Genomic DNA, 54,418 nt, shown 5'->3' on the forward strand with positions numbered 1-54,418 from the left:
GGTGCGTCCCACCGGACGGCGGGCACCGGGGGAGGGCCGGGAGGGCCGGGCCGGCTGCGCCTGGGGGATCGTCGGCTGCGGCTGGGTGGCCCGGGACCACTTCCTGCCCGGACTGCTCCAGGCCGCCCGCGGACATCCGGACGCGCCCCCGCGGCTGGTCGCGGCGGCCGACCCGGACCCGGCCGCCGCCGCCCGGCTGGCGCGGCGGGCGCCCGGCGCGAGCACCGCCGCGGACACCGGGGAACTGCTGGCCCGGCACCGGCCGGACGCGGTGTACGTCGCCGTGCCCAACCACGCGCACCGCCGGGTCGTCGAGGAGGTCGCCGCTGCCGGGACACCGGTGCTGTGCGAGAAGCCGCTGGCGGCGGGCCTCGCCGACGCCGAGGCGCTGGTCGCGGCCTGCCGCCGGGCGGGAGTGCTCGCGGGCACCGCCTACGACCAGCGCTTCCATCCGGCCCACCGGGTCATGGCGGACCTGGTGGCCGCCGGGGAGCTGGGCACGGTCACCGCGCTGCGGGTCGTCTACTGCTGCTGGCTGCCGCCTGCCTGGTCGCCGGACGGCCGCCGGTACGACAACTGGCGCACGGACCCGGCGCGCGCCGGCGGCGGCGCGCTGCTCGATCTCGCCCCGCACGGGCTGGACCTGGCGGGAATGCTGCTCGGCGGGGACGATGTGGAGCACCTGGCGGCCGTGGCGCAGCACCGGGTGCATCCCTACCCGGTCGACGACGGGGCCGTGCTGGCCGGCCGCACCCGAGGCGGGGTCCTCTTCGGCGCGCACGTCGCCTACAACGTCCCCGAGACCCCCGGAACCCCCGAGACCCCCGGGACCCCCGGGACCCCCGGGACCCCCGGGACGCCCGGGGCGCCGCCGCGCCGCAGACTGGAGATCACCGGCACCCGCGGGACACTGACCGCGCTCGACACCCTCGGGCAGGACCCCGGCGGAACGGTGGAGCTGGCCGACGCCCGCGGCGGCCCGCCGACACCGGTCCGCTTCGACACCTCGCTGTCGCCCTTCACCCGCCAGACCGAGGAGTTCTCGGCGGCCGTGGCGGCCGTGGCGGCGGGCGTCCCGCCGGGGTCCGCCTGGCCGTGGCCGCTGGAGCGGGACCTGGCCCTGCACCGCCTGCTGCTCACGGCGACGGACCGGGCGGGCACCGCGCCCCCGCCGGTGCCCGCGGGACCGGAACCGCCGCACGCCGCCCCGGAGGGTGTCCGATGACCCTGCGCCCGTACGCCTGCGCCGGCTGCGGCCACTGGCAGCGGTGGTTCGCCCCGCCGCCCGACTGCCCCGTCTGCCGCGACGTGCGCAACGCCCTGCCCGAGGACGGCTGGGAGCTGCTGACGGAGAAGACGGTGGCCGGCCGGCTCACCGCCCGCCGGCACCGGCCGGCGGAGGGGGTCACCGGGTTCACCACCGACCCGCCCTTCGGCCTGGGGTCCACCGGCTGGCTGATCGGGACGCCGGAGGGCAACGTCGCCTGGGAGGCCGCGCCGTACTACCCGCCCGAGGCGCTGGCCGAGATCGGCGCGCTGGGCGGCATCGCCCGGCTGGGCGCCAGCCATGTGCACGGCTACGGGGCCCTGTGGCAGCTCCAGGAGCGGTTCGAGCCGCCCGTCGTCGCCGTCGGGGTGGCGGACCTGGAGTGGACGAAGGCCTTCCGGGTGACCTGGCCCGTGGACGAGGAGCTGGAGCTGGCCCGGGGCCTGACGGTGTACCGCACCGGCGGGCACTTCCCCGGCCACTGCGTGCTCCACGACGCGGAGCGGGGGATCCTGTTCTGCGGGGACGCGCTCAAGGCCGACCTGGACGACGGCGGCGCCCCGCGCGCCCTGTCCTGCCACAAGGCCTACCACGCCCGGATCCCGCTCTCCCACGCCGAACTGCGCGTCTACCGGGAGGTGATCGGGCGGCTGGACTTCCACGCGGTGGCCACTCCCTTCGAGTTCGCCGCCCCGGTGACCACCGGGGACGTGCTGCGCCTGTTCGACCGGCAGCTGTCCGGACGGCCCGGCACGGCGCCCGTACCGCTGGAGGACCTGCGGTGAGCACCGACGCGAACACCCACGCGAGCACCGGCACGAGCACCGGGGAAAGCACCGAGAGGAACGCCGCGGTCCGCGCCTACCGCCGGGCCCTGGGCCCCGGCCGCTGCGGCGACTTCGACATCGGCGCCCTGGACCGCACCGGCGTCCCCGTCGTCTCGGCCGACCACACCGACCCGGCGGGGAGACGCCACGCGGCCTGCGGCTACGGCGCCGCCCCGGAACAGGCCCGTACCGGCGCCTACGGCGAACTCGCCGAGGAGGTGCTGCCCGCCCGCAGGCTGGCCGTCCTGCCGCGCCGCCGGGCCTCCTACGCGGAACTGGTGCGCGAACGCGGCCGCGACCGGGTCGCCGACCCCGTCTCCCTGATCCTGCCCGCCGGCGCCGACTACACCGACGACCGCCCCCTGGAGTGGGTCCCCGCCCGGCGGCTGCGCACCGGCGAGGAGGTGCTGGTACCCGCCGAGTTCGCCGCCTGCGACCCCGGCGACCTGCCCGGCGGCCCCCCGCCGGGCGGCTGGCTGACCACCCCGGTCACCAACGGGCTGGGCGCCGGCGACACGCGCGAGCGCGCCCTGTCCCACGCCCTGCTGGAGATCCTCCAGCGCGACGGGAACGCCACCGCCCACCGGGCGATGGACCGGGGCGTGGTGATCGAACCGGACGAGGTGGCCGACCCCGTCACCCGGCGGGTGCTCGACCGGCTGTGGTCGGCGGGCGTGTCGGTCCTGCCCAAGCTGGCCTCCACCGCCTTCGGCATGGCCGACGTCCATGTGGTCGGCACCGACGCCGACCCCGCGGCGCCGCCGCTGGCGCTCACCGCCTGCGGTGAGGCCGCCCACCCGGACCGGGAGACGGCGCTGCGCAAGGCGGTGCTGGAGTACGCCTCCTCCCGGGTCCGCAAGATCTTCTTCCACGGTCCGCTGGAGACGGCCGCCCGGGTCGCCCCGCCCGGCTACCTGGAGCGCGAGCTGTCCGCGCCCGTCCCCGCCCAGGAACCGCGGGCCCTGGCGGCGATGGCCGCCTGGGCGGCTCTGGACGCCCCGCGGCTGCGGGCCCTGCTGGAGCCGGTCGTGCTGGCACGGCGCTCCACCGTGCCCTTCTCCGCGCTGCCCACCGTGGCGGCGGGCGCCCTGGCGGACCCCGCCGCGCTCCTGGCGGACCTGCTGGAGCGGCTCGCGGACTTCGACGTGCTGGTGTTCGAGGCGGGTGGGCCGGCGGCGTGGGCGGTCAAGGTCCTGGTGCCCGGTACGGAGGTGGAGACCATGTCGTACGGACGTGTCGGCGAACGCGGTGTGCGGCGGCTGCTGGAGCGCGGGTCGGACCTGGCCGGGGTGGGCCCGCCGCCCGGTCCCGGGGCGCGGCCGGTGCACCTGCGGCCGGAGGCGCGCGAGCGGCTGGGCGGGCCTGCCTGGTTCGACGCGGCGGCCGCACGGCGGGTGGTGGGGCCGCTGTACCCGCTCTACCGCGAGCCCGCCCGGCACGCGGTGGCCCGGCTGGCGGCCGGAGGCGCGCGATGAGCGCGGCGGGCGGCCTGCGCTACGCCTACAACACCAACGGGATGACCTCCCACCGGCTGACGGACGCCCTGGCGCTGCTGGCGGACAGCGGCTACGACGGGGTCGCGCTCACCGTGGACGTGGCACACCACGATCCCTTCGCCCCCGGCCTGGCCGCCCGTACCGCCGCACTGGCCCGCCGTCTGGACCGGCTGGGCCTGGCCGTCACCGTGGAGACCGGCGCCCGCTTCCTGCTCGATCCCCGGCGCAAGCACGAGCCGACTCTGGTCACCGCCGACCCCGCGGGCCGGGCCCGCCGGCTGGCGTTCCTGCGGCTGTGCGCGGACATCGCCGCGGACCTCGGCGGCGAGGCGGTGTCGTTCTGGGCGGGGGTGCCGGCCCCCGGCACGGACGCCTCCCCGGGCGGGGTGGCCTGGCGGCACCTGGTGGAAGGGACGCGCGCCGTCGTCGAGTACGCGGCCGGGCGCGGGGTGACGGCGGCCTTCGAACCCGAGCCGGGCATGCTGGTGCAGGACTGCGCGGACTGGCGCCGGCTGGCCGCCGAGGTGCCCGGGCTGCGGCTGGCCCTGGACACCGGCCACTGCCTGGTGACCGGGGCCCTGTCACCGCCGGACGCGGTCCGGGCCCGCGCCCGCGACCTGGGCGCGGTCGCCGTGGAGGACATGCCGCGCGGCCGCCACGAGCACCGTGCCCCGGGCGAGGGGGACATGGACCTGCCCGCCGTGCTCGGGGCGCTGCGCGCCGTGGGGTACACCGGGCTGGTCTCCCTGGAACTGTCCCGCGACGCCCACCGCGCCGACACCCTGGTGCCCGCCGCGCTGGCGGCCCTGCGCCGCGCCGAGGCCCGCGCCCCCGCGGAGACCGTGGACACCTCCGCGGGCGCCGCCCCGGCCGCCGCTCCGGAAGGGGCCCGATGAGGATCTGCTTCGTCTCGCGGCGCTACTGGCCCGCCGTGTCGGGGATGAGCGCCTACGCGGAGAACCTGCTGCGCGCCCTGACCGCCGCCGGGCACGAGGTCACCCTGGTGGCCCAGTACCGCGGCGACCGGGCGGGCCGGGCCGTCTACGGCGGCGGCCCGCCGCCGCCCGGGCGGGTACCCGAAGGGGTGCGCCTGGTGGCGCTGGAGTCCCTGGGCGAGCAGGCCGTCAACCACGGCCGGCCGGCCGACTTCGAGGCCGATGTGGCGGCCCTGCGCGAGGCGGTGGCCGCCCTGCACGAGCGGGCCCCGCTGGACGTGGTGCACGCCCAGTACGGCTATCCGCCGGGACTGGCCGCGCTGGAGGCCTCCTACCTGCTGGGCGTCCCGGCCGTGGTCTCCGTCCAGGGCGGCGACGGGCACTGGGTCGGCACCTGCTGCGGCACTCATCGCGAGGCCATCCGGCGGGTCCTGCGCGAGGTCCCGGCCCTGCTGATCGGCTCCCGGTCCTTCGCGGCCGAGGTCGCCGAGCGCCACCGGATCCCGGCCGGGCGCTTCACCGTGGTGCCCGGTGCCACCGACACCGACCTCTTCCGGCCCCGGCCCGGCCGGGAGCCGGGCGCGGCGGGCGATCCGCCGGTGCTGCTGTACCACGGCCGGATCGACGCCCGCAAAGGCGTCTTCGAGCTGCTGGAGGCGGTACGACTGCTGCTCGCCCGGGGCAGGCGGCTGCGGCTGCTGGTCTCGGGCACCGGCCCGGACGCGGACGCCGTGGCCCGCCGGGCGCGGGAGCCGGAGCTGGCCGCAGCCGTGGAGGTGCTGGGCCCGGCGGGCTACCACGAGGCCCCGGCCGTGTACCACCGGGGAGACGTGTTCGTGAGCCCCACCTGGGCGGAGGGCTTCTCCAACACCATTCTGGAGGCCATGGCCACGGGCCTGCCGGTGGTCTCCACCCGGGCGGTCGGGGTGGTGGACTGCGTACGGGACGGTGTGAACGGGCTGCTGGTCCCGCCCCGCGACCCGGCCGCGCTGGCGGACGCCGTCGGCCGGCTGCTCGACGATCCGCGGCTGCGGGGCGCCCTGGCCCGCACCGCGCTGGACCAGGTGCGGCGGCACTGGTCCTGGCCGGTGGCCGCGGCGCGCATCGGCGCGGTCTACGAGCGGGTCCTCGGCGACTGGACACCGCACCGGCCCCCCGGCGCCGGCGTCCCCCTCCGGACGGCGGGGAGCGCCGACCCGGCCTGCCGGTTCCGCCGGGCCCCGCACCTGCTGTGAGTGCTCCCGTGCCCCCCGCGTCCCCACCCGCCCGGCCGACCGCCCGCCCGTCCACCCGTACGGCCGTGGCCGTCAGCCCGCATCTGGACGACGCGGTCTTCTCCGCCGGGGGGACCCTGCTCCTGCTGGCCCGGGCCGGCTGGGCGGTGCGGACGGTCACCTGCTTCACCGCGTCGGTCGCCGACCCGTGCCCCTTCGCGCTGTCCACCCAGCTCGACAAGGGACTGCCCGCCGGGGCCGACTACATGGCGCTGCGCCGTGCCGAGGACCGTGCCGCACAGCGGATGCTGGGCGCGCTGCCCCCGGAGCACCTGCCGCTGGCCGAGGCCCCGCACCGCGGCTACGACAGCCCGCGGCGGCTGTTCACCGCACCCCGCGCCGACGACCGGGTCGCGGCCGAACTGCCGCGGCTGCTGCGCCCCCACCTGGCGGCGGCCGACCTCGTCCTCGCCCCGCAGGGGATCGGGGGACATGTCGACCACCTGGTCACGGCCCGGGCCGTCGCCGCCGTCGCGCCGCCCGCGCGCACGGCGTGGTGGCGCGACCTCCCCTACGCCGTTCACGCCGTTCACGCCGATCGTGCCGCCCGTGAGCCGGGCGCGGGGGCCCTCCCGCCGCCCGCGGGCACGGCCGAGGTGACGGTCTGCGTCGCCGCGGCGCTCACGGGCAAGACCGCGGCGGCCCGGTGCTACACCACCCAGCTGGGCTTCCAGTTCGGCGGCGCGGAACACGTCGGCACGGTCCTGACGGCCGCGGCCCGCGGTGAGGCGCGCCGCACGGGCGCGTCCTGCACCCACGGCGAGGCGCTGAGCGCCGGGCACCGGGCGCGGCGGCTGCTGGCGGACGCCGTACGGGGCCACGCGGCGGCCCGGGCCGCGGGGGAGTGGTCGCCTTCCGGGCCGTGAACGGAGCGGCGGGCCCGCCGTCTCGGCCGGCCACCGCGCCGGGACGTGCCCGGCGGCATCCGCCCGGTCGGCGCCGGTCGAACCGTGTCCCCGGACAGCCGGTCCGTGCCCCGCGGGCCCGCGGGCGGATGCGACGGGATCCACCGGACCGCCGCGCGGCCCGGGGGCGCGCGGGGCAGGGGCCCGCGCCGGGGCGGGGCACCCCCGGGCGTGAGCCCCGGGGCTCCCGCGAGAACGGGGCGGCCCGGGCCGGAGCGCTCAGACCGGGAGGGACCCCGGTCGCACGGGGTGCCCGGAACCCGCGGGCCCGGGGGCCTCCGGCCGGGCGAGCACGGCCTGCCCCGCGAGGGTGAACGCCGCGGCGCGGGGCAGGCCGTCCAGCTTTCCGGCCAGGACGCCCAGTCCGGCGGCCAGGGAGTGGGCGGGCACCCCGCGGGCGGCCAGGATCCGGGCGGTCCAGTCCAGGAAGCTCTCGAACAGGCCGGGATCGTCGACGTACAGGGCGGCGGCCAGGAAGTCGAGGACGTGCGACAGATCCTCGGCGGTGCGCTCCCGCTGCTGCTCGGTGTAGTCGCGCATGCCCGGGAAGCGCTCGGGCAGCTCCCGGAGGATCTCGGCGACCAGCTGTGAACGGGCCCTGCCGACCCGGGCGTGCTCGTGGTCCGGGGGAACCGGCCGCTCCCGGTCCGCCGGATCGGCGACCCGCGGGGAGGGCAGGCCCGCGGCGAGGCGCTCGGCGGCGGAGCGGGCGTCGGGAGCCCAGACGTCGGCGCCCAGCGTCCGGGCCCACCGGCCGTCCGGTCCGAAGCCCGCGCCGCCCGCCAGCACGGGGACACCGGCGGCCTGGCAGGCGGTGACGGTGGCGTGGGCCACGGGCAGCCGCACCGGCAGGGAGCAGGACAGGGCCACCGCGTCCGGCCCGGTCGAGTGCAGGTGCGCCACCAGATGCCGGACGGGCACATGGGCGCCGAGGAAGTCCACCTGCCAACCGCGCAGCCGCAGCACCTCGGCCACCAGCCGGGCGGGCAGCGCGTGCCACTCGCCGTCGGTGCAGGTCACCACGGCGTGGCCGAGCCGGGGCACGGCGGTCCGGGCCGCCGGGAGGGCGGCGACCGCGGCGACGGCCCGGCCGCTGATGGCGGTGGCCGCGTGCTCCTGGGCGACCGTGAGCAGGTTGTCCGCCCACCGGGCGCCGACGCGCCGCTGGGCCGCCGCGACGACGTCCAGCAGGACGTCCTCCGGCGGCACACCCCCCTCCACCGCTCCCGCGGCCAGCTCGACGGCGGCGTGCTCGTCGGCGTTCTCCAGCGCGGTCCAGAACTTCTCGGCCAGTGCCCCGAGCTCGGCGGCGGGGACGGTGGGGGGCGTCACGAGAGGTACCTCTCCGGGTCGGGTGTCCCCATCGTGCGCAGTGGCGCGCGGTGGGGCGAGGTGATGGCGACCATGGCTATGTCGTCGCGGTAGTCGTGCTCCTGGCCCGCCAGCCACTCGGACGTGAGCATCAGCACCCGCTCGATGACGGCCTCGGCGGGCATGCCCGTGCAGGAGGCCAGCGCGTCGGCGAGCCGCTCCTCACCGAACAGCTCGTCACCGCGGGGGCCGCCCCTGGCCTCGGTGACGCCGTCGGAGTACAGCAGACAGGTCTCGCCCGGCCGGAGCACGGTGGTGTACGTCGTCGCCGACACCTTCGGGAGCACACCTACCAGTGTGCCGTGGGTGGCCGCCGGCTCCACCCGGCCGCCGTCCCGCACGATCAGGGGAGGCGGATGCCCGGCCGAGGTCAGCCGCACCGTGACGCCCTCCCCGGGGCCCGCCGCGGTGCCCTCCGCCGGGTCCTCACCGGTGTGCCCGCCCGCCTCGACCGAGGCGAGGACCAGGGTGGCGAACCGGTTCCCGGCGTGGCCCAGCAGGACGCTGTTGAGCAGGTCCAGCAGCCGCCCGTGGTCGGCCTCGACCAGCCGCAGCGCCGCGAGGGTGTGCCGGATCCGGCCCGTCAGGACCGCCGCCTCCGGCCCCTTGCCGGTCACGTCGCCGAGCACGAGGCCGGTCTCCCGGCCGGGCCCGGTGGCCGGGCGGACGTCGTAGAAGTCCCCGCCGACGCGCTGGGCGGTCTGCGCCGGACGGTAGGCGCCCGCCAGCTGGGCGTACTCCAGCCGGGGCAGGACGGGCGGCAGCAGCTCCCGCTGGAGCACTCCCACGGTGGTGACCTGCTCCTCGTACAGCGCGGCGGCCGAGAGCGCGGCACCGGCGCGGGCGGCGAAGAGCCGGGCGAAGGTGTCCTCCTCCTCGTCGAAGTCCCGTGGGGCGCGCCGCAGCAGCACCAGTGCCCCGGCGGGTGTCCCGCTGCCCGGCAGGGGCATGACCAGTACCGCGCCCGGACGGCCGAACCCGGCGGGCGGCAGCCACTCGGGGAGCCGGCCGGGATCGACCCGGCGGGCCGGGCCGGACGGGAAGTCCGCCAGCGCCTCTGCCAGCCCCGGAAGCTCGTCCGGGCCGGCGGTCAGCAGCTCCTCCTCGGCAGGACGGCCGACGGCCACCCGGATCAGCGGCAGCCGGTGGCGCCGGGGCGGGAGGACCACGACGGCGGCGTCGGCGAGTTCGCCGGCCGCCAGTTCGGCGGTCGCCACCGCGCACCGGCGCGGGTTCAGCGAGGACTGCAGCCGGGTGGAGGTCCGGACCAGGAAGGCGGTGTGCTCCTCCGCGGAGCGCAGCGACCGCCGCGCGGTCTCCCGGCGGGTGACGTCGGACAGCCACCAGGCGGTGTGCCCGTCCGGCAGCGGGGTGGCGCGGGCGGTGAAGGACCTGTCGTCCACCCGGCCCCGGGCCGCCACCGACCGGCCGGGGCTCCGGCGGGCGTCCGCGTCGGCCAGCCAGCCGGGCACCGCGCCGGCCAGCGGCGCGCCGGCGGCGAGGGCGGGGAACAGGGTCCGGGCCGCCGCGTTCACCAGCGACACCTCGCGCCGCGTGTCCACCGCGAACACCGGGACGGGCGCCGACTCGACCATGGCCCGGTAGGTGTCGGCGCGGGCGGCCGTCCGGTCGTGCGCATCAGGTGGGGGAGAGTGATCGGTCACTGGGATACAGGGGTGGACGTGTCTCGCGCCTCACCCGGCCACCCCTCCGGCTTCAGGTGCCACTGGACAGCTGTTCTGTGCAACGGTCCCTCGGAGGGGGCGGCGGGCGCAAGTCCGATGTGTCTGCAGCTGTGTCTGCCGCCGTCTCAACCGGCGCGCGGGGCACCGGTGTCGCGGTCGGAGCCGGGCCACACGTACGGCAGGTCGTCCGGGGTGCCGGGGAAGAGCGGGACGTAGTGCTCCGGGTCCTTGCGGACCAGGGCGGACCGGTGGCTGAGGTGGAAGGCGGGGTCTCCGAGCCAGGGCGGCAGCTCACCGGCCCGCGCCAGCTCCTCCTGGGGGCGGGGGGCCCGGACCCCGGTGGCGTGCCGCAGATCGGTCAGCATCGTGACCTCGCAGGTGTCGCCGCGCCCCGCCAGACGCCAGTGGCGGCAGATCTCCATGCCGTAGCGGACCAGGCCCTCCTCGTACCCGGCCCACATCCGGACGGCCGGATGCCGTGCCCAGCCGTAGCCGGGCCGGGTCAGGGCGCGCAGCACCTGGAGGGCCTCGACCCGCTGCTTTCCCAGCCGCCGCGCGTCGAGCACCCGGGCCGTCGCCGCGAAGTCGGGAAGCGGCAGGAACGTCTGCACGGGGTGTCCGTCCGATCGTCGTCCGGTCCGGTCGTCCGGTCCGTCCTGGTACGGATCGTGATCCTGCCAGCCCCGGCCGGTGCGCGCAGCCGGGGCCGGGCCGTACGGGTGCCGTACCGGTTCTCCACCGACCATTCGGTCGGTACGGTGGGGGCGGCCGCGGAGGCGGCCGGCGAAGGCGGCGGACGGCGACCTGGGAGGACGCGGGCATGACGGTGGCACCGGCGGTGGTGGGCGTGGTGGGCGGGGGCCGGATGGGCGCGGGCATCGCCCGGTCCTTCGCGGCGGCGGGCTCGTCCGTGACCGTGGTGGAGAGCGGCGCGGAGGCCGCCGCCGCGGCCCTGGACCGGATCGCCGGCGGTCTGCGCCGGGCCGAGGAGCGCGGCAGGTCCGCCGAGCCCGCCGAGCGGGTGCTGGGCCGCGTCACCGCCGCCGCCTCGATGGACGCCCTGCCGCCCGGCACGGACCTGGTCGTCGAGGCCGTCCCGGAGGATCCCGCCCTGAAGGTCCGGGTGCTCGCCGCCGCCGAACGGGCCGTGGGCGGCGGCGCGGTGCTGGCCACCAACACCAGCTCCCTGCCGGTCACCGAACTCGGCTCCGCCCTGACCCGCCCGGAGCGGTTCCTGGGCATGCACTTCTTCAACCCGGTGCCGGCCTCGGCGCTGGTGGAGCTGGTCGTCACCGGGCGGACCGCGCGGGAGACCGTGGACACGGCACTGGGGTGGGTCCGCGCCCTGGGCAAGCGGGAGGTCGTCGTGGGGGACTCGCCGGGCTTCGCCAGCAGCCGGCTGGGCGTGGCCCTGGGGCTGGAGGCGATCCGGATGGTGGAGGAGGGCGTCGCCGAGCCCGAGGCCATCGACACCGCCATGACCCTGGGCTACCGGCATCCGATGGGGCCGCTGCGGCTGACCGACCTGGTGGGCCTGGACGTGCGCCTGGCCATCGCCGAGCACCTCCACACCGCGCTGGGCGAGCGGTTCGCGCCCCCGCGGCTGCTGCGGGAGAAGGTCGCCCGGGGCGAGCTGGGCCGCAAGACGGGCCGCGGCTTCTACGTCTGGCGGGACTGAGCCCGGGGACCGGCGCGCCGCCGGGCGCGGCGGGCCCGGGTGCGGCGGCGCGTCACGCCGGAGGCGGGTCCAGGTGCTCCGCGAGCGGGCAGATGCGCAGCGCCTGTGCGATGACGCGCTCGCGCCGGTCCCCGGCCGACGGAAGGGAGACCTCGGCGGTGGCGGCGAAGGCGTAGTGCTGGGCCCCGCCGTCGCCGAGGCGGACCCGGGCGGTCACCTCGCTGCCGGCGGGGTCGACACCGGTCTCGGTGGCGGCGATCACCACGGCCTGGTGCAGACAGGTGGCCAGGGCCGCCGCGTACAGCTGCTCGGGGTCGTAGCCCTGGCCGGTACCGCCCAGCTCACGGGGGGCGCCGGCGGGAAGCCCGGCCCGCCCGGAGACGTCCACCCGGCCGGTGCCGTGCAGGGAACGGGCCTCGGCGCTGTACAGGTCCTGTGGCGGGTGGGCGGACTGCGTGGATCGCTCGGAAGGTGGCATGGGAAGAGCCCTACCCGCGGGCCCGCGCGGGAGGCGCCCCCAAACGGCTGACGCCGCCGGGGGCGCCGGACGCCGGCAGGTGTCAGTCGGCGTGCTCGGTGCGGGCCCGCACCTGCTCGGCCAGCCGCTCCAGGCTCTGGTCCAGGGCGCCGTTGACGGATTCCTCCGGAGGGGCGTGCTCCTCGTCGAAGAACGACAGGTGCACGGTCACCTCGCTCGCGCCGCTGCCGATGCCCGCCACCTGCAGCCAGCCCGCGTAGCTGCCCTGGTCCCTGGTGCCCCACTCGGCGCGCATCTGCTCGGGGCGGGTGCGGTACAGGGCCCGGACGTCGTGGCCGGTCCGGTCCTCGTGCACGGTCACCGCCGGCGGGTCCTCCACCCGGGCGTGGAGGTCCGTCGGGAGCCAGCGGTTCAGGGAGTCGGGGTCGGACACCTGGTTGAAGACCAGCTCGGGCATGACGGGCATGGTGCGGGTGCGCTCGTATTCGCTCACCGGATCTCACTCCCGGAGTAGAGACGTCAGCTGACCCGGGACGAGGTACCCCCGACGGGCCGGGGCATCCGTGCCGCCACCCGACCGCCCGCCGCGGGGTCCGGGCCCGGGCGGTGGCCGGTTCCGCTCACGGGCCGCCGGCCGCGTCCAGGATCCGTCCGGCCGCCGCTGCCGAGTCCACCAGCGGATGCAGCGCCAGGGCCCGCAGCGCCGCCCGGCGCGAGCCGGTGCGGGCCGCCTCGATCGTGGACCGTTCGACGGCCTTGAGGGTGAGCATCAGCCCGAGCTGGTCCGCGGCGACGGGGCCGGTCGCCAGCGGGCGGGCGCCGGCGGCGTCCACCAGGCACGGCACCTCGACCACCGCCTCCTCGTCCAGGCCCGGTACGGCGCCGCGGTTGGGGACGTCCAGGATCAGGGTGGTGCGCTCACCCCGGGCGATCGCCCGCATCAGGGCGAGCGCGACCCGGTCGTAGCCGCCGCCCGCCAGATCGCGGCTGTCGCGCTCCCAGCCGCCGGAGGCCGCGCGGTTCTCGGCCAGATAGGTCTCCTCGCGCTCCAGCCGGGTGCGCTCCCACTCCCGGTACGCCGCCGCCGGGTCATCGGGCCGGGCCCGCTCGTAGAACCGGGACTGCTGCGCCAGCAGGAACTCGCCGCGGGTGGCGGCGGCGGAGCGCACGGCGGCGACCGCCTCGCGGTTGAAGTAGTAGTGGTGCAGGTACTCGTTGGGCAGCGCGCCCAGTGCGCGCAGCCACTCGGCGCCGAAGAGCCGGCCCTCCTCGAAGGACTCCAGCGCGGCGGTGTCGGCCAGCAGCGCGGGCAGCAGGTCCCGGCCGTCCACCGTGATCCGGCGCAGCCAGCCCAGGTGGTTCAGGCCCACGTAGTCGTACCCGGCCCGGTCGGGGTCGGTGCCCAGGGCGCGTGCCGCGCGGCGGCACAGGCCGACCGGGGAGTCGCAGATCCCGATCACCCGGTCGGGCAGGCCGCGCTCCCGCAGGACCCGGCCCATCGCCTCGGTCACCATGCCCGCGGGGTTGGTGAAGTTGATCACCCATGCCCCGGGTGCGAGTGCGGCGATCCGCTCGGCGATCCGCACCGCCACCGGCAGGGTGCGCAGCCCGTACAGCACCCCGCCCGCGCCCACCGTCTCCTGGCCCAGCACGCCCTCGGCGAGCGGGATCCGCTCGTCGCGGACCCGGCCCGCCGGACCGCCGACCCGGATCGCGGAGAAGACGAAGTCGGCGCCGCGCAGCGCCTCGTCGAGGTCGGTGGTGGCCCGCACCGCGGGGGCCGGGCCGGTGTGCCGCCCGGCCTGGTGGGCGAGCACCGCGCCGATGGCGTCCAGCCGGGCGCGGTCGGTGTCGTACAGGACGAGCTCGGTGACCCGGCCGGCCGGGTCACCCGCGTCGTCGAGCAGTGCCCGGTGCACCAGCGGCACCCGGAATCCTCCGCCGCCCAGCACGGCGAGCCTCATGTCCGCACCCCCTGCGCCTTCCCCGGTACCGCCGCCGTCCGCCGGCCCGCGGGACGCGGCGGGCCGGGAAGGATGGTCGCACATGCCGCGGTCCCGGCGGACGGCCGCCGGGATCCGGCGCGCGGCTCCGGTTCGGTTCAGGCGTGGTCGACCAGCTCCCGGTGCCCCTGCATGCGGGCGCAGTGGGCGCAGCAGAAGAACCGTCCGTCGTTCGACTGCACACCGTGGCCCAGGATGCGGCACTCGCAGTTCTCGCAGATGGGGGCCATCCGCTGGGCCGCGCACTCCAGGCTGTCGAAGACGTGGACGGCACCCGCCGCGCGCACCTCGAACGCCATCTCGTAGTCGTTGCCGCACACCTCGCACACGCTCATGAATCGCTCCTTCCGCATGGGATCTCCGCCGGCTCCCCGCCGGGCCGGTCAGCCGCAAGGATGGACACGCGGAGCCGTGCGCGGACCGCGCGGCGCGGCGGCCGGGCCCCGACCGGCGCAGCGCGACCACCCGCCCGGTCGACCGGGGCCGCGACTGGCCGGAACCGGGCGGACCCCCGTCCCAAAACTCGCATCTGAGATGCGAGTTGATATCGTCGCGGCATGCGGCTGACGAAGTTCACCGATCTGGCGCTGCGTGTCGTGATGCGCCTGGCGGTGCTGGACGAGGCGGAGACGCCCACCTCCCAGGAGGTGGCCGACTCCGTGGCCGCGCCGTACACCCATGTGTCCAAGGTGGTGAGCCGGCTGCGGCACCTGGGCGTGCTGGAGGCCAGGCGGGGGAGGGGTGGCGGGCTGCGGCTCACGCCGCTCGGCCGTACCGCCTCGGTCGGCTGGCTGGTGCGCGGCCTGGAGGGCGCCGGTGACGTGGTGGGCTGCGAGGACACCGCCGCGCCGTGCCCGCTCCGGGGCGGGTGCCGGCTGCGCAGCGCGCTGCGCGAGGCGCAGGAGGCGTTCTACGCGGCGCTCGACCCGCTGACGGTGCGGGACCTGGTGGGCGACACCGCCCGGCCCGTGCTGGTCCGGCTGCTCACCGGTCCGCCCCCCGCCGCCTAGCGCTTCCCTCCCCGTTTCCCCCGGAGTCCGGATCCCCTCCGGACGGACCGCCGGCCCGTGCCGCATCCACCGCGGCGGCGCCGTCGCGGGCGGCCCCGTACCGCCGTTCCGGCCCGGGCAGTACGTCTCCGTGCGCGTGACCCTGCCGGACGGGGCGCGGCAGATCCGCCAGTACAGCCTCTCGTGCGCGCCCGACGGCGACGACCGCTGGATCTCCGTCAAGCGGCTCGCCGGCGACCCGGCCGGCGAGGTGTCCGACTGGCTGCACGAGAACGTGCGCGAGGGCGATGTGCTCACCGTCGGCGCGCCCTTCGGGGACGTGGTGCTGGACGACGGCGACGGACCCGTCCCGCTGGCCTCGGCGGGCATCGGCTGCACCCCGATGGTCAGCATGCTGTCGTATCTGGCCGCCACCGGCTCCACCCGCCCCGTGACCGTGGTGCACGGCGACCGGAGCGAGCGCGCCCACGCCTTCCGCGAGCAGACCGCGCTCCTGGTCGGCAAGCTGCCCGAGGCCGTCGCCCACGTCTGGTACGAACACCCCGAGGGCCCCTGGCCCGCCGAGCGCACCGGATACGTCGACCTGTCCGGCGTCGAGGTGCCCGAGCACGTCCGCGCCTACCTGTGCGGACCGCTGCCGTTCATGCGCTCGGTGCGGAGCCGGCTGCTGGCACGCGGGGTGCCGGCCGCCCGCATCCACTACGAGTCCTTCGGCCCCGATCCGGGCATCGGCGGCTGAGACCGCGCCGGGCGCGTGCCGTCCCGCCGCCGCTCACCGGGCGGCGGCGGAGGCCCGCAGGGTGGCCACCACCTCGTCGTCGTCCAGCTGCGCGAAGTCCTCGTACCACTGGCCGACCCCCTGGAAGGACGCCGGCCGGTCCAGGCACACCAGCCGGTCGACCTCCGGCTCCAGCGCGGCGGCGGCCTGCCGGGAGGAGACCGGTACGGCCAGCACCAGCCGGGCCGGGCCCCGGGCGCGGACGGCGCGCAGCGCGGCCCGCGCGGTGACCCCGGTGGCCAGCCCGTCGTCGACGAGCACCGCCGTCCGGTCCCGGACCTCCGGTGCCGGGCGGCCGCCCCGGTACCGCTCCTCCCGGCGGCGCACCTCCGCCCGCTCCCGCTCCACCCGGGAGGCCAGCCGGCCGGCCGTCAGACCGAGCAGGGCCAGTGAGCGTTCGTCGAACAGCGGCGGGCCCTCGCCCGCGACGGCGCCCACTCCCAGCTCCTCGTTGAACGGGGCGCCGATCTTGCGCGCGACCAGGACGTCCAGCGGCGCGTCCAGCGCCCGGGCGACCTCGTCGCCCACCGGCACACCGCCCCGGGGAAGGGCCAGGACCAGCGGGTTCTCCAGCTCGCCGGCGCGCTGGAGCTCGCACAGCGGCCCGGCGAGCCGCCGGCCCGCCCGCCTGCGGTCGTGGAAGCGCATGATCCGGCTCCTCTCCGTTCCTCTTTCCGCTCTTCCCGGGGTCTTCCCGGGTCCGCCCCGCCGCCGTCCCCGTGCGCCGCCCGGCCGTCGCGTGCCCGTGGCCTGCCCGTCGTCTTCGCCGCCGGTCACCGGTGGGCCGTCTCCCGGACCATCCGGACGAACCAGTCCCGAGCCGCGGCGGCGGCCCGGTCGAGGGTGCCGGGCTCCTCGAACAGATGGGTGGCCCCGGGCACCACGTGCACCGCGCACGGCGCGGACAGCCGTTCGGCCGCCCGCTCGTTCAGTCGCAGCACCTCGCGGTCCTCGCCCCCCACGATCAGCAGGACGGGTACGCCGACCCCGGGCAGGGCGTCCCCGGCCAGATCCGGCCGTCCGCCGCGGGAGACCACGGCCCGCACCGGCCGGGAACGCTCGGCGGCGGCCACCAGGGCGGCGGCGGCCCCCGTGCTGGCCCCGAACAGGCCGACCGGCAGCCCGGCGGTGGCCGGCCGGGTGCCGAGCCAGTCGACGGCCGCGGCCAGGCGCCGCCCCAGCAGCGGGATGTCGAAGCGGTGCTCGGCGGTGACCGTGTCGGTGCGCTCCTCGGCCTCGGTGAGCAGGTCGAGCAGCAGGGTGCCGAGTCCCGCGTCCCGCAGGACCCCGGCCACCGCGCGGTTGCGCGGGCTGTGCCGGGAACTGCCGCTGCCGTGGGCGAACACCACGACGCCGCGGGCTCCCTCGGGCAGGTCGAGGTCTCCGGTCAGAACGGCTCCCGCCCCGGTGTCGATCCGGACCGTCTCGGGGAGCATCGCCCACCTCCCGGGTTCCGGTGTCCGTGCCCCGCCGGGGTACCCGCGGGCGGGCGGAACATGCCGGGCGACATGCCGCGCGTCGTGGCCGGGGCGGCCGCCCGGGAGGCCGGCGGCCGACAAGCGATGGCATATGCATCTGGCATGCGTCGCCAGAGCTGTGGTGGGCAGGCGTTCCTCAGGGAGCGGACGGGCGCTCTGCCCGGCCGCCGTACTCCGGCCGGGCGCGCCGTCCGCCCGGAGGATGCCCGGAGGTTGAGAGCTTTGCCGGGCCGTGTCGTTCGGAGGGGGGTGCCCGATGAGCCGGCCGCTCCGGCGTACCGCCGCCCGCGGGGTTGTCGGGTGGTCGGTCCTGCTGCTGGCCGGAGCGTCGGCCTGCCTCGCCACCGTGCCGGCCGTGATCGTCCCGGACCCCCGGAGAGCGGACACGGAGCTCGCCCGGCTGCGCGCCGAGGTGGACCAGCTGCGCCGCGCGATGGCCACCCGTCCGCTCGTCGACCAGGCCCGGGGAGTGATCATGGCGATCGGCGGATGCACCCCGCAGGACTCCTGGGAGGTGCTGGTGGAGGTCTCCCAGCGAACCAACACCAAACTGCGCACGGTGGCGGCCCTGGTGGTGGCCGCCACCGCCGGTGAACCACTGCCCGAACCGGTCCGCGCCGCCCTGCGCACCGCGCTGCGGCGCCGGGAGCCGGGCCCGCCCTCCCGGCCGGGCCCGCCCTCCCGGCCGGGTGCGCACGGGGCGGCGGAGCGGTAGCGGCCGCGGACCGGCCGGGGTGTTCCTACGACTCGTCGGTCAGCGAGACGTCGTCGAGGCAGAAGGTGTGGGCCCGCGAGCTGCCGCCGATCTGGAAGACGAGCTGGGCCTCGGGGTCGTCGGCCTGTGCGGTGAAGGTGTGGCGGTAGGTCCGGGTGCGGGTGGAGACCGCGTCCTGGGAGCTGAACTGGGCCCCCAGGGGTCGACCGCCTCCTGCACATGGGTGGTGATGGTGTGCCGCGCCGTGGCGCTGACGGTGTAGGTCAGGGTGTACTCCTCCCCCTCGACGAGGGAGACGCCGTCCTGACCGACGATGGCATCCCGGACCTCCTCCGTGTCGGCGGGCACCTCGGCGCACAGCTGTCCGTCGACGACGGAGGCGGGGCTGTTCTCGGTGAACCACCAGGGTTCGTGGTTCCTGCCGGAGAAGTCGCCGTTGGTGATCAGCTCGGCCAGCGGCCCGGTGGGCGCGGCCGAGACGGCGGGGGCTGCCAGGAGCCCGCCCAGAAGTCCGGCGGCGGCGAGCGCTCCGAGGCCGAGGCGGGCACGGCGCCGGCCCGGCGGCACGGCGGAGCCGTGGGACGTGCGGTGGGGCATGGGTCGGTCCTTTCCGTCGAAACGATGGGTGGATCGAGGGAAGTGGGGGAGGAGGCGACCACGGCGATGACGTGCTCCCACAGGCATGGGAGCGCTCCCATGCCAAGGGGGTGCGAGGGAGCGTCAGGGTGACCCCGGCCCGGGCGGCCCGGCACCGTCGGATCCCGGCCATTTCCGGCCGTTGTCCCGGCTGCCGCGGAAGGAGGCGGGGAGGGGAGCGGAGCGGCTCAGGAGCGGGTGCCGCCGAGGGCGCCCCGGTCCAGCGGGCCCCAGTCGCCGTGCTGCCGGTTGACCTCCTCCTCCGCCTCGGTGATCACTCCGGGCGCCACCCAGGCGACCGGCTCCACCTCCCGTACCAGCGGCTCGTTGTCCGGGCCGCGTCCGACCTCCCGGCCGCGCAGCACCCAGGGCCGGATTCCCGGCGCCTTCACCCGGCGCAGATGGCAGTAGTCGTACAGCCGCCGGGCGACCCACAGCCGTACCGGCCGCTCCCCCCACCACGGCTCGACCTCCAGAGCGTTGGCGGACAGCCCCGGCAGGGGGACGCCGGTCAGGTCGTCCGTGCTCACCGCGTCCCTCCCCAGGTCGGCCCGGGGGCCGCGGGACCAGCGCACGTACAGCCGCCCGCCGTGCTCGACCATCCGGGCGAGCTCGTCCAGGGACGAGCAGTGGGGCAGTCCGGGAGGGACGGTCATGGGGGTGCTTCCTCCTCCGTTGCCCGGCGGTGTCCCGCCCGCCGGACGGGGACGCCGGGCTGACGACGGCCGCGTGCCCGGATGCGGACCGGGGAAACTCCGGCAGCCGTGCCCGGCGTGCCGGTGCGGCGCCTCCGGATCCGCTCGCCGGGGCGTTCACGGGATGTGACGAACCGGCCCTGCCCCACAGCGGGATTTTCTCGCGGAGTGACGGCGACGGCCGGGCCCGGGGTCCGCGGTGGTTGCTCCTGCCGGTGGTCAGCCGGTCAAATCGAGTGAAAGGTCCACCCGGTGACCCTTGCCAGGAGATCCGGTGCCCTAAGATCGTCACTGGCCGCTTTCGCGGCACTCGCCTGCGTGCTTCTCGCGTGCCCGGCCCGGCCTCCGCGGCCCCGGGGAACGGGCGTGAGGCCGCGGAGCCCCGGGGGTTCGCGCAGTCGCCGGCGGCCGAGGCGCCGGCCCGGGCTGACGCGATCTGGGAGTGCGAGCGCTGGGTCTCGGTTCCCGCCTACCACGTCGACTTCACCTGCACGGTCTTCTCGGGCGCGGTCCGGGCGTACGTCGTCTGCTCGGACGGAGCCGTGTTCTACAGCAGGATCATGTACGCCGGAGCTCTCTACCAGATGCGCGGCACCTGCGGCCCGCCGTGGACGGTCCGCACCTCCGGTGAGCAGCCGTTGTGATCTCCCGACGACCGGGAGGGAACGGACAGTGACGACGCGTCGGCGCCGCCGACCCGGAGCCGCCCGGTGGGGTCCGGGCGGCTCACCTGCTCCGGCCGCCCTGCCGCAGGTCCCACAGGCCGGTGAGGGCGCGGGTGACCGCGGTGCTCCCCGCGGCCTACCGGGCGCCCCGCCGGGCCCCGGCCGCCGGAACGGGCCGGCCGGTCCCGGGCTCGGTCCCGGTCTCGGCCGCGGCGAGGGAGACCGTGCCGTAGACCCCGTCGTAGCCGGACTCGCGCCGCACCCGGTGGGCGCGCAGCCGTCCGACGGCCTCGGCCACCTCCGGCTCACCGGCCTCCCGCAGTCTCTCCAGGGGCACCTCCAGCAGCAGGGGGAGCTCCGGTCCCAGCGCGGCGGTCAGACTGTCGACCGCGCGCCCCACGGCCTTGGACTTCGGACCGACCCCGAGGATCTCCCCCACGATCTCGGGCAGCGGAACGATCTTCAGCGGCTCGCCGGCGGTCTCCGGCCGCCGGCCGGCCCGGTGGTCGGCCAGCTCCTCGACCCGGTGGAGGACGCCGACCGTCAGCCGCCTGCCGCACACCGGGCACCTGCCGCCCAGCTCCCTGGTCTCGGCCGGGGTCAGCCGTACGCCGCAGGCGCGGTGCCCGTCGAGGTGGTACTTGCCCTCCTCGGGGTACAGGTCCACGGTGCCGGCGTACCCCTCGCCGGTGGCCAGGGCGCGGCGGAGCGCGAAGTAGTCGAGATCGGTGTCGAACACGGTGGCGTTGCGGCCCAGGGCGGGCGCCGAGTGCGCGTCGGAGTGGCTGACCAGCCGGAAGCGGTCCAGAGCGGAGACCCGCCAGTTCATCTCCGGGTCCGAGGAGAGCCCGGTCTCCAGCGCGAAGACGTGCTCGGTGAGATCCCCGTAGCACTCCGCCACGGAGTCGAAGCCGGACTTCGACCCCAGCAGACCGAACCAGGGGGTCCAGATGTGCGCGGGGACGAGGAAGGCGCCCTCCCCGGCGGCCAGGACGGCCTCCAGCAGGTCGCGGGCGTCCATCGCCAGGGCGGGCCGTCCGTCCGAGGCGAGGGCGCCGTACGGGGTCAGGGCGCGGGTGAGCCGCTCGACCGCCTCGAAGCCGGGCACGTGGCACAGGTGGTGGAGCCGGCGGCCCCGGCCGCCGCGGGTGTAGTTGGTGGCGACCTCCGTCTGGAGGGTGAACCGCAGCGGGCCGCGGCAGGTGGGCGGCAGGGTCTCCAGCACCTCGTGGTCGGTCTCGTCCCGCAGCCGGAACAGGCCCGGCTCGGCCGGCACCAGTTCCTCGCGCAGTTCCGCCGCCCAACCGGGATGGGTGAAGTCCCCGGTGCCCAGGACGGTGATCCCCTTGCGCCGCGCCCACCGGGCCAGTTGCCGCAGATCGAGGGCGCGGCTGCAGGCCCTGCTGTACCGGGAGTGGATGTGCAGGTCGGCGTAGTGGCGCATGCCGGGACCTCCCTCGGCGGGTCGTGTTCTCCGTACGCACAACGTGCCCCGTAACCATCCGGGCATGGGGCGGGCGCGGGCGGGCCCGTGCCCCGGTCCGGTGTGCCGGGCGGGGCGGGGAGAGGATGGTCCGGGCGGCGGACGTGCGCCGCCGTGTGCCGCATCACCTCGGAGGTCTCGTCATGGCATGGGCCGTACTGATCGTCTCGGGCGTCCTGGAGGCGGTCTGGGCCGGGGCGCTGGCCGCCTCGAAGGGGTTCACCCGGCTCTGGCCCAGTGTCCTGTTCCTGGTGGCGCTCGCGCTGAGCATGGGCGGGCTCGCCTATGCCCTGCGCAGCATTCCGCTCGGTACCGGGTACGCGGTGTGGGTGGGCATCGGCACCGTCGGGGCCGCCCTGTACGGCATGGCCGTGCTCGGCGATCCCGTGACGGCCGGACGTGTGGTGTGTCTGCTGCTGATCGTCGCCGGTGTGGTGGGTCTGCGGTTCGTGCGGTGACCGGGGGCCGGAGGCCGGGAACAGGGCCCGGGGAATAGGGCCGGACGGAGGACCGTTCGAAGAGATAGTTGAGCAATCAACTAGTAATGTCCGTGACGAGGATGTGAGTACCGTGAGCGCGATGCAGTTCGGGATCTTCAGCGTGGGTGACGTCACCCCGGACCCCACCACGGGGCGCACGCCCACCGAGCACGAGCGCATCCGGGCGATGACCGCCATCGCGCTCAAGGCGGAGGAGGTCGGCCTGGACGTCTTCGCCACCGGTGAGCACCACAACCCGCCCTTCGTGCCGTCCTCCCCGACGACCATGCTCGGCTGGATCGCCGCGCGCACCGAGCGGCTGCTCCTGTCCACCGCCACCACCCTGATCACCACCAACGACCCGGTGAAGATCGCGGAGGACTTCGCGATGCTCCAGCACCTGGCCGGCGGACGGGTCGACCTGATGATGGGCCGCGGCAACACCGGGCCGGTCTACCCCTGGTTCGGCAAGGACATCCGCCAGGGCATCCCGCTGGCCATCGAGAACTACGCGCTGCTGCACAAGCTGTGGCGCGAGGACGTCGTCGACTGGCAGGGCCGCTTCCGCACCCCGCTGCAGGGCTTCACCTCCACCCCCCGGCCGCTGGACGGCGTCCCGCCGTTCGTCTGGCACGGCTCGATCCGCAGCCCGGAGATCGCCGAGCAGGCCGCCTACTACGGCGACGGCTTCTTCCACAACAACATCTTCTGGCCCAAGGACCACACCGAGCGCATGGTCGCCCTGTACCGGGAGCGCTACGCCCACTACGGCCACGGCACCCCCGAGCAGGCGATCGTCGGCCTCGGCGGCCAGGTGTTCATGCGGCGCAACTCCCAGGACGCCGTCCGTGAGTTCCGCCCGTACTTCGACAACGCGCCCGTCTACGGCCACGGTCCGTCGCTGGAGGAGTTCACCGAGCAGACCCCGCTCACGGTGGGCAGCCCCCAGCAGGTCGTCGAGAAGACCCTCGCCTTCCGCGAGTACGCCGGCGACTACCAGCGCCAGCTGTTCCTGGTGGACCACGCCGGACTGCCGCTGAAGACCGTGCTGGAGCAGATCGACATGCTCGGCGAGGAGGTCGTGCCCGTGCTGCGCGAGGAGTTCGCCGCCGGCCGCCCGGCGAACGTGCCCGCCGCTCCCACCCATGCCGCCCTGGTCGCCCGCCGCGGGGCCGGGGCCGAGTCCGCGGTCTGACGCCGTCCGGCGCCCGCCCGTACCGCACCCGTACTGTCCGTCCGTCCCGTGACCGCACGGGAGCACCCGCAGGAGAGCCACTCATGGAACCCATCCGCGTCACGGCCGTCTCGGCCGGCCTCGGCCGCCCGTCCGCCACCCGTCTGCTGGCCGACCGGCTGGCCCGGGCCGCCGAGCGGCGGCCGGCGGACGGCGAACGCCCGGTGGAGACGCGGGTGGTCGAGCTGCGCGACCTGGCCACCGACATAGCCCACAACATGGTGACCGGCTTCCCCGGCCCCGCCCTGCGCGAGGCGATCGCGGTGGTGACGGAGGCGGACGGGCTGATCGCGGTCACCCCGGTCTTCACCGCCTCCTACAGCGGACTGTTCAAGTCCTTCTTCGACGTGATCGACAACACCGCGCTGCGCGGCAGGCCGGTCCTGCTCGCCGCGACCGGCGGCACACCGCGGCACTCCCTCGTCCTGGAGCACGCGATGCGCCCGCTGTTCGCCTATCTGGGGGCGATCACCGTGCCCACCGCCGTCTACGCCGCGTCCGGGGACTGGGGCGGCGGGGGCGGGCCCGAGGGCGAGCTGGCCGCCCGGATCGAACGGGCCGCCGGGGAACTGGCGGACCTGGCCCGGGCCCGGCCCCGGACCGCCCGCCCGGCGGGGGCGGACGGCGGGGAGGAGCCGGACGCGGGCACCGTCGTCCCGTTCGAGCAGCAGCTCGCCTCCCTCGGTCTCGGCTGAGCCCGGCGCGCCCGGCCGGCGCCGCACGCGGCCCGGTGCGCCGGCCGGGCCGATACTGGGAGGCGTGGACCGTGCGGAAGGAGCGACCGGACCGGCCGGCGGGGCCGTCGACGAGTACGTACGCCGCCGCCCGGCCGCCCCGCTGCGCCCGTACGTGGCCTGGTACACCGGCTACCGCCAGGCCGGCCTGGCGCCGGCCCGCCACTGCGGCCTGCCCTCCCCGTACCTGACGCTGATCCTCACCCTGGACGACCGGCTCACCGTGGCGGGGCACAGCGATCCCCGGCGTCCGCCGACCGACTACGACACGCTGCTCGGCGGCCTCCACACGGCCCCCACCCTGATCACCCACCCCGGCCGGCAGTCCGGTGTGCAGCTGGCGCTCGGCCCGCTGGGCGCACGGGCCCTGCTCGGCGTGCCGGCCGGCGAGCTCGCGCACACCGACCTCCCGGCCGACGCCGTGCTCGGCCCGCGCTGCGCCGAGCTGCACGACCGGCTGCGCCGGGCCGGCACCTGGCCGGAGCGGTTCGCCGTACTGGACCGGCTGCTGCCGCGGCTGCTGCGGTCCGCGCCGCGGGCACCGGCCGTGTCGCCGGAGGCGCCGCCGGAGGTCGCCCACGCCTGGCACCGGCTGCTGTCCTCGGCCGGTGCCGTGGCCGTCTCGGCGCTGGCCGCCGAGACCGGCTGGAGCGCCCGCCACCTCACCGCCCGCTTCCGCGCCGAGACGGGACTGACGCCCAGGGCCGCGGCCCGGGTGGTCCGCTTCGACCGGGCGCGCCGGCTGCTGGCGGTCCGGGCCGTACGGCGGGACGTCCCTCCGGACGCGGCCCGGCCCGGCGTCCCGCCGCGCGGCCTGGACCTGGCCGGGCTGGCCGCCGGGACCGGCTACTTCGACCAGGCCCATCTGGCCCGGGAGTTCCGCGCCCTGGCCGGCTGCGCGCCCAGCCGCTGGCTGGCGGAGGAGTTCCGAAACGTACAAGCCGCCCCGCCGGCCGCGACGGAAGAGTGGGAGGGGCAGGGGCTCACCGGACACCGGTGAGCCGGGAACCCACTTCGGAAGGACGAGCACCGATGGACGGCACGACACCGGCACCCCAGGTGTGGCCGACACTGCGCGCCCGTGACGCGCGGGCGCTGATCCGCTTCCTGGCCGACGCGTTCGGCTTCGCCGAGACCCTGGTCATGACGGACGGGGAGCACGTCCACCACGCCGAACTGTCCTGGCCGGAGGGCGGCGGGATCATGCTGGGCTCGGTGCGCGGCGGCGCCGGGGACTCCTGGCCGCTGGAGCCGGGCAGCTTCGGCGCGTACGTCGTCACCGCCGACCCCGACGCCCTCTTCGCCCGGGCGGTGGCCGCCGGGGCACGGGTGGTGCGCGAGCCGTACGACACCGACCACGGCTCCCGCGACTTCGCCGTGCGCGACCCGGAGGGCAACCGCTGGCAGTTCGGCACCTACCGGGGCGCGCCGCGCCGGGCGCCCGAAGCGGCGGGACCGGCGGAGAGCGGCTGATCCGGTCCCGGCGGGCCGGTTCGCGGGTGCCGAAACGCGGAACCGGGGTACCCGTCCGGTTCCACGTTCCGCACCCGGACGGGAGGCCGCACGATGACCACCACAGTCGGTAACCCCGGCAGCACGACAACCGAGTACAAGCGGTCCGCCAGCCACTTCACGGACCGCATCACGGCCGACGGCAGGGAGGGATGGCCGGCGGAGGCCGGACGGTACCGGCTGGTGGTCAGCCGGGCCTGTCCCTGGGCCAACCGCTCGCTGATCGTCCGGCGGCTCCTCGGCCTGGAGGACGCGATCTCGCTGGCGGTCACCGACCCCCTGCAGGACGAGCGGAGCTGGCGCTTCACCCTCGACCCGGACGGCCGGGACCCGGTGCTGGGCATCGCCTTCCTCGCCGAGGCCTACCAGGCCCGCGAGCCCGGCTACGACGGCGGGATCAGCGTCCCGGCGATCGTCGACGTCCCCAGCGGGAAGGTCGTCACCAACGACTACCAGCGGATCACCCTCGACCTCGCCACCGAGTGGACCGCGCTGCACCGCGAGGGGGCGCCCGACCTGTACCCCGAGCCGCTGCGCGACGAGATCGACACGGTGATGGAGGACGTCTACCGGAACCTCAACAACGGCGTCTACCTGGCCGGGTTCGCCAAGTCCCAGCGGGCCTACGAGCGGGCCTGCCGGAACCTGTTCGCCTGCTGGGACCGGCTCTCCGAGCGCCTGGCCGACCGGCGCTACCTGGTCGGGGAGAGCATCACCGAGGCCGATGTGCGGCTGTTCACCACGCTGGTCCGCTTCGACGCGGTCTACCACGGCCACTTCAAGTGCAACCGCAACAAGCTCAGCGAGGACCCGGTGCTGTGGGCCTACGCCCGCGACCTGTTCCAGACCCCGGGCTTCGGCGACACGATCGACTTCGACCACATCAAGCGCCACTACTACCAGGTGCACACCGACGTCAACCCGACGCAGATCGTGCCGCTCGGCCCGGACCTGTCCGCCTGGCTGACCCCGCACCACCGTGCGGAACTGGGCGGCCGGCCCTTCGGTGACGGCACCCCGCCCGGCCCGGTCCCGGTGGACGAGGAGGTGCCGCCGCAGGGCCGCGCCGTGCGGGACTGACCGCCCGGGACGCGGCTCAGTCGCCGAGGAGACCGGTGGGCGGCTCGACGGTGTGGAAGCACTGGGTGCACACATAGCCGCCCAGCGGCCCCTCCTGGACCGCCCATCCGCACTGGCCGCAGTGCATCAGGGCGACGTCGTGGGCGGGGACCTCCGAGGGGAAGGGGGTCATCCGCTCGCCCCGCAGTTGCCGCAGGCCCAGCGCCCGTCGGGGCCCTGTATCACCTTGGCGCCGCACGTGGTGCAGTTCACCGGCAGTTCTCCCTCCGCCGTTGTCGCCCGCCACGTTCGTCCGTATCCGTCAGTCGCTGTCCGCCGCGTCCGGTCGTGCCCGTCATTCTCCGCCAGGGCTGCCCGAAATCACGGTAGCCCAGGGCGTGTTGAGGGGGTGAGACGGCTTTCGGACCGCGCGGCGCCGGGAGCGTGCCGCCGGTGCGGCGCACTCCGGTGCCGCCGGCCGCGCGTGGCGGCGGGACGGGACCCCGGCGGGCGGGACCGGCGAGGGCTGCGCGGGTTGTGAGGAACGCCACTCGGCGGCCCGCCTCCGTACTCCCGCGCGGAGGCGGGCCGCCGCCGGTCCCGCCGCCCGCCGAACCGCCTGCGGGGATCCGGCCGTTCCGGCTTCCGGCGGTGCCGCGGCAGCCCGTTCCGGCTCGTGTCCTCCTCCGGGTCCGCCGCCGTACCATGCCAACGGCGGTGGTGCCTGCCCGCGGCGGGGCCGCCGCCGGAACCGGCCCGGTGGCCCGGACGGGGCCGGTTACCATCGAAATCCGGAACCTGCCCTTCCGAATGCGGGACCAAAGTGTCTGATGAACTGTCCTCCGTCATAGCCGCCACCGCCCGGTGGCTGGTCCGGTCCTACCCCACCGCCGGCGGCGTCTTCAGCGCGGCCCTGGCCGAGGCCCAGGCACGCCAGGCCGTCACCGTGGCGGCCTGGCTGCGCTACCCGACCCCGCTGGACGCCGCGCTGGTCGCGGTGGCGGGACCGGGCGGCGCCCGGCGGCTGGACCGGATCACCGGCTCGGCGCCGCCGGAGACCGGGGAGCGGGCGGAGGAGGCCGCCGGGCTGTCGTGGATCCCCGCGCCCCGGGACCCCGGCGACGACGGGGACGCCTGGCGCACCTGGGTGGACGAGGTCCTGGCGAGCTGGGCCGCCTGTCTGCTGACCTCGCCCCGGCTGGCGCGGGAGGCGGCGGCCGCCGCCTCCCGCGGCGAGCACGCCCGCGGCCTGGCCGTCGACTTCCGCAGGCTGACCGCGCCCGACGAGTACGACCGCCGGGCCGCCCCCCTGCTGCGGCACCCGGACCTGCTGGCACCGGTCGCCGGGCTGCACCGCGCCGAGTTCCTGCGGTGCCTGCGCTCCCTGCGGGGCCCGGAGGTCCCGGAGGCCGGGGCCGCGCCGGCCGGGTGAACCGCCGGACGGGCCCGCCCGGCGGCGCTCAGCGGCCCGGCAGCCGCACCACGGTGACGAAGAACTCGTCGATCTGGCGGACCGCGGAGATGAACTGCTCCAGGTCGACCGGCTTGGTGACATAGGCGTTGGCGTGCAGCCGGTAGCTGCGCAGCACGTCCTCCTCGGCCGAGGAGGTGGTCAGCACCACGACGGGGATGACGCACAGCTCAGGGTCGGACTTGATCCGGGCCAGCACCTCCCGCCCGTCGTACTTCGGCAGGTTCAGATCGAGCAGGATCAGGTCGGGGCGGGTGGCGTCGGTGTACCTGCCCCGGCGGTAGAGGAAGTCCAGTGCCTCCTGCCCGTCCCGGACCACGTGCAGAACGTTGCGGATCTTGTTGTCCGCGAACGCCTCCCGGGTGATGAGCACGTCTCCCGGATCGTCCTCGACGAGCAGGATCTCGATGGGGGTGGCGGGGGTGGTCACGCGGGTGCTCCAGAGGAAGGGGGCCGGGACGGGGAAGGGGACCGCGAGGGTGGTTCGGGCCGCGGTGCGGGAGGCCGGGCGGCGGGCAGCGTGAAGAGGATCCGGGCGCCCTCGGTGCGGTCGGTGTCCAGTTCGATGCGGCCGCCGTGCTGCTCGACGATCTTCCGGCACAGGGCGAGCCCGATCCCGGTGCCCTCGTACTCCTCCCGGCTGTGCAGCCGCTGGAAGATCACGAAGATCTTCTCGGCGAACTCCGGGGGCACGCCGATGCCGTTGTCCGCCACGCCCAGCAGCCACCGGCCGTCCCGCTCCCGGGCGGTCACGGTGACGCACGGCGGCCGGTCGGGGTGGCGGAACTTCACCGCGTTGCCGATCAGGTTCTGCCACAGCATGGTGAGCGTGGTCGGGTCGCCGATCACCTCGGGGAGCCGGTCGGGGCGCTCGATCCGGGCGCCGGACTCCTCGATCGCGGCGGCGAGGTTGGCCAGGGCGCGGTCGAGCGCCGCGTCCAGCGGCACCGGCCGGGGATCCTCGCCGGCCCGGCCCACCCGGGAGAAGGCCAGCAGATCGTTGATCAGCACCTGCATGCGGGTGGCGCCGTCGACGGCGAAGTCGATGTACTGCCTGCCGCGGTCGTCCAGCGCTTCGCCGTAGCGCCGCTCCAGCAGCTGGCAGAAGGATGCCACCTTCCGCAGCGGCTCCTGCAGGTCGTGGGAGGCGACATAGGCGAACTGCTCCAGCTCCGCGTTGGAGCGGCGCAGCTCGGAGGCCTGCGCGTCGAGGTCGGCGGTCTGCCGGGCGAGCAGTTCCTCGCGGGAGCGGGTGGCTTCCAGCTCGTCGACGATCCGCCGCCGCATGTCCTCCACGGCGGCGCTCACGGCCCGCAGATCGGAGGGGCCGTGGGAGTGGATCCGCTGCTCGAACGCGCCGCCGGCCACCCGTCGCGAGGCGACGCGCAGTCTGCGCAGCGGGCGCTCCACCATGCGGTTGAGCAGCACCGCCAGTGCGACGCCCGTCCCGATGAAGGCGGCCAGCATGACGCCGAAGGTCCAGTCCCGCAGCCGGCGTATCCTGAGCAGCTCGGCCCGCCCGGCGTCGCGGGCCTCGTCGAAGTGCCGGTTCTGGACGTCGAACAGGGCGCGCAGCCCGTCGAACTGCCGGCGGCTCTCCTGCAGTGCCTGACCGTCCCGGCTGATGTCCTCGCCGCGCTGCACCCGCTCGATCAGCGGTTCGGCCTGCATGCGCCGCCACTGCCGCGCGCCGCCCGACACGGCGGCGAGGTCGTCGGCCAGCTCCCGGTCGGGGGTCACCAGGGGACGCAGCTCCGCGAGGAGCCGCCGCTCCTCGCGGACGCCCTGGTCATAGGGCTCCAGGAACTGCTCGTCCCCGCTGAGCGCGTAACCGCGCACCGCGGTCTCCTGGTCGAGCAGGGCCGCCTGGAGCTGGGAGGCGGCGCTCTGCGCGGGCTGGACGCGGCCGGCCAGGTCGTCGGAGCGCGCCACGGTGCGGGAGAGGAGCTCCGCGCCGACCACCGCGCAGCCGATGACCAGCAGCAGCATCACCGACAGCACCAGACGGACCCAGTCCTGGACGGTCAGCCGTCCGACCAGGCCGCGGTCTGTGCCCCGGGGCTCCCGGGGCTCCCGGGGCTCTCCGGGCTCCCGTGCCGCCCGCCGTTCCCGCGCCGCCGCGGAGGCCCGCCTCACGACGCGGACTCCCCCCAGCCCAGCTGGACGACGGCGACATCGTCGGCGAGACCGCCGTACGCGGCGGCGGCCGCGGTCGCCTCGTCCACCAGGGTGTCGACGAAGGCACGGGCGGTCAGGGCGGCATGGCGCCGGGCGAGTTCCAGCAGTCCCTCCTCGCCGAGCCGCCGGTCCGACCGTACCCGGCCCTCGAACAGTCCGTCGGTGAAGAGCACCACGGCCGCGTCGGCGGGCAGCGGCAGGGTGCTCTCCACCCAGTGGGAGGCACCGGGCACCAGGCCGAGCGCCGGACCGCCCTTGGGCTCCTCCCAGCGCACCTCGCCCCGCGAGCGGACCAGCATGCCGTGGTGCCCGGCGCGCACCACGCGCACCGAGCGGCGGCCGGGCGGCAGGGCGAGCGCGGTGAGGGTGGCGAACACCTCCGCCTCCGACCGCTCGGCCACGGCGATCTGCTCCAGCAGCCGGGCCAGCTCCGGCCCGGTGGTGCCGCACAGCACCGCCGTACGCCAGGCGACGCGCAGGCACACCCCCAGCGCGGCCTCGGCCGCGCCGTGCCCGGAGACATCGCCGATCACGGCGTGCACGGTGCCGTCCGGGGTCTGCACCACGTCGTAGAAGTCCCCGCCGAGCAGGGACTGGGTGCGGCCCGGCTCGTACCGGGCGGTCACCCGCACCTCGTCGGTGTGCAGCAGGGGGACCGGCAGCAGACCGCGCTCCAGCCGCGCGTTCTCCTGGGCGCGCAGCCGGCCGGCCTGGAGGTCGGAGGCCGCCTGCTCGACCTGCTTGCGCTGCAGGGCGTAGCGGACGGCCCGGTTGAGCAGCTCCGGGTTCAGCCGGCCCTTGACCAGGTAGTCCTGCGCGCCCGCGGCGACGGCGGCCAGCCCGGCCTCGCTCTCGGCCAGCCCGGTGAGGACCACGACGGCCGCGTGCGGCGCCCCGGCCAGGATCCGGGTGACCCCGTCGAAGCCCTGGGCGTCCGGCAGGTGCAGGTCCAGCAGGACGCAGACGGACCCGGTCCGGTCGGCCAGCACCTCCTGCGCCTCCGCCACCGTCCGGCACCAGGTCAGCTCGGCCTCCAGCCCGCAGTCGGAGAGCAGTTCCTCGACCAGCAGCGCGTCCCCCGCGTCGTCCTCCACGAGGAGCAGGAGGGCGCTGTCGCGGCCCCGGGCCGCGCGGTCGGTGCCACCGATCGCCCTGCCCCGGAACGTCTGCGCCCCGGCCGTGTCCGTCAGCCGTTCCACCGCTCCCCACCCTCCGCCGTCGTCCCGCGACAAGAGCCCGCGCGGACAACGAAGCATATTGCGGGGCCCGGCGCCACAGCCGGTGGGATGCGGATTGGCCGGGGATCACGCCAGGACGGCGAAGGGGCGCGTGGTGCCGGAGAACGAGCGGACGCCGCCCAGCAGGGTCCTGGCGTCGCCGTGGTAGCGGACGCGGTAACGGCCGGGCGCGGCGGTGGCCGGGACGTCCCAGGTGACCGTCACCTTCGAGGCGGCGATCCCGTCGCGCTGCCAGCGCAGCGCCGTGGACCAGTCGCCGTCGTCGGCGACGGTGCGCCAGGTGCCGCCCTCGGCCCGCTCCACACGGAGGTAGGTGCTGCCGCGGTGCAGGTCGTTGTTCGGATGGGCGCCGGTGAACGCGGCGGTCACCCGCTCGCCCCGGCGGCAGCTCTCGGGCGGCTGGGCCAGCACGTCGCCGAAGGAGCGGCCGGGCTGCGGGGCGTCCAGCACCACGGGCGGCTGGAGGGAGAGCGCGGCGCCGGAGAGGTCGGGCGGGGGAGTGCCGGCGGGCAGCTCCGTACCGTCGCGCAGGGCGCGGGCCAGCCGGTCCGCCGTCTGCTGGAGGGCGGGGAGCTGCCAGCGGCCGAAGAGGGTGCTGCCGCCCTCGTAGTGCTGGGCGTCGTACTCCTCGGGGGTGGTGACGTAGTGGAAGTAGGCGTTGGCGTAGCCCGCCACCAGCACGTCGTCCAGGTCCGAGCCGGTGACGGCGGCGACGGTGCGGCGCAGCCGCAGACCCGCGCCGACGGTGACCTCGCCGGGGACGCCGATCAGGTGCAGCCGCCCGATCCTCATCAGCTGGACGGGGACGGTCTCCTGCACCCAGGGGTGGATCCGGTTCATCTCCCCGATGGGCACGGCGATCGCCTTGGGGGCGTGGGCGTCGCGCAGCTCGGGGGAGACGGTGTAGACCACCGAGTGGGAGACCGCGTCCCACAGCGGGTTCTCGCCCTCGGCGAAGCCCGGGAACGCGGGGCCGTCCTCGGTGCTGCCCGCGGCCATGGCCGCGCCGACCGCGGGCTTCGCGGTGCGGTGGGTGCGCCCGTCGCCGGTGAACTCCGGTGCGACGGTGACGTCGGAGAGGTCCACGTACACCAGCCGGGAGTCCACCCCGCCGGACAGCCGGGTGCCGGGGCGCTCCAGCTGACGGGCCGCGGCCTCGTACTGGAGCAGGCCGTTGCGGCGGGTGCGCTCGAAGTCCTCGGGAGTGGCGGGCGGGGTCAGGTCGGGGTTGGGGGACATGTCCCCGGCGTTGGTCTGCGCGAAGGCGGCGACCACCCCGGGGGTGGTGCCGGTGAGGTAGTCGGCGCCGGCCACCTCGCGCTCCCAGTGGTAGGCCGCGTAGCCCTTGTTGTCGGCGCTGACCAGCCGGTTGTCGTCGGACATGCTGGTGCAGTGGGTGGCGAACCAGTTGACGGCCCCCACCAACCGCCCTCCGCGCTCGACGCGCAGCAGGGTGGTGAGCGGGTCGACGGCGTCGGGGAAGTGCTCCCGGATGTCGGCGGGGTTGCGGTCGAAGGCGGCGCGGGAGCGGTTGGCGCTCGCGCCGCGCAGTTCGCCGCGGGACAGGGACAGCTCGGCGGGGGCGAGGTCGGCGTGGGCCCGGGAGACGGCCTCGGTGATGCCGCGGACGACGGCGTCGAAGGTCTTCGCGTGGAAGCCGAGCGTGGTGAGGTTGTAGAGCAGGTGGTGGGAGTAGCCGCCCGGACCGGCGTGGGTGTGGGTGGCGGTGAGCATGGTGTTGCGGTCGGTGTAGAGGTCGCCGTACCGCTCGGCGAGCCGGGCCAGCACCGCCCGGTGCACGCTGGAGAAGATCATCGGGGAGTCGACCACGACGAGCGCCACCCGCTCGCCCGCGGTGCCGTCCGGCGCCCGGCCGGCGATGACGAAGGCGCGGGCCCGCAGCCGGGTGTGCAGTCCCTCGGCCTGCTGGTCGGTGCGTCCGTAGCCCATCAGGCCGACCTCGGCCACCTCGCCGGTGGCGTCCGCGATGCCCCGGCCCACCAGGTAGGGGGTCGCGTCCGCCGGATCATCCGCAGTGCGGCCGGTAACGGCGGAGGCGGCGGCCGGCGGGAGGCCTGTCAGGCCGAGTCCGGTCAGCCCGAGCCCGGCCGCACCCGCGCGCAGGACGCTCCGGCGGCTGCCGCCGGACCGCCGTGCCGGGGCATCGGGTGCGTCGGCGGTGCTGTCGGACGGTTCGGGTCGCCGGGCTGGGGAATCGCTCACATCCGCTCCTCGGGGCGCCGCTGTGGAGGTTACCGCCGGTTATGCCGCGTGTTCGATGTGAGCATGACACCCGGAGCGGTCGCGGACAATCCGTCGTGCGGAAGATCGGGCGGAAACCGCGTGACCGCCGCTCCGCACGGCCGCTGCCCGGCATCGTCCGGCGGGCGGTCGCGGAGACCGCCCGCCGGGACGCGCTACCAGAGGTCCCCGTCCCGCCAGTCGCAGACCAGCTCCCCGGCGAGGTCCACACCGGCCGCCACCGGCAGGACGAAGACCCCGCCGTCGTCCTCCCCGGTACGCACCACGCCACCGGGGGTGAGCGCCAGGGTGGGGCCCTGCCAGCGCAGCCAGCCGCGTGCCGCATAGAACCCCAGGGCATCCTCGGAGGAACTCAGCGCCCCCAGTTCGTACGCACCGCGCACCGCCTTCTCCAGCGCCGCCAGCACCGCGGCGCCGTAACCGAGCCCGCGCCGGTCCGCGCGCACCCCGACGCCCTCCACGTAGCCCGTCCGCAGCGCCCGTCCGCCGTGCAGCAGCCGCCGCTGGACCAGCGCGCCGTGGGCGACGAGCTCACCGGCCGCCCGGCCGTCCCGGCCCCTCCCGCCCTCCGGGGCCCCTCCGCCCTCCAGGACCAGTGCGTGCACACCGCCGAGGGTGTGGTCCCAGTCGTGGTCGCCGAAGTCCCCCTCGAAGACCTCCTCCAGCAGGGTCCGCACCGCCGCGCGGCCGGTGTCGTCCAGTTCGGCGGTGTGCAGGACGCGTACGACGGGGCGGCCGTACTCCGGTTCTGTGTCTGCCATGCGCGCCATCCTGCCGTCATGAAGGCGCCGCCCGCCGCCGCGTTTCCGCGGCGGCGGGCGGCGTGCATGCGTCGGTGCGGCGCCTCTCAGCGGTGTCCGCGCCAGCCCCGCTGCCTGCTCGCGCCCTGCCTGGCACCGGCGCGTCCGCCGGCCCCGGCACGTCCGCCGGAGCCGGAGAGGAGCTGCTTGGCCTTCGCGGTCAGCTTGCGCCCCATCGGGGTGCGGGCGAACACCGCGATCTTGGTTGCCTTGCCCATAAGGCCCGCCACGGTTCCTCCACGTGCTCATGTGTGCCCTCGGTGATGAGCACACGGCGATCAATGCTCTGCTGCTGTGCCGTCTACCCCGGAGGAAGCAGGTGATGTCAGGACACCACCGCCGCGTCGCCGTCCCGCCCGCCCGGGGCGGGGAGCGGGGACCGGCCGCCGAGGCGTCACGGAACGCACAACGGCCGCTCCCCTTCCGTGTTCCGGGCCCGAACGGCCCCTCTAGGATGAGCCCGTGTGCTGGTGGCCGCGCTGGGAGGGGGAGTACCGGTGAAGCGTCCCACGATGGTGGACATCGCCCGTCGCGCGGGGGTGACCAAGAGCGCCGTGTCCTTCGCCCTCAACGGCCGCCCGGGCGTGTCGGAGGCGACCCGGGCCAGGGTGCTGGCCATCGCGAACGAGCTGGGCTGGCAGCCCAACAGCGCGGCCCGGGCGCTGTCGGACGGCCGGGCCGGTGCCTTCGGGCTGGTGGTGGACCGGCCGGCCCGCTCCCTGGGCATCGAGCCGTTCTTCATGCAGCTGGTCTCCGGCATCCAGGACGAGCTCTCCGGCGACGGCACCTCCCTGCTGTTCACCGTCGCGCCCGACGCCGACGCCGAGACCGCGACCTACCGGGCCTGGTGGGCGCAGCGCAAGGTGGACGGCGTCTTCCTGGTCGATCTGCGGGTGGACGACCCCCGGGTGAGCGCGCTGGAGGAACTGCGGCTGCCCGCCGTGGTGATCGGCGCCCCCGTCGACTGCGGCGGCCTGCCCGCGGTGTGGAGCGACGACGCGGTCGCGGTGCGCACCGCCGTGGACCATCTGGCCGACCTCGGCCACCGCTCGATCGCGCACGTGACCGGCCCCGCCATCCTGCGCCACACTCTCATCCGCGCCGAGGCGTTCGACGCCGCGACCGCCGAACGGGGCGTCACCGCGCTGAGCGAGGAGGCCGACTACAGCGGCGAACGCGGCTTCGCCGCCACCCGCGCCCTGCTCGCGGGCGCCGAGCGGCCCACCGCGATCCTGTACGACAACGACGTGATGGCCGTCTCCGGACTGAGCGCGGCCCAGAGCCTGGGGCTGCGCGTCCCGGGGGACGTCTCCCTGGTGGCCTGGGACGACTCCCCGCTGTGCGAGCTGGTCCACCCCGGGCTGACCGCCCTGCGCCGGGACATCGCCGCCTACGGCGCGCTGGCCGCCCGTCAGTTGCGCGAGGCGGCCGCGGGCCGCCCGGTCGAGCACTGCCTGGCTCCCGCTCCGGCCCTGACGGTCCGCCACAGCACGGGCGCGCCCTCCCGGGACACCGCGGCGCTCTGAGCCGCCGCGTAGGCTTCCCGGCATGGGCGAGACGAGTGAACCGAGAGACCACGAGGAACAGCGGATACGCCGGCGGGTGTCCGATGTGGCCATCGGGCTCTTCCTGGAGAGGGGCTTCGAGCCGGTGACCGTCGCCGATGTCGCGGCGGCCGCGGGCATCCCCGAGCCGACGGTCCTCGGCCACTTCCCGGCCAAGGAGGACCTGGTGACGCACCGGCTGGCCGACCGCGAGGGCGAGGCCGCCGAAGTGGTCGCGCGGCGGCCTGCCGAGTGCTCCCCGCTGGAGGCGCTGCGACGCCACTTCCTGGACGGGCTGGCCCGGCGCGATCCGGCGACCGGCCTGAACGACGATCCCGACGTGCTCGTCCTCCACCGGCTGCTGTACACGACGCCCTCGCTGGCGGCGCACCTGCACGCCCATGCGGAACGGGACGAAACCGCTCTGGCCGGCGTTCTCGCCGACGTCCTCGGCGGGGAGGCCGCCGGCAGCGCCGAGGCACGGGTGGCCGCCGGGCAGATCGTCGCCACCCAGCGCGTCCTCGCGCGGGACAACTGGCAGCGGATCGCCGCCGGTTCCAGCGCGTCCGCGCTCCACCTCGCGGCGACCGCGGCGGCCCGGTCGGCGTTCGCGCAACTCGAGGCCGGACTGCCCCGCCTCGCCCACCCTCGGCCGCAACCGGACTGAGAACACCACCGAGTCGTACTCCCGTGGGGGCCGCCACGCGTCGAGCCCGAGTTCCGACACTGCCGACGAGCACCGTTTCCGGAGGACCGCCACACCATGCCCGAGACCGCCGACGCCCCCGTCATCACCGGTGACCGGCCCGGCTCCTTCCCCCGGAGCGTGCTGGCCGAACGGCACCCGGCGCTCATCGGGCAGGTCCGCGCCGCCTTCCCCTACGGCCCGGAACAGCACCGGGCGCTCGACGCACTGCTGGGGGAGTGCGCCGAGGGCGTGATCGAACCCCTCGGCCCGGACGCGCACGACCTGGACCGCTGGCGGGAGTGGGGACTGGACGAGCACACCGGCCGGTCCTGGTACGAGGTGCCGTTCCTGTGGGCGGAGAGCTTCTTCTACCGCCGCCTCCTGGCAGCGGTCGGATACTTCGGACCGGGCCCCTGGCAGGGCGTCGACCCGTTCCGCCCCTTCAAACTGGCCGAGCTGCGCACCGGCGAGACGGCTGCCGAACTGGCCGCTCCCGACCGGCTCGCCCCGCTCCCCGCCGAGGAGCGGGGCCGGGCACTGCTCCACGGCAGCCTCTGGGGCAACCGCGCGGACCTCGGCTTCCGCCTGGACGCGGGCAACGGCGAGGCGGCGGACGGGCCCGGACACCCCGGCGCCCCGCTGGTCGCGGACGACTCGGCGGCGCTGTGGTCGCTGCTGCCCGCCGGAGAGCCGAACACCGTCCACCTGGTCGCGGACAACGCCGGACGCGAACTCCTCGCCGACCTCCTTCTGACCGACCACCTGCTGCGTCACCGGCACGCCGGACACGTCGTGCTGTACGTCAAGCCGTACCCGTACTACGTCTCCGACGCCACGACCGCCGACGTGGTCGACGCCCTGCGCCGCCTGCGGGAGTCCGGCGGCGCCGCCGGGGCGGCCGGCGAACGGCTGTGGGAGGCGATGGGGCGCGGCCTGCTCGCCGTCCGCACCCACCCCTTCTTCTGTGCCCCGCTGCCGTACGCCGGCCTGCCCGGTGACCTGCGCGAGGAGTTCGGGCGGGCCACCGTGACGGTGGTCAAGGGCGACCTGAACTACCGCCGCCTGGTGGGGGACCGGCACTGGCCCGCGACCACCCCGTTCGCCGGGCGGACCGCGTACTTCCCCGGACCGGTGGCCGCCCTGCGCACGCTGAAGTCCGACGTGGCCGTCGGCCTCGAGGCGCGGACGGAGACCGAACTCGACGCCGCGCACGGCCACCGCTGGCGCACCGGTGGCACCCACGCGCTGATCCAGGTGCGGTCCTGAGGAGCGGGGCGCGGCGGTACGGCGCCCCGCGTCGAACAGACCCGTCAAAGCGAGTACAAACACTGCCCGTTCGGGGAACGACAGGCGCCCCCCTCCCGGGTGACACTGTGGGCCCGAGTGCCCCGGTGCGCACTCCCGGGCGACGCGGCCCCGGGCCACCGGCCGGTGACCGGGCGACGGCGGCACCGAGCGGAGGGTTGCTCGCATGCGATTCGAGGAGAAGTCCGAGGCACCGGCCCCGCACCGGGACCGAGCCCCCTCGTCCCGACCGCGCCGGGCCGTCCGGCAGGAGGCGCCCGAAGCCGCGACGCCCCACCCCCGGTCCCCTGCCGCGCTGACCGCGCTGCAACGCGCGGTCGGCAACGCCGCGGTGGTCCAGCTGCTGGCCGAACAGGAACAGGGACAGGAGCACCAGGAGCACCAGGAGCACCGGCACGGTGCGGAGTGCGGCCATCAGCCGCCGGTGCAGCGCTCCTCGGTCGAGGAGGTGCTGCGCTCGCCCGGCACTCCGCTCGAACCCGCCAAGCGTGCGGAGATGGAGACCAGACTGGGAGCCGACTTCTCCGCTGTCAGGATCCACACCGACGCGGTGGCCCAGCGCTCCGCGGCCGAGCTGAGGGCCAGCGCCTGGACCTCGGGCAACGACATCGCCGTCGGCCGGAAGGACATCGACGACCACACGCTCGCGCACGAGCTCGCCCATGTGATCCAGCAGAACTCGGGCCCGGTGGACGGCACGGCCGGACCCGACGGGGTGCGGGTGAGCGACCCGGGCGACCGGTTCGAGCAGGAGGCGGAGGCCACCGCGGCACAGGTGATGGCCGCTCCGCTCCCCGAGGTGGGGCCCACCCCGGCGGACGGCCCCCCGGACCCGGCCGCCGCCGGGTCCGCCGTACAACTCGCCCGGCACACCACCGGACAGCCGGAACACGACCCGGACGGCGACGACTGACTCGGCCCGGGACGGCTCCGGCGCCGGACACGCGCCCCGGCCGTCAGCCCAGGGCGTCGAGCAGCTCCCGCTCGCGCCGGGCGCTGAGGCCGGCACGCCTCGCCCGGTCCAGGCCCTGCCCGCGCTCCCAGCGCAGCGTGTCGGCGAGCAGGTCCGCCCGGGGCCGGTGCCGGAGCCCCGCGGCGCGCGCCGCCGACCCGCTCCGGGCCGAGAACCCCTCCCAGCCCGGCTCGACCAGCCACATCGGCAGTGACTCCGGTCCCATGTACTCGGCCACGCCGTGGGCGAGCAGCCATGCCGAGTCGGCGGCGACCACCGGGCCGGTGTGCCCGCCGACGGCACGGGACAGTTCGATCCACTCCCCGAACGGGACGACCGGGCCGACGGCGTCGTACGTGCCGGTGAGCCCCCGCTCCGCGGCGTCCAGCAGCCAGGCGGACAGGTCGCGCACATCGACCACCTGGGTCGGTGCCGCCGGTGTGCCGGGAACCAGCATCGGCCCCAGCGGATCGCGCGCGGCACGGGCCACCCACGCCGTTCCGCCCAGAACCAGAATCTCCATCCCGCCATCCAAGCACCGCGAACCTTCCCGGCGGGTCCGGAGCGCTGAACTCCGTCCCCTTGAAGAATCCCCTCGGCATCGGGTGGCCGCCTCCGGACCGGCCGCGTCACCGGGAGGGCAGGACACGGAACTCGTTGCCGTCGGGATCGGCCATCATCGTCCAGGCGGCCTCCTCCCGGCCGGTGTCGATCCGAGTCGCCCCGAGGGAGACGAGACGGTCGGCCTCCGCCCGCCGGTCACCGTGGGCGGACGGAACGAGGTCGAAACGCAGCCGCTCCCTCCCGGTCCTCGGCATCAGCGGCGGACCGCCCCAGGTGATCTTCGGGCCGCCGCGCGGCGAGCGGATCGCGGTCTCCTGGTCCTGGTCCCAGACCAGTGGCCAGCCCAGCGCGCGGCTCCAGAAGTACCCGACGTCCTGCGAACCGTCGCACGCGAGCGCTCCGATGAACCCGCACCCGGCGAGGAAGGCGTTGCCCGGCTCGCTGACGCAGAACTCATTGCCTTCGGGGTCGGCGAGCACCACATGACCCTCCTCCGGGCGCTGGCCGATGTCGATGTGCCGGGCACCGAGTCCGAGCGCCCTCGCCACCGTCTCCCGCTGGTCCTCGGGAGATGTGCTCGTCAGATCGAAGTGCATCCGGTTCTGGCCGGTTTTCCGCTCCCGGGTCGGAAGGAAACGGATCCGGAATCCGGTGTCGTCGCCCGGCGGGAGCACGATGCCGTCGTAGGAGTCGCCGGCCGGCTCCCGGCCCAGGACACCGCCCCAGAAGCGCGCGAGAAGGGGCGGGTCGTTCGCGTCGAAACAGAGTGCGTGGAGGTGAGAGGTCATCCTTCGGTGTCTCCGATCCGCCGGCCTGCTGCCCAACCCGCCGATCGGGCAGGGCAGTCCACCGGCAAGAAGGTCTTCGCACAGGCTGCCGCGGGAGCCTGCCCGGAACGCTCTCCGGCCGATTCGTCAGCGACCCGCACTCGGCCGCTGCCGTCACGGCGGCCCTCCCCGCCCGCCATCTCACAGGCTCGCGAGGAGGTCGTCGAGCGGGGCCGGTGCCTGCTCGGGGCCGAGGGCGTCGACGAGGAGACGGCCGTAGCGGATCTTGCGGCCCTTCTTCGTCCCGAGGAAGCGCCGCAACTGCCGCTGCCGGGACCGGCCGTGCTGTGCGGGCTGGCGCAGGAAGGTCTGCCAGGCACGGAAGTCCTCCCCGGCCCGGACGATCTCCTCGGCCCTCGCCGTGCCCAGCGCGCGGATGAGCTCGTCCTCCAGGTCCGCCACACACACGAAGAAACCCCGGCGCGGCGCCCGCGCCCGCTCCAGGGCACGGTCGTAGAAGCGCCGTTCGCCCTCGTCGCACAACCCGGCCAGGCGGAGGCCGAGGCCGGGCGGCCCGAGGAGGGCGGCGTAGCGGCCGACGTTCATCGCCCCGCCCATGGACATGACGCACACTCCCTCGGCGGCCAGGTCCCGGCCGCGCCGGGCGGCCAGTGCCTCGACGGCCGCGAGGTCGCTCAGCCCTTCCAGCAGCACCGCCGTCCGTATCCCCAGCCGCGCGGCGAGCTCACTCGCGGGCCCACCGGACCCGCCGGCCGCCCAGCCGCCGACCGCGTCCCGGAACGCCCGCATCTCCGCCATGGAGCGAGTCTGCACCGGCACCGACGGAACGGCACGGGATTATTCGACGCCCGCTCCGGGGCGGCGGGCCGCGGTCGCGGCGGGGACGGTCAGTCGCAGTCGTCCGGGCACGACGACGCCGTGCCGCTCGCGGCGGGCTCCTCGTCGTTCTCGCAGCCGTCGTCGCAGACGAGCTCACCCTCCCATGCCTCCCGGCCCTCCATGACCGCGAAGGCGGCGATGACGAATCCGGCGACCGGGTCGATCCAGGTCCAGCCGAAGGCGGCGAAGGCGAGCAGCCCGGCGAAGGTGGACACCGACAGCCAGGCGCACAGTCTGGTCTCGGACGCGTCGGCGACCACCAGCCGGGAGTTCATCTCGCGTCCGGCCCGGCGCTTGACCCGGGCCAGCCACGGCATGACCACGATCGACAGGCCGGTCAGGGCGATGCCGACGGGCGAGGTGTCGGGCTTCTCACCGACCACGAGGCCGCGGACGCCCTCGACGGTGACATAGGCGGCGAGCGCGAAGAAGGTGAGCGCGATGAACTTCAGTGCCTTGCGTTCCTTGGCCTCGTCCGGTTCACCGCCCCGGATCTCCGCGAGCAGCCGCACCAGCACCACGGTGGCGGCGGCGACCTCGATGCCGGAGTCGATGCCGAAGCCCACCAGGGACACCGCCCCGGCGACGGCACCGGCGGAGACGGCGACGACGCCCTCGACGAGGTTGTATCCGATGGTGAACTTCGCGTAGCGCACCGCACGGTGCGCTGCCGGGCCGGTCACGTCCGGCGCGGTGCCGGTGGTGGGCGTCGTGCTCATCGGGCGGACCCCTCGGATGCGGAGCGGGTGCCGTAGGCGGGGCACAGGTCGACGGCCTCGCCGGTGGCGGCGAGCAGTTGCTCGGCGGCGGCCAGCAGGTCCAGCAGCTCGGGACGGGCCAGCGAGTACAGCGAGGCCCGGCCGACGGGACGGGAGGTGACCAGCCCGCAGTCGCGCAGGCAGGACAGGTGCGCCGAGACCGTGGACTGCGCCAGCCCCACACAGGCGACCAGATCCGTCACCCGCGCCTCCCCTTCGGCGAGGCGGCGCAGGATCGCCAGCCGGGCCGGGTCGCCCAGCGAACGGAACAGGGCGACCGCCGCCGACGGCGCTCCGCAGGAAGTGGAGGCCATGGGATCGGCCTCCGCGTCATTCATCGTCATAGGGCGATGATAGCCGCCATGGCCGATGACATCCGTGGGGGCGTTATGCCGGGCAACGCGGTACGGCACGGTGGCGTCTCCGGTGACGCACCCGGCCGGGAGTTCCGGCTGCGGCTCGTGTACGAGGTGCGGGCGGGGCTGCTGCGGGGCGAGGTGTCGGACGCCTCGCCGCTCCGGCCACCCGCCGCTCCGGCCACCCGCCGCTCCGGCCACCCGCCGCTCCGGCCCTGCCGTCCGGCGAGGACGAGCCGGGGCGCGGTCTGTTCCTGGTGGACGTCCTGGCCGACCGCTGGGGTGTGGCGCCGCGCGATCCGGCCGGGAAGACGGTGTGCGCAGGTGGCGGCGCGGCCGCCCCTCCGCGTGGTGTGAGCGCGGTGCCGTACAGGTGGTTCAGGGTCCGGTGGCGCCGTCGATGCGTTCCCGGAGCAGGTCCGCGTGGCCGCAGTGGCGGGCGTACTCGCCGATCAGATAGGCCAGGATCCAGCGCAGCGAGACCTCGCGGAAGCCGAAGAACCCGGCCGACCGCTCCGTCAGCGTCGCGGTGTCGTCCAGCGAGCGGCCGGCGGTCAGCTCGCGGCCCCGCTCGACCTCCGCGCGCCAGACGGCCAGCGCCTCGTCCATCCCGCGCCCGGGGACGAGGCCGAAACCGTCCTCGCCCGCGTCCTCGTACACCGGCGGTACGTCCAGGCCGGCGAACATCCGCTGGAACCAGTTGCGTTCGACCTGCGCCACATGCTGGACCAGGCCCAGCGGCGTCATCGACGACGGCGGCACCGAGGCCGTGCGCACCTGCGCGTCGTCGAGCCCCGAGCACTTCCGTGCCAGGGTCGCGCGGTAGAACTCCAGCAGGCCCTCCAGCGTGGCGCGCTCGTCGGCGTGCCCGGGGGAGATGGGGCGTCCGTCATGTGTGGTGTCCATCGGGGCTCTCCCTCGTGGGCACCTCGGCCTTCGGGGCTGGGGCACCCACCGAGGGGAACCCCGACGGCCTCGGTGAACACTGCCGCGGATCAGTACACCTGGCCCCGTGCCGAGTTGCCCTGCAGCTTGCGCCGCTCCCAGCGGTTGGGGTGGCGGACGACCACTCCCCCCATGCCGCCGGACCCGGTGAGCCGGATCAGGGGAGTTCCCGGGAGCCGGTCGGGGGTGGTCTTGCCCCGCAGGACGCCGATGCCGGGATCCACGCCACCGGTGTTCGCGGTCCAGCCGTCGGGGATGACGATCGTGACACCGGCTGTCTCCCCGTACGCCTCCACCGCCACCTCCGAGAGGCGGCACTCGGCCCGGGTGAAGTCGACCTTCACACCTCCCAGACCTCCGTGGGCGATCACGCGCCCGGGCACCTCCCAGCGCCCGGGGCCTCGCGACGCGCCGTGCAGACCGCCCTTGAGCACCAAAGGCGGCCGGCTCTCGGGGGGATCGGCCCTCGGCAGGTCGGCGGTCAGGGCGGCCAACTCGGCGTAGGTCTTGGACTTCAGCGCCTGCTCCAGGCGCGAGTCCAGCTCATCGGGATCGATCCGCCCCTCGGCGGCCGCATCGCGCAGCTGCTCCACCACTGCTTCCCGGTCGTCGTGAGAGGCGCGGAGCTCTCCTGACGGAACGTGGCGGGGGGAGGGCTCTGGAGGCTGGGCGGTCATGGCCACAAGGATAAGCAGTCGGTGGGCCGGACGGGCCGGGGCTGTGGATCTCGGGCGCTGTCCAGCCCTCTCACCCGCGGCTGGTCCTTTTCCGCGCCCGCCCGTGGTTCGGTCCGCGGAGTGGCTCCGGCGGGTGCGCGCCATAGTCCACACGGTCCCCGGCATCGTCCACAGGAATCTTCCTACCCTCGAACCGAGTCGCCGCGCGGACCAGCACGTACTCACGCATGCGTGCCCAGGAAATCCCCCCTCACCGGACGGAGTACCCCATGCGCAGGACGAGCGCACGGTTCAGACTGATCAGTTCCGCGGCCGTGACGGCCGCCGCGGTGGCCTTCACCGGCGTCACCGCGTTCAGCGGTTCGGCCGCGGAGACCGGGCACACCGGCAACGACGCGCGGGTGCCGCGCCCCCTGGCGGCTAACCAGCCCATCGGCTTCGGCGCGGGCACCACCGGCGGCGCGGGCGGTGCCACCGTCACCGTGTCGAACGCGAGCCAGTTCGCCGAGGCCGTGCAGCGCAGCGAGCCGCTGGTGGTCCAGGTGAACGGCACCGTCAGTCTCAGCAGCATGACCAAGGTGGCGTCGAACAAGACCGTGATCGGGGTGGGCACCGCCGGACGGATCACCGGCAGCGGGCTGAACGTCAGCAAGGCCGACAACGTGATCATCCGGAACCTCACGTTCTCCGGGTCGAACGACGACGCGATCAACGTCCAGTACGCCACCCGGGTCTGGATCGACCACAACGACATCTCCGGCGCCAAGGACGGCGCCATCGACATCAAGCGGGCCTCGGACAACATCACCGTGTCCTGGAACCGCGTGCACGACCACGACAAGAGCTTCCTGCTCGGCCACTCCGACGGAAACGGCGGCGAGGACTCCGGCAAGCTGCGGGTGACGTACCACCACAACTGGTTCGACGGCACCAACCAGCGCCACCCCCGGGTGCGCTTCGGCAACCCCGTCCACGTGCTGAACAACTACTACAGCGACATCGGCAGCTACGGCGTGGCCTCCACCGAGAACGCCGGCGTGCTGGTGGAGGGCAACTACTTCGAGAACGTCGAGGACCCCTTCCACCTCGGTGAGGGCTCCTCCGACCCCGGCTCCCTCCAGGCCAGGAACAACCACTTCGTCAACTCCGGCCGGGGCGAGACCGGCGGCTCCGTCGCCGCCATCCCGTACGGCTACACCGCCGACAACGCGGCGAACGTGAAGTCGATCGTGACGGCGGGCGCGGGCGTCGGGAAGATCTGACGGCAGACCCGCGGCACGGACCGCCGGAACCGCACACCGTCCGGGCAGGGCAGGCGCACCGTCTGTCTTGCCCGGACGCGCACCCGCCGCTATGGTCCTCCGGCCCGGTGAGGGTGTCGCACACGGCAAGGGGGGCTTCTTCGAGCGACGAGCGAGGCAGGCTCCCATGGCTCCTACGGCGGAACACGGGCCCGTACCGGTGCGGCGGGCGGACGGCGGGAGGCGGGCCACGGGGCGGCCCGTCATCGGGCTGGTCACGGCCAACATCCACCTCGGGGTCGGCGCCACCCTGTGGTCCGGGGTGCTGGCGGCGGCCGAGCGCCACGACGTCAGCCTGGTGTGCTTCCCCGGCGGGCCGCTGAGCCCGGCCGGTGCGCCGCGCACCGCGCTGTACGACCTGGTGGGCCCCGCGCGGCTGGACGGTGTCATCTGCTGGACCTCCACCCTCGGCCTGCCCGCCGCCGCCGAGGAGGACGAGCGGGCCGCCGGGCTGGTGGCTCGGCTGGCGGGCTTGCCGGTCGTCAGCCTCAACCGAGAACTGCCCGGCCACGAGACCCTGCGGCTCGACAGCCGGGCGGGCATGCGGGCGGCCGTCGGTCATCTGGTGCGCGAGCACGGCCGCCGCCGGCTCGCCTGTGTACGGGGTCCGCTGGCCAACCCGGTCTCCCGGGACCGCTACCGCGCCTACACCGACGCCCTGGCCCGGCACCACGTGCGGGGGGACGGTTCGCTGGTCGTCGCCGCGGCGGACTTCGGCGGCGGTGCCGGGGCGGCGGCGATGCGGGTGCTGGCCGACGTCCGGGGGCTGCGCCCGGGCCGCGACTTCGACGCGGTGGTCGCGTGCAGCGACATCCTGGCCGCCGACGCCCTGCGCTTCCTGACCGGACGCGGGGTGCGGGTGCCCGAGGACGTGGCGGTGGTCGGTTTCAACGACTCGACGGAGGCCCGGCCGGCCGATCCGCCGCTGACCTCGGTGGCCCTCCCTTTCGCCGAGCTCGGCGAACTGGCCGTGGAGACCCTGCTGGCCCGGTTGCGGGGCACCGCGCCCCCCGCGCGCCGCGCGGTGCCGGGCACCCTCGTCGTCCGCCGCTCCTGCGGGTGCCACTCGCCGCTGGTCGCCCAGGGGGACGGGCCGGACGAGCCGGACGGACCGGGCAGCGGACCGGAACCGTCCGGCGGCTCGTCCGGCGGTCCCTCCGGCGGGCTGTCGGGGGAACTCTTCCCGGGGCTGCCGGGGCAGGGCGCGGAGCTGTCCGCGGCGCTGCGCGCGGATCTCGCGGCGGAACCCGGCGGGGGATCCGGTGGCGCCTTCCTGCGGCTGGTCGAGCGGCTGACCGGCGAGCGGGTCCGTACCGCCGGGGACGCCGCCGACTGGGACCGCGCGCTGCTGCACGCCCGGGAGTCGGCCGCTCCCCGGCTGCCCGCCGGGCGGCGGGCCCGCGCCGAGCGGCTGCTGGGCCAGGCGCGGCTGCTGGTGGCGGGCAGGTCCCACCGGCTGCTGGAGTACGAGCGCTGGTCGGAGCAGCAGACCGCCCGGCGGCTGCGGGAGCTGGGCACCGCGCTGACCACCGCCGTGGACACGGCGGCGCTCGCCGGGGCGCTGGCCCGCCATCTGCCGGAGACCGGGGTGCCGGACTGCCGGCTGGTGCTCCACGAGAACGGCGGACGGCCCGCGGACGGCACCGGCCCGGTCCTGGCCCGGGTGGTGCCCGCGCACGGCGAACGCCCCCGCCCCCGGCCGGACCCGTACGCCGGGCCCTACCCCGCCGAGCTGCTGCTGCCGGACTCACTGCTGCCGGACGGCCACCGGTTCACCCTGGTCGCCGAGCCGCTCCACATCGGCGGCGAGCAACTGGGCCTGGCCCTGTTCGACGGCGGGTCCGGGCCGGACGCGGCCGGCCGGGGCGCGCTCTACCGGGCGCTGGGCGACCAGCTCAGCGCGGCGCTCAAGGGCATCCGCCTGTTCGACGAGGTGCGCCGCGCCCGGGACGCCGCCGAGCGGGCCAGCCGTCTGAAGACCCGGCTGCTGGACAACGCCACCGACGAACTGCGCACCCCGGTGGAGACGCTCCTGCGGCACACCCGGGCCGCCGCGGCCGAGGCCGGTCCCGCCACGGACGCCGGCACCACGCTGCGCCGTGCGCACGAGGAGGCCGTACGCCTGCTGCGGCTGATCGACGACCTGCTGGACCTGTCCCGTGCCGAGGCCGACACGCTCGACCTGGCCCGGCGGCTGCTGGATCCCCGGCCGGTGCTCCTGGAGGCGTTCCACCACGCCGTGCGGTCCCGCCCGGCCGGCACCGACTGGCAGCTCGAGTTGCCCCGCCGCCTCCCGGCCGTCCGGGCCGACCCCGTCCGGCTGCGCCAGATCGTCCTCAACCTGCTGACCGCGGTGGCCGCCCGGCTGGGCGAGGGCGACCGGCTGCGGCTGACCGTCGGCGTTCGGCCGGACGGGCTGCGGGTCCGGGTGCTCTCCGCGGGCCTGCGCGTCGAGCCCGGGGAGACGGAGCAGCTCTTCCAGCCCTTCGCCGCCGGGGAGCCCGGCACGCGGCTCGGCCCGGCCGTCGCCCGGCGGCTGGCCGCCCTGCACGGCGGCTCGGTCTCCTACGACCGCGACCGGGCGGGCGGCGGTTTCCGGCTGGACCTGCCCCTGCCCACCCCGGTGGAGCCCGCGGGCCCCGCCACCGGTCCCGCGCCGGGCGCCGCCACCGTGCTGGTCGCCGCGGCGGCCGGGCCGCCTCCGGAGGTGGTCGCCCTCGCCCGGCAGTGCGGACTGCGGCTGCGCCGGCTGGACCCGGACGACGAACCGGCCGCCCTGGTCGAGCGGGACAGGCCGGCCGCGGTCGTCTGGGACGCGGGCGGGGCCCGGCCGCAGGAGTGGTCGTCCGTCCAGCGGCTCCACGACCACCCGGCGCTGCGCCACACCCCCTTCCTGCTCTACGGGCCGGTCCGCGGCCCCGATCTGGGCCAGGCGCTGCGCGAGCTGCGGCCGCCGGGGCCGACCGACCCCGCGGTGGTGGTGGACGCCCGCGAGGCGGACCGCGAGCGGTGGCGGCGGCTGCTGGGCCGGGCGCTGCCCGGCCGTACGGTGCGCACCGCCGCGGACGGCGCCGCCGCCCTGGCGCTGCTCGGGGAGGACACGCCCGGCCTGCTGGTCGTCTCCCGCGACCTGCCCGGCCCCGGCGCGGACGGCTTCGAGGTGGCCGAGGCGATGTGCGAGGGCGCGGGCCGTGCCGACCTGCCGGTGCTGATGATCGGCGACCGGGGCTTCACCGCCGCCGACGTACGCCGCGCCGAGCGGCACCCGAACCTGGTCTTCCTCGGCCGGGACATCCTGACCGACGCCGAGACCGCCGCCCTGCTGGCCGCCCTGGCCCGGTGCGCCGAGCCGGGCGGCTCCTCCCGGCCCCGGGACCCGGTCCGCCGCGCCGTGGCCTGTCTGGAGCGGCACTACCGGCACCGCCTGACCCGCCGGCAGGTCGCCCGGGCGGCGGGGGTCAGCGAGGACCACCTCAGCAGGCTCTTCCACCGGGAGCTGGGGCTGCCGCTGTGGGACTACCTGACCCGGTTGCGGGTCCGGCGGGCCAAGGAGCGGCTGCGGCACAGCGGCGACAGCGTCCAGGCCGTCGCCCGCGCGGTGGGCTTCCACGACCGGGCCTACTTCAGCCGGGTCTTCCGCCGGGTCACCGGGGTCGCCCCGCACGCCTACCGGGAAGTTCCCTAGGCGCGGGCGATCCGCCTGTCGGCGGCGTCCGCCGGTTACGGCCGGAACGGCGCGTGGTGGGCGGGGGTGTGGGCGGTGGGGGGAAGCCGGGCGGTCCCGCGCCGGGTTCCGGCGATGCCGTGTCGCTGTGCCACGGGCCGTTCCCGGTGCTCTCCGCCGTCTTCGGTATTTTCGAGTGGTTTGTCCGTGCTGCAGTCGGGTTACCCGCTCACCAGTACCGGATCAAGGGGCCGACGTGCCACAGCCCTTGGCCCCGCCCACGGACACGTATGGAAGACAGGTGGTACTGATGACCATGGTCGTCGAGGACATGCTGCGGACCTACCCGGCCGATCTGGGCAACGTCGACCGCAAGGCCATGGAGCGGTGCATCGAGGAGTGCATCGCCTGCGCCCAGGCGTGTACGGCGTGCGCGGACGCCTGCCTGTCCGAGGACATGGTTGCCGAGCTGCGCAAGTGCATCCGCTCCAACATGGACTGCGCGGACATCTGCGAGACCACCGGCAAGATGCTCTCCCGGCACACCGGCTACGACGCCAACCTCACCCGCGCCCAGGTCCAGGCCTGCGCCCAGGCGTGCAAGTCCTGCGGCGACGAGTGCGCCGCCCACGCCGACATGCACGAGCACTGCCGGGTGTGCGCCGAGGCCTGCCGCCGCTGCGAGCAGGCCTGCAACGAGCTGCTCGCCACCCTGGGCTGACGGCTCACCGGGGTGATCCGGGGCCGCAGGCGCGCAGGCGCGCCGGGGCGGCCCCGGACGCTGCCGTCACCCGTCCGGCCGCGCCGTGCCCGGCTCAGGGCAGGGTGAGGACGCGGGGGCCCTCCTCGGTGACGGCGACCGTGTGCTCGAAGTGGGCCGCCCGGCTGCCGTCGGTGGTGCGCAGCGTCCAGCCGTCGCCGTCGGTGCGGTAGCCGTCGCGGCCGCCCGCCATGAGCATCGGTTCGATGGCCAGGGTCAGCCCCGGGCGCAGCGGGAAGCCGCGGCCGGGGCGCCCGCGGTTGGGCACGGGCGGGTCCTCGTGCATGCGGCGGCCGATGCCGTGGCCGCCGAAGTCCCGGGGCATGCCGCAGCGCGCCGCCCGTGCGACGGTGTCGATCGCGTGCGAGACGTCGCCCATGCGGTTGCCGGCGCGGGCCGCGGCGATCCCGGCGTCCAGGGCCCGCCGGGTGGCCTCGATCAGCTCCGAGTCACCGGGGCGGGGGGTGCCGACGACGAAGCTGACGGCGGCGTCGCCCGTCCAGCCGTCGAGCTCCGCGCCGCAGTCGACGCTCACCAGGTCGCCGTCGCGCAACCGCTGGTCGCCGGGGATGCCGTGCACGATCGCGTCGTTGACGGAGACGCAGATCACCGCCGGAAACGGGGTGGGGGCGAAGGAGGGGCGGTAGCCCAGGAAGGGCGAGCGCGCCCCGGCGGCGTCCAGGACCGCGCGGGCCGCCTCGTCCAGCTCCCGCGGTGACACCCCGACACGGGCCGCGTCCCGGGCGGCGGCGAGCGCGTGGGCCACCACCCGCCCCGCCTCCCGCATGGCCTTCAGTTCCGTGTCGGTCTTGAGTTCCACCATGATCCGAATGCTCCCCGGCGTGTCCGGGCGCCCCGACGGCGCCCAATTCTTATACCGGTATTAGTATCACGTCCATGGTGAGGACTCCTCTGACCCCGTGGGAACGCCGGCGGGGAGAGCGGCTGGGCGAACTGCTGCGCGAGACGCGCGGCGGGCGCAGCATGGTGGAGGTCGCCGCGGCGGCCGGGGTGTCGGCGGAGACCCTGCGGAAGATCGAGACCGGCCGGGCGCCGACCCCGGCGTTCTTCACCGTCTCGGCGCTGGCCGCCGTCCTGGGGATCTCCCTGGACGAGCTGGCCGCCGTCTGCGCACCGGACGCCGGTGAGGACGAACGGGACGGGCAGGCGCTGTCGGCCTAGGGGCTCCTCGCCGGTCCGGAAACGGAGACGGAACGGGGAGCCGCCGCCGGTGTGGACCCCGGTGGCTGGGCCGCGCGGAAAACCGGCTGACACGGCATGCCGCACGCGTGAGGATGCCCGGGTGAGCGCCGGCCACTGGACCATCGCGCCCCTGTCCGTCCACCACCCCGACGCGGCGGCCCTGCTGCGCGGGTACTTCGGGGAGATCACCCGCCGCTACCACGGGCGTCCGGTCCCGGACGAGGAACTCGACCGGGTCCTCGTGGAGGAGTCCAGCGACGACCTGACCGCGCCCACCGGCCACTTCCTGGTGGGCCGCTACGGCGGGCGGCCCGCCGGATGCGTGGGGCTGCGGGTGCTGGACGCGGACGCCGCCGAGGTGACCCGGCTGTTCGTCCATCCCGCCGCCCGGGGCACCGGGGGAGGCGCCCGGCTGCTGGCGGCGGCCGAGCGGGCGGCCGGCGAGGTGTTCGGCGCCCGGGCGGTGCGGCTGGACACCCGCGGCGACCTGGTCGAGGCCCGCGCCCTGTACGCGCGCAGCGGGTACCGGGAGATACCGGACTACAACGGTGACCGGTACGCCGACCACTGGTACGAGAAACGGCTCGCCGGGCCGCCCGGCGGATGATGTGGCGCCGGGCGGCCCGGTGGGCGGTCCGGCGGCGGGGCGGCGTCAGCCGGTGACCTCGAAGGCCCCCCGGGCACCGCGTTCGGCGTCGGACACGATGTGCGACACGAACGGACAGGTGCCCGCCTGAGGGAAGGCCAGCTCCACGAAACCTCCCTGGGCCGGGGCCAGATCGAGCACCTGCGCGCCGCCGCTGCCGGGGTCGTCCGGGCGGAGCCGGTAGGCGCCCTCGTGGTAGACGGTGTCGAACTGGCCGCCGACCACGTGGAAGGCGCTCGGCCGGTCCGGCCCGGCCGCCAGCACCCAGATCCGCACCCGCTCCCCGGTGCGGGCGGTCAGCGGGGCGTGGGCGTACTGGCTCGGGTAGCCGTTGAAGGCGACGGCGTCGGGGCGCAGGGCCGTCAGCTTCGCCGCGTCGGCGGTCCCGCCCTGCGCGCCCAGATGCAGGTCGGACTGGACCAGCAGGTACTCCCGGTCGGCGGACGGCAGGTCCGGCGGGCCGATCACCACGGCCCCGTACATGCCGTTGGCGGTGTGCAGTGACATGGACGTCGTGGAGCAGTGGTACATCCACCCCCCGCTGCGGGTGGCGGTGAACCGGTAGGTCAGCGACTCGCCCGGGGCGATGGTGCGCATCGGCCGGTCCGGGGCCAGCGTCCCGGTGTGGAAGCCCGCCGAGTGACCGATCGACCCGTCGTTGACGAGGGTGATATCGAAGGTGTCGCCGACCCGGCCGCGCACCGCGGTGCCGGCCGGCAGCACCAGGAAGGACACCAGCGCCCCCAGCAGCACCACCGAGTTCACCACCCGGACCATCGAGGGCACCGGGAGCACCGAGCACACCTACCACGTCACCGCCGTCGCCCTGGGCACCGTCGCGGGCGTGAGCACGCCCGTCGACCGGCCCGCCCCGACGGAGGAGCGGTGCGGGCCGGCGGAGCCGGGGGCGGTGCGGGCGGCGGTGTCCGCCACGGCCACAGTGGTGCTCCCTTCTGCGCGCCCTCGCGCGCGAACGACGCGGGAGACCCCTGGCGTCCGGCTCCCGCGGGCCGGGCCGCCGCTCAGGTGGCCGCGGGGTGCCCGGCCCCGGCCCGGACGCCGTCCAGCATCCGCCCGGTGACCAGCTCGGGCTCGACCCGCAGGAAGACCCCGTCCTCGACCGGCGCCCAGGAGGGCGGCCCGGAACGGCCGAGCCGCGCGGCCTCGGCGGGGTCGGTCACCTGGGCGGCGCGACCGGTGACGACCACGCTCCACCCGGTGCGCGCCGCCGCGTCGAAGGAGTCCGCCTCGAAGGCGACGACGCTGCCCCCCACCGCCCGGGCCAGCCGGGACGGGGCGGAGGTGTACACGACCACCGCGTCGTCGTGGTCCAGGAAGAAGTTGACTGGGAGGACGGCGGGAAGCGCGTTCTCGGTGTAGACGACGCGGCCCAGCGGAACCTGCGCCAGCAGGCGCAGGCACTCCGGCCGGTCGAGTTCGCGGAAGCCGTCGTTTCGGTGCATGTCCCCCATGGTGGGGAGGCCGCCCGGGGCGGCGGTAGGGCCGTATGGTCCCTACCGGCCGGGCCCGGCCCGGGGCGGCCACCGCCCGGAAACGCCGGCCGCCGCCGCCCCGGACGGGAGGACGGCGGCGGCACGGAAGACGGGACAGCCGGGCGGGCGGTGGACTCAGCGGGAGCGGTGCGCGCCGGGGGAGTGGCCGGAGGACGGGCCGGACGGCGAGCCGTGGGCCGGAACGGTCTGGGTGGCGATGACGGCGGCCTGCACCCGGCGCTCCACCCCGAGCTTGGCCAGCAGCCGGGAGATGTTGTTCTTGACCGTCTTCTCCGACAGGTACAGCTGCTGGCCGATCTGCCGGTTGGTCTTCCCCTCCCCGATCAGGGCCAGGATGTCCCGCTCGCGGGGGGTCAGCGAGGCCAGCGCGGCGTTCTCCGGCTCCTCGGGCTCCTCCTGGGTGTCCTGCACCCGCAGGCTGTTCATCAGCCGGGCGGTGGTCGCCGGGTCGAGCATGGACTGCCCGGAGGCGACGGTGCGGACGGCGGCCACCAGGTCCGAGCCCTTGATCTGCTTGAGGACGTAGCCCGACGCCCCGGCCATGATCGCGTCCAGCAGGGCGTCGTCGTCGTCGAACGAGGTGAGCATCAGACAGGTCAGCTCGGGCATCCGCGAGCGCAGTTCCCGGCAGACGGTGATGCCGTCGCCGTCCGGCAGCCGCACGTCCAGGACGGCGACGTGCGGGCGCAGGGCGGGACCCCGGCTGAGGGCCTGCTCGGCCGTGCCGGCCTCGCCGACCACCTCGATGTCGGGCTCGGCGTCCAGCAGGTCGTGCACGCCGCGCCGCACCACCTCGTGGTCGTCGAGGAGGAACACCCGGATCGGGGACTGGGAGGAGAACTGCTGGGCCTGGGTCATACGGATCCTTCGCACGTCGGTCGGGGACCGGCCAGGGGTACGGTCCCCCGCCCTCCGATCCTGCCCCCGCGGACCCGTCCGGCGCCAGGGGCGGACGGTCTGCCGTGCGGACCGGCACGGCGGATCAGTGTGACGGACCGGTGCGGCGGATCAGGACATCGGTCCCACCACCGGCGGCAGGTGCCGGTCCGCGGCGGCGGGCCGGTCGAGGTCGAAGGTGACGTCCACGACCCCCTCGACCGCCCGGGCCAGCCGGGCGGCCACCGGGACCAGGGAGGTGTCGCGGATGCGGCCGCCGAAGACGACCACCCCGTCCACCACGCTCACCGCCACGGGACCGTCCTCGCCGGCCTCGGCCGGGAACAGGGGGTCGAGCGCCTTCCGGCGGACCTCGGCGGCGATGTCCTCGTCCGGCCGCAGGAAGACCTTGAGCAGGTCGCCGCGGCTGACCACACCGACCAGCAGCCCCTGGAGATCGACCACGGGCAGCCGCTTGACGCGCCCGCGCGCCATGATCCTGGCCGCCTCGGCGAGAGTGGCGCGGGCGTGGACGCAGACGGCGGGCGAGGTCATCAGCTCACCCGCCGTCACGGCCCCCACCCTGGCCAGCTCCGCCGGACGGCGCAGCGCCTCCAGCCTGCTGGGCTGGGCACCGCGGTACTCCTCCTTG

57 protein-coding genes and 2 pseudogenes (2 of these 59 only partly in view) are annotated in these 54,418 nt (G+C 75.7%); 27 read left to right on the plus strand and 32 right to left on the minus strand.

The window, feature by feature from the left end:
• From V1L54_RS17710 to V1L54_RS17735, 6 genes are all read left to right on the plus strand, one after another.
• A protein-coding gene (locus V1L54_RS17710) for a Gfo/Idh/MocA family protein (RefSeq protein ID WP_330119004.1) crosses the window boundary here: on the plus strand, nt 1–1,225 show its 3' portion. The gene continues 8 nt to the left of window position 1, outside the view; the window shows 1,225 of its 1,233 coding nt (coding positions 9–1,233); its start codon lies off the left edge, out of view; its stop codon occupies nt 1,223–1,225.
• Complete coding sequence (locus V1L54_RS17715) at nt 1,222–2,052, plus strand: MBL fold metallo-hydrolase (protein ID WP_330119005.1); 831 nt, start codon at nt 1,222–1,224, stop codon at nt 2,050–2,052. Before V1L54_RS17710 ends, V1L54_RS17715 begins: the two co-directional genes overlap by 4 nt.
• Nucleotides 2,049–3,569 carry a YcaO-like family protein gene (locus tag V1L54_RS17720; protein WP_330119006.1) on the plus strand — a complete coding sequence of 507 codons (1,521 nt, stop codon included), beginning with the start codon at nt 2,049–2,051 and terminating at the stop codon, nt 3,567–3,569. Before V1L54_RS17715 ends, V1L54_RS17720 begins: the two co-directional genes overlap by 4 nt.
• Nucleotides 3,566–4,486: a sugar phosphate isomerase/epimerase family protein gene (locus V1L54_RS17725; protein ID WP_330119007.1), complete on the plus strand. Its 921-nt coding sequence runs from the start codon at nt 3,566–3,568 to the stop codon at nt 4,484–4,486. Before V1L54_RS17720 ends, V1L54_RS17725 begins: the two co-directional genes overlap by 4 nt.
• Nucleotides 4,483–5,760: a glycosyltransferase family 4 protein gene (locus V1L54_RS17730; RefSeq protein ID WP_330119008.1), complete on the plus strand. Its 1,278-nt coding sequence runs from the start codon at nt 4,483–4,485 to the stop codon at nt 5,758–5,760. The genes V1L54_RS17725 and V1L54_RS17730 overlap by 4 nt, the downstream gene beginning before the upstream one ends.
• Before the next feature lie 65 nt (nt 5,761–5,825).
• Nucleotides 5,826–6,665, plus strand: a complete 840-nt coding sequence (locus V1L54_RS17735; RefSeq protein ID WP_330119009.1) for a PIG-L deacetylase family protein — start codon at nt 5,826–5,828, stop codon at nt 6,663–6,665.
• Nucleotides 6,666–6,923: 258 nt separating this feature from the next.
• Here V1L54_RS17735 and V1L54_RS17740 read toward each other — a convergent pair whose 3' ends face one another.
• The 3 genes from V1L54_RS17740 to V1L54_RS17750 form a co-directional block, all read right to left on the minus strand.
• Nucleotides 6,924–8,036: a cobalamin B12-binding domain-containing protein gene (locus tag V1L54_RS17740; RefSeq protein WP_330119010.1), complete on the minus strand. Its 1,113-nt coding sequence runs from the start codon at nt 8,034–8,036 to the stop codon at nt 6,924–6,926.
• Nucleotides 8,033–9,739 carry a SpoIIE family protein phosphatase gene (locus tag V1L54_RS17745; RefSeq protein WP_330119011.1) on the minus strand — a complete coding sequence of 569 codons (1,707 nt, stop codon included), beginning with the start codon at nt 9,737–9,739 and terminating at the stop codon, nt 8,033–8,035. The genes V1L54_RS17740 and V1L54_RS17745 overlap by 4 nt, the downstream gene beginning before the upstream one ends.
• 146 nt (nt 9,740–9,885) lie before the next feature.
• Nucleotides 9,886–10,371: an MSMEG_6728 family protein gene (locus V1L54_RS17750; RefSeq protein WP_330119012.1), complete on the minus strand. Its 486-nt coding sequence runs from the start codon at nt 10,369–10,371 to the stop codon at nt 9,886–9,888.
• A 209-nt stretch (nt 10,372–10,580) separates the two neighbouring features.
• Between V1L54_RS17750 and V1L54_RS17755 the strand changes: the two genes are divergently transcribed.
• Nucleotides 10,581–11,438, plus strand: a complete 858-nt coding sequence (locus V1L54_RS17755) for a 3-hydroxyacyl-CoA dehydrogenase family protein (RefSeq protein WP_330119013.1) — start codon at nt 10,581–10,583, stop codon at nt 11,436–11,438.
• A gap of 52 nt (nt 11,439–11,490) precedes the next feature.
• Here V1L54_RS17755 and V1L54_RS17760 read toward each other — a convergent pair whose 3' ends face one another.
• The 4 genes from V1L54_RS17760 to V1L54_RS17775 form a co-directional block, all read right to left on the minus strand.
• Complete coding sequence (locus V1L54_RS17760; protein WP_330119014.1) at nt 11,491–11,916, minus strand: OsmC family protein; 426 nt, start codon at nt 11,914–11,916, stop codon at nt 11,491–11,493.
• Nucleotides 11,917–11,998: 82 nt separating this feature from the next.
• Nucleotides 11,999–12,409: an SRPBCC family protein gene (locus tag V1L54_RS17765; RefSeq protein ID WP_330119015.1), complete on the minus strand. Its 411-nt coding sequence runs from the start codon at nt 12,407–12,409 to the stop codon at nt 11,999–12,001.
• A gap of 127 nt (nt 12,410–12,536) precedes the next feature.
• Nucleotides 12,537–13,880: a 6-phospho-beta-glucosidase gene (locus tag V1L54_RS17770; protein WP_330119016.1), complete on the minus strand. Its 1,344-nt coding sequence runs from the start codon at nt 13,878–13,880 to the stop codon at nt 12,537–12,539.
• A 137-nt stretch (nt 13,881–14,017) separates the two neighbouring features.
• Nucleotides 14,018–14,254 (minus strand): metallothionein, encoded by a 237-nt coding sequence (locus tag V1L54_RS17775; RefSeq protein WP_100203909.1) that lies wholly within the window; start codon nt 14,252–14,254, stop codon nt 14,018–14,020.
• A 222-nt stretch (nt 14,255–14,476) separates the two neighbouring features.
• On the opposite strand from V1L54_RS17775, the gene V1L54_RS17780 reads away from it, so the two are divergent.
• On the plus strand, nt 14,477–14,929 hold the full coding sequence (locus V1L54_RS17780; RefSeq protein WP_330119017.1) for an RrF2 family transcriptional regulator: 453 nt from the start codon (nt 14,477–14,479) through the stop codon (nt 14,927–14,929).
• 88 nt (nt 14,930–15,017) lie between these two features.
• Nucleotides 15,018–15,668 (plus strand): annotated as a pseudogene (locus V1L54_RS17785) (hemin transporter); the annotation flags it as partial.
• Between the two features lie 33 nt (nt 15,669–15,701).
• Here the strand turns inward: V1L54_RS17785 and V1L54_RS17790 are convergent.
• Nucleotides 15,702–16,355, minus strand: a complete 654-nt coding sequence (locus V1L54_RS17790; protein WP_330119018.1) for a phosphoribosyltransferase — start codon at nt 16,353–16,355, stop codon at nt 15,702–15,704.
• 125 nt (nt 16,356–16,480) lie between these two features.
• The gene (locus tag V1L54_RS17795; protein WP_330119019.1) at nt 16,481–17,143 is read right to left on the minus strand and encodes a dienelactone hydrolase family protein; all 663 of its coding nucleotides are present in this window, start codon (nt 17,141–17,143) and stop codon (nt 16,481–16,483) included.
• A gap of 298 nt (nt 17,144–17,441) precedes the next feature.
• Here V1L54_RS17795 and V1L54_RS17800 point away from each other — a divergent pair, with 298 nt between their 5' ends.
• Nucleotides 17,442–17,900: an ANTAR domain-containing protein gene (locus tag V1L54_RS17800; RefSeq protein ID WP_330119020.1), complete on the plus strand. Its 459-nt coding sequence runs from the start codon at nt 17,442–17,444 to the stop codon at nt 17,898–17,900.
• Nucleotides 17,901–17,939: 39 nt separating this feature from the next.
• Here the strand turns inward: V1L54_RS17800 and V1L54_RS17805 are convergent, their stop codons facing one another.
• Both V1L54_RS17805 and V1L54_RS17810 read right to left on the minus strand, forming a co-directional pair.
• Nucleotides 17,940–18,497, minus strand: coding sequence for a carbohydrate binding domain-containing protein (locus tag V1L54_RS17805; protein ID WP_330119021.1), 558 nt, complete (start codon nt 18,495–18,497; stop codon nt 17,940–17,942).
• A 227-nt stretch (nt 18,498–18,724) separates the two neighbouring features.
• Nucleotides 18,725–19,192, minus strand: coding sequence for a DUF6098 family protein (locus V1L54_RS17810; RefSeq protein WP_330119022.1), 468 nt, complete (start codon nt 19,190–19,192; stop codon nt 18,725–18,727).
• Nucleotides 19,193–19,560: 368 nt separating this feature from the next.
• Here V1L54_RS17810 and V1L54_RS17815 point away from each other — a divergent pair, with 368 nt between their 5' ends.
• Nucleotides 19,561–19,875, plus strand: a complete 315-nt coding sequence (locus V1L54_RS17815) for a hypothetical protein (protein ID WP_330119023.1) — start codon at nt 19,561–19,563, stop codon at nt 19,873–19,875.
• 157 nt (nt 19,876–20,032) lie between these two features.
• Here V1L54_RS17815 and V1L54_RS17820 read toward each other — a convergent pair whose 3' ends face one another.
• The gene (locus V1L54_RS17820; RefSeq protein WP_330119024.1) at nt 20,033–21,340 is read right to left on the minus strand and encodes an endonuclease Q family protein; all 1,308 of its coding nucleotides are present in this window, start codon (nt 21,338–21,340) and stop codon (nt 20,033–20,035) included.
• 182 nt (nt 21,341–21,522) lie between these two features.
• On the opposite strand from V1L54_RS17820, the gene V1L54_RS17825 reads away from it, so the two are divergent.
• The 6 genes from V1L54_RS17825 to V1L54_RS17850 all read left to right on the plus strand — a co-directional run bounded on the left by V1L54_RS17825 (nt 21,523) and on the right by V1L54_RS17850 (nt 26,418).
• On the plus strand, nt 21,523–21,837 hold the full coding sequence (locus tag V1L54_RS17825; protein ID WP_330119025.1) for a DMT family transporter: 315 nt from the start codon (nt 21,523–21,525) through the stop codon (nt 21,835–21,837).
• Nucleotides 21,838–21,958: 121 nt separating this feature from the next.
• On the plus strand, nt 21,959–23,053 hold the full coding sequence (locus V1L54_RS17830) for an LLM class flavin-dependent oxidoreductase (RefSeq protein WP_330119123.1): 1,095 nt from the start codon (nt 21,959–21,961) through the stop codon (nt 23,051–23,053).
• 83 nt (nt 23,054–23,136) lie between these two features.
• Nucleotides 23,137–23,787, plus strand: coding sequence for an FMN reductase (locus V1L54_RS17835; protein WP_330119026.1), 651 nt, complete (start codon nt 23,137–23,139; stop codon nt 23,785–23,787).
• 64 nt (nt 23,788–23,851) lie between these two features.
• Nucleotides 23,852–24,826 carry a DUF6597 domain-containing transcriptional factor gene (locus tag V1L54_RS17840; protein ID WP_330119027.1) on the plus strand — a complete coding sequence of 325 codons (975 nt, stop codon included), beginning with the start codon at nt 23,852–23,854 and terminating at the stop codon, nt 24,824–24,826.
• A 32-nt stretch (nt 24,827–24,858) separates the two neighbouring features.
• Entirely contained in the window at nt 24,859–25,299 is a 441-nt protein-coding gene (locus tag V1L54_RS17845; protein ID WP_330119028.1) for a VOC family protein, read from the plus strand.
• Nucleotides 25,300–25,392: 93 nt separating this feature from the next.
• Complete coding sequence (locus V1L54_RS17850; RefSeq protein WP_330119029.1) at nt 25,393–26,418, plus strand: glutathione S-transferase family protein; 1,026 nt, start codon at nt 25,393–25,395, stop codon at nt 26,416–26,418.
• Between the two features lie 16 nt (nt 26,419–26,434).
• On the opposite strand, the gene V1L54_RS17855 is transcribed toward V1L54_RS17850, so the two are convergent.
• Complete coding sequence (locus tag V1L54_RS17855; RefSeq protein WP_330119030.1) at nt 26,435–26,704, minus strand: hypothetical protein; 270 nt, start codon at nt 26,702–26,704, stop codon at nt 26,435–26,437.
• A gap of 516 nt (nt 26,705–27,220) precedes the next feature.
• Here V1L54_RS17855 and V1L54_RS17860 point away from each other — a divergent pair.
• Nucleotides 27,221–27,829: a hypothetical protein gene (locus V1L54_RS17860; protein WP_330119031.1), complete on the plus strand. Its 609-nt coding sequence runs from the start codon at nt 27,221–27,223 to the stop codon at nt 27,827–27,829.
• Between the two features lie 28 nt (nt 27,830–27,857).
• On the opposite strand, the gene V1L54_RS17865 is transcribed toward V1L54_RS17860, so the two are convergent.
• The 6 genes from V1L54_RS17865 to V1L54_RS17890 form a co-directional block, all read right to left on the minus strand.
• Nucleotides 27,858–28,298, minus strand: a complete 441-nt coding sequence (locus V1L54_RS17865; RefSeq protein WP_330119032.1) for a response regulator — start codon at nt 28,296–28,298, stop codon at nt 27,858–27,860.
• A complete protein-coding gene (locus tag V1L54_RS17870) occupies nt 28,295–29,857 on the minus strand; it encodes a sensor histidine kinase (RefSeq protein WP_330119124.1) in 1,563 nt (520 codons plus the stop codon). Before V1L54_RS17870 ends, V1L54_RS17865 begins: the two co-directional genes overlap by 4 nt.
• Before the next feature lie 143 nt (nt 29,858–30,000).
• Nucleotides 30,001–31,194, minus strand: coding sequence for a PP2C family protein-serine/threonine phosphatase (locus V1L54_RS17875; RefSeq protein WP_330119125.1), 1,194 nt, complete (start codon nt 31,192–31,194; stop codon nt 30,001–30,003).
• Nucleotides 31,195–31,350: 156 nt separating this feature from the next.
• Nucleotides 31,351–33,507, minus strand: a complete 2,157-nt coding sequence (locus V1L54_RS17880; RefSeq protein WP_330119033.1) for a neutral/alkaline non-lysosomal ceramidase N-terminal domain-containing protein — start codon at nt 33,505–33,507, stop codon at nt 31,351–31,353.
• Between the two features lie 194 nt (nt 33,508–33,701).
• Nucleotides 33,702–34,307 carry a GNAT family N-acetyltransferase gene (locus V1L54_RS17885; RefSeq protein WP_330119034.1) on the minus strand — a complete coding sequence of 202 codons (606 nt, stop codon included), beginning with the start codon at nt 34,305–34,307 and terminating at the stop codon, nt 33,702–33,704.
• An 86-nt stretch (nt 34,308–34,393) separates the two neighbouring features.
• Complete coding sequence (locus V1L54_RS17890; RefSeq protein ID WP_330119035.1) at nt 34,394–34,564, minus strand: hypothetical protein; 171 nt, start codon at nt 34,562–34,564, stop codon at nt 34,394–34,396.
• A gap of 279 nt (nt 34,565–34,843) precedes the next feature.
• Here V1L54_RS17890 and V1L54_RS17895 point away from each other — a divergent pair, with 279 nt between their 5' ends.
• From V1L54_RS17895 to V1L54_RS17910, 4 genes are all read left to right on the plus strand, one after another.
• A complete protein-coding gene (locus tag V1L54_RS17895) occupies nt 34,844–35,872 on the plus strand; it encodes a LacI family DNA-binding transcriptional regulator (protein ID WP_330119036.1) in 1,029 nt (342 codons plus the stop codon).
• Nucleotides 35,873–35,894: 22 nt separating this feature from the next.
• The gene (locus V1L54_RS17900) at nt 35,895–36,557 is read left to right on the plus strand and encodes a TetR/AcrR family transcriptional regulator (RefSeq protein ID WP_330119037.1); all 663 of its coding nucleotides are present in this window, start codon (nt 35,895–35,897) and stop codon (nt 36,555–36,557) included.
• Nucleotides 36,558–36,653: 96 nt separating this feature from the next.
• Nucleotides 36,654–37,844 carry a damage-control phosphatase ARMT1 family protein gene (locus V1L54_RS17905; RefSeq protein WP_330119038.1) on the plus strand — a complete coding sequence of 397 codons (1,191 nt, stop codon included), beginning with the start codon at nt 36,654–36,656 and terminating at the stop codon, nt 37,842–37,844.
• Between the two features lie 205 nt (nt 37,845–38,049).
• Nucleotides 38,050–38,796 carry an eCIS core domain-containing protein gene (locus V1L54_RS17910; protein WP_330119039.1) on the plus strand — a complete coding sequence of 249 codons (747 nt, stop codon included), beginning with the start codon at nt 38,050–38,052 and terminating at the stop codon, nt 38,794–38,796.
• A 43-nt stretch (nt 38,797–38,839) separates the two neighbouring features.
• Here the strand turns inward: V1L54_RS17910 and V1L54_RS17915 are convergent.
• The 7 genes and pseudogenes from V1L54_RS17915 to V1L54_RS17945 all read right to left on the minus strand — a co-directional run.
• Nucleotides 38,840–39,328: pseudogene (locus V1L54_RS17915) on the minus strand (oxidoreductase); the annotation flags it as partial.
• Between the two features lie 136 nt (nt 39,329–39,464).
• The gene (locus tag V1L54_RS17920; RefSeq protein WP_330119040.1) at nt 39,465–40,187 is read right to left on the minus strand and encodes a VOC family protein; all 723 of its coding nucleotides are present in this window, start codon (nt 40,185–40,187) and stop codon (nt 39,465–39,467) included.
• 180 nt (nt 40,188–40,367) lie between these two features.
• Nucleotides 40,368–40,985 (minus strand): TOPRIM nucleotidyl transferase/hydrolase domain-containing protein, encoded by a 618-nt coding sequence (locus V1L54_RS17925; protein WP_330119041.1) that lies wholly within the window; start codon nt 40,983–40,985, stop codon nt 40,368–40,370.
• Between the two features lie 89 nt (nt 40,986–41,074).
• Entirely contained in the window at nt 41,075–41,785 is a 711-nt protein-coding gene (locus tag V1L54_RS17930) for a cation diffusion facilitator family transporter (RefSeq protein WP_330119042.1), read from the minus strand.
• Nucleotides 41,782–42,168, minus strand: coding sequence for an ArsR/SmtB family transcription factor (locus V1L54_RS17935; RefSeq protein WP_330119043.1), 387 nt, complete (start codon nt 42,166–42,168; stop codon nt 41,782–41,784). The genes V1L54_RS17930 and V1L54_RS17935 overlap by 4 nt, the downstream gene beginning before the upstream one ends.
• 390 nt (nt 42,169–42,558) lie before the next feature.
• A complete protein-coding gene (locus V1L54_RS17940; protein WP_330119044.1) occupies nt 42,559–43,086 on the minus strand; it encodes a DinB family protein in 528 nt (175 codons plus the stop codon).
• An 89-nt stretch (nt 43,087–43,175) separates the two neighbouring features.
• The gene (locus tag V1L54_RS17945) at nt 43,176–43,802 is read right to left on the minus strand and encodes a DUF1707 SHOCT-like domain-containing protein (protein ID WP_330119045.1); all 627 of its coding nucleotides are present in this window, start codon (nt 43,800–43,802) and stop codon (nt 43,176–43,178) included.
• Between the two features lie 269 nt (nt 43,803–44,071).
• Between V1L54_RS17945 and V1L54_RS17950 the strand changes: the two genes are divergently transcribed.
• The 3 genes from V1L54_RS17950 (at nt 44,072) to V1L54_RS17960 (ending at nt 49,488) form a co-directional block, all read left to right on the plus strand.
• The gene (locus V1L54_RS17950) at nt 44,072–45,064 is read left to right on the plus strand and encodes a pectate lyase family protein (protein ID WP_330119046.1); all 993 of its coding nucleotides are present in this window, start codon (nt 44,072–44,074) and stop codon (nt 45,062–45,064) included.
• A 166-nt stretch (nt 45,065–45,230) separates the two neighbouring features.
• Nucleotides 45,231–48,788, plus strand: coding sequence for a substrate-binding domain-containing protein (locus V1L54_RS17955; protein WP_330119047.1), 3,558 nt, complete (start codon nt 45,231–45,233; stop codon nt 48,786–48,788).
• 289 nt (nt 48,789–49,077) lie between these two features.
• Nucleotides 49,078–49,488 (plus strand): four-helix bundle copper-binding protein, encoded by a 411-nt coding sequence (locus V1L54_RS17960; RefSeq protein WP_330119126.1) that lies wholly within the window; start codon nt 49,078–49,080, stop codon nt 49,486–49,488.
• 94 nt (nt 49,489–49,582) lie between these two features.
• Here V1L54_RS17960 and map read toward each other — a convergent pair whose 3' ends face one another.
• On the minus strand, nt 49,583–50,350 hold the full coding sequence (gene map, locus V1L54_RS17965) for a type I methionyl aminopeptidase (protein WP_330119048.1): 768 nt from the start codon (nt 50,348–50,350) through the stop codon (nt 49,583–49,585).
• 74 nt (nt 50,351–50,424) lie between these two features.
• Between map and V1L54_RS17970 the strand changes: the two genes are divergently transcribed.
• Together V1L54_RS17970 and V1L54_RS17975 are read left to right on the plus strand one after the other, a co-directional pair.
• The gene (locus V1L54_RS17970) at nt 50,425–50,709 is read left to right on the plus strand and encodes a helix-turn-helix domain-containing protein (RefSeq protein ID WP_330119049.1); all 285 of its coding nucleotides are present in this window, start codon (nt 50,425–50,427) and stop codon (nt 50,707–50,709) included.
• Between the two features lie 121 nt (nt 50,710–50,830).
• Nucleotides 50,831–51,337, plus strand: a complete 507-nt coding sequence (locus V1L54_RS17975; RefSeq protein ID WP_330119050.1) for a GNAT family N-acetyltransferase — start codon at nt 50,831–50,833, stop codon at nt 51,335–51,337.
• A gap of 45 nt (nt 51,338–51,382) precedes the next feature.
• Here the strand turns inward: V1L54_RS17975 and V1L54_RS17980 are convergent, their stop codons facing one another.
• From V1L54_RS17980 to V1L54_RS18000, 5 genes are all read right to left on the minus strand, one after another.
• On the minus strand, nt 51,383–52,171 hold the full coding sequence (locus V1L54_RS17980; RefSeq protein ID WP_330119051.1) for a multicopper oxidase domain-containing protein: 789 nt from the start codon (nt 52,169–52,171) through the stop codon (nt 51,383–51,385).
• A gap of 9 nt (nt 52,172–52,180) precedes the next feature.
• Nucleotides 52,181–52,315: a hypothetical protein gene (locus V1L54_RS17985; RefSeq protein WP_330119052.1), complete on the minus strand. Its 135-nt coding sequence runs from the start codon at nt 52,313–52,315 to the stop codon at nt 52,181–52,183.
• A gap of 83 nt (nt 52,316–52,398) precedes the next feature.
• A complete protein-coding gene (locus V1L54_RS17990) occupies nt 52,399–52,839 on the minus strand; it encodes a pyridoxamine 5'-phosphate oxidase family protein (RefSeq protein WP_330119053.1) in 441 nt (146 codons plus the stop codon).
• Nucleotides 52,840–53,004: 165 nt separating this feature from the next.
• Complete coding sequence (locus V1L54_RS17995; RefSeq protein WP_330119054.1) at nt 53,005–53,748, minus strand: response regulator; 744 nt, start codon at nt 53,746–53,748, stop codon at nt 53,005–53,007.
• A 150-nt stretch (nt 53,749–53,898) separates the two neighbouring features.
• Nucleotides 53,899–54,418 carry the 3' portion of a CBS domain-containing protein gene (locus V1L54_RS18000; protein ID WP_330119055.1) on the minus strand. It continues 206 nt past the right edge of the window, so 520 of the gene's 726 nt are visible here — the last part of the coding sequence; its start codon lies off the right edge, out of view; its stop codon occupies nt 53,899–53,901.

This window comes from Streptomyces rubellus, assembly GCF_036323805.1.
GTDB lineage: Bacteria > Actinomycetota > Actinomycetes > Streptomycetales > Streptomycetaceae > Streptomyces.

Bases quoted from the DNA above. Each gene is read 5' to 3' on its own strand.
- V1L54_RS17905 (WP_330119038.1), top strand. From the start codon at position 36,654: ATGCCCGAGACCGCCGACGCCCCCGTCATCACCGGTGACCGGCCCGGC.
- V1L54_RS17920 (WP_330119040.1), bottom strand. From the start codon at position 40,187: ATGACCTCTCACCTCCACGCACTCTGTTTCGACGCGAACGACCCGCCC.
- V1L54_RS17950 (WP_330119046.1), top strand. From the start codon at position 44,072: ATGCGCAGGACGAGCGCACGGTTCAGACTGATCAGTTCCGCGGCCGTG.
- V1L54_RS17780 (WP_330119017.1), top strand. From the start codon at position 14,477: ATGCGGCTGACGAAGTTCACCGATCTGGCGCTGCGTGTCGTGATGCGC.
- V1L54_RS17850 (WP_330119029.1), top strand. From the start codon at position 25,393: ATGACCACCACAGTCGGTAACCCCGGCAGCACGACAACCGAGTACAAG.
- V1L54_RS17770 (WP_330119016.1), bottom strand. From the start codon at position 13,880: ATGAGGCTCGCCGTGCTGGGCGGCGGAGGATTCCGGGTGCCGCTGGTG.
- V1L54_RS17795 (WP_330119019.1), bottom strand. From the start codon at position 17,143: ATGCTCCCCGAGACGGTCCGGATCGACACCGGGGCGGGAGCCGTTCTG.
- V1L54_RS17925 (WP_330119041.1), bottom strand. From the start codon at position 40,985: ATGGCGGAGATGCGGGCGTTCCGGGACGCGGTCGGCGGCTGGGCGGCC.
- V1L54_RS17970 (WP_330119049.1), top strand. From the start codon at position 50,425: ATGGTGAGGACTCCTCTGACCCCGTGGGAACGCCGGCGGGGAGAGCGG.
- V1L54_RS17725 (WP_330119007.1), top strand. From the start codon at position 3,566: ATGAGCGCGGCGGGCGGCCTGCGCTACGCCTACAACACCAACGGGATG.
- V1L54_RS17830 (WP_330119123.1), top strand. From the start codon at position 21,959: ATGCAGTTCGGGATCTTCAGCGTGGGTGACGTCACCCCGGACCCCACC.
- V1L54_RS17995 (WP_330119054.1), bottom strand. From the start codon at position 53,748: ATGACCCAGGCCCAGCAGTTCTCCTCCCAGTCCCCGATCCGGGTGTTC.
- V1L54_RS17870 (WP_330119124.1), bottom strand. From the start codon at position 29,857: ATGCTGCTGCTGGTCATCGGCTGCGCGGTGGTCGGCGCGGAGCTCCTC.
- V1L54_RS17730 (WP_330119008.1), top strand. From the start codon at position 4,483: ATGAGGATCTGCTTCGTCTCGCGGCGCTACTGGCCCGCCGTGTCGGGG.
- V1L54_RS17955 (WP_330119047.1), top strand. From the start codon at position 45,231: ATGGCTCCTACGGCGGAACACGGGCCCGTACCGGTGCGGCGGGCGGAC.
- V1L54_RS17775 (WP_100203909.1), bottom strand. From the start codon at position 14,254: ATGAGCGTGTGCGAGGTGTGCGGCAACGACTACGAGATGGCGTTCGAG.
- V1L54_RS17940 (WP_330119044.1), bottom strand. From the start codon at position 43,086: ATGGACACCACACATGACGGACGCCCCATCTCCCCCGGGCACGCCGAC.
- V1L54_RS17835 (WP_330119026.1), top strand. From the start codon at position 23,137: ATGGAACCCATCCGCGTCACGGCCGTCTCGGCCGGCCTCGGCCGCCCG.
- V1L54_RS17790 (WP_330119018.1), bottom strand. From the start codon at position 16,355: ATGCGCTTCCACGACCGCAGGCGGGCGGGCCGGCGGCTCGCCGGGCCG.
- V1L54_RS17935 (WP_330119043.1), bottom strand. From the start codon at position 42,168: ATGACGATGAATGACGCGGAGGCCGATCCCATGGCCTCCACTTCCTGC.
- V1L54_RS17845 (WP_330119028.1), top strand. From the start codon at position 24,859: ATGGACGGCACGACACCGGCACCCCAGGTGTGGCCGACACTGCGCGCC.
- V1L54_RS17885 (WP_330119034.1), bottom strand. From the start codon at position 34,307: ATGGCAGACACAGAACCGGAGTACGGCCGCCCCGTCGTACGCGTCCTG.
- V1L54_RS17960 (WP_330119126.1), top strand. From the start codon at position 49,078: ATGACCATGGTCGTCGAGGACATGCTGCGGACCTACCCGGCCGATCTG.
- V1L54_RS17890 (WP_330119035.1), bottom strand. From the start codon at position 34,564: ATGGGCAAGGCAACCAAGATCGCGGTGTTCGCCCGCACCCCGATGGGG.
- V1L54_RS17900 (WP_330119037.1), top strand. From the start codon at position 35,895: ATGGGCGAGACGAGTGAACCGAGAGACCACGAGGAACAGCGGATACGC.
- V1L54_RS17805 (WP_330119021.1), bottom strand. From the start codon at position 18,497: ATGCCCCACCGCACGTCCCACGGCTCCGCCGTGCCGCCGGGCCGGCGC.
- V1L54_RS17810 (WP_330119022.1), bottom strand. From the start codon at position 19,192: ATGACCGTCCCTCCCGGACTGCCCCACTGCTCGTCCCTGGACGAGCTC.
- V1L54_RS17760 (WP_330119014.1), bottom strand. From the start codon at position 11,916: ATGCCACCTTCCGAGCGATCCACGCAGTCCGCCCACCCGCCACAGGAC.
- V1L54_RS17715 (WP_330119005.1), top strand. From the start codon at position 1,222: ATGACCCTGCGCCCGTACGCCTGCGCCGGCTGCGGCCACTGGCAGCGG.
- V1L54_RS17825 (WP_330119025.1), top strand. From the start codon at position 21,523: ATGGCATGGGCCGTACTGATCGTCTCGGGCGTCCTGGAGGCGGTCTGG.
- map (WP_330119048.1), bottom strand. From the start codon at position 50,350: ATGGTGGAACTCAAGACCGACACGGAACTGAAGGCCATGCGGGAGGCG.
- V1L54_RS17755 (WP_330119013.1), top strand. From the start codon at position 10,581: ATGACGGTGGCACCGGCGGTGGTGGGCGTGGTGGGCGGGGGCCGGATG.
- V1L54_RS17820 (WP_330119024.1), bottom strand. From the start codon at position 21,340: ATGCGCCACTACGCCGACCTGCACATCCACTCCCGGTACAGCAGGGCC.
- V1L54_RS17930 (WP_330119042.1), bottom strand. From the start codon at position 41,785: ATGAGCACGACGCCCACCACCGGCACCGCGCCGGACGTGACCGGCCCG.
- V1L54_RS17990 (WP_330119053.1), bottom strand. From the start codon at position 52,839: ATGCACCGAAACGACGGCTTCCGCGAACTCGACCGGCCGGAGTGCCTG.
- V1L54_RS17800 (WP_330119020.1), top strand. From the start codon at position 17,442: ATGAGCCGGCCGCTCCGGCGTACCGCCGCCCGCGGGGTTGTCGGGTGG.
- V1L54_RS17910 (WP_330119039.1), top strand. From the start codon at position 38,050: ATGCGATTCGAGGAGAAGTCCGAGGCACCGGCCCCGCACCGGGACCGA.
- V1L54_RS17945 (WP_330119045.1), bottom strand. From the start codon at position 43,802: ATGACCGCCCAGCCTCCAGAGCCCTCCCCCCGCCACGTTCCGTCAGGA.